The following is a 44,988-nucleotide window of genomic DNA, read 5'->3' on the forward strand; positions in this document are numbered from 1 at the left end:
CATTTAGCGGCTTTTTTATTGGTGTTAACTTACCTGTAAGCGCTAATTTATTTAGCGCTTTTTTAATTGCGAAATGCAAACTATTCTAATCGAGCTGTGTAGCGGCTTTCATCTTTGTAACAAAGGCTTTGAGTTCGCTGAGCATAGCATCACTATTGGTTAAGTTTGCTTCGATAATTTTAACTACGGCAGAGCCTGAAATAGTGCCTGCTGCTCCTGCATTAAGTGCGGCTTTTACATCCACTGGTGTTGATATACCAAAACCTAATAATGCCGGTGCGCTGTGGTACTCTTTTAGCTTAGTAACAATAGATGATGCTGGCATTTGCGCTTTAGTTTCAGTGCCTGTAACGCCTGCGCGTGATAATAAATAAGTATAACCACGGCCATAAGATGCACACTCGCGAAGCGTGTCGTCAGGTGCATTTGGTGTGGCAATGAAAATAGGGTCGATGCCATTATCTTTAGCTGCTTTACGAAACACTTTTGATTCATGTAAAGGCACGTCAGCCACTAAAATAGAGTCAACGCCTGCTGCTTTTGCGCCCTTATAAAATGCCTCAATACCGCGTTTGAATACTAAATTAGAGTAAAGTAATAGCCCGATAGGAATGTCCGCATTGTAGTCACGTACTTGTTTAATAATATCAAAGCAGTCTTCGGTATTAATATTTTCATCAAGGGCACGAATATTAGCCGCTTGAATAACGGGACCATCGGCAATTGGATCTGAATACGGAATTCCTAGTTCTAATGCATCAGCGCCGCCATCAATTAAGCTTTTAATTATTTCTACGCTTAATGCTTTATTAGGATCGCCGATAGTAACAAATGGCACAAATGCGCCTTGGTTTTGCTCTTTTAAGGCTGCAAAGGTTTGTCCGTAACGATCCGTATTTTGAGTCGAATGGCTCATAGCTTGCCTCCTTCAGATAATACGTTGTGAACGTGGGCTAAGTCTTTATCACCACGGCCACTTAAATTAACCACTAAAATGCTTTCTTCGGTTTGTTCCTCGGCATATCTGAGTGCGTAGGCAAGGGCATGGCTTGACTCAAGCGCGGGGATAATCCCTTCTTTTTTAGCAAGTAGCTGAAACGCTTCAAGGGCTTCATCATCAGTAATGCCAACATATTGCGCGCGGCCAGTTTCGTGTAAAAACGCATGTTGCGGGCCTACCGCAGGGTAATCAAGCCCCGCTGATACCGAGTAAGACTCTTCAATTTGGCCGTCGTCATTTTGCATAATGTAGGTATAAGTGCCGTGTAATACACCTTTGGTGCCTTTACATAGCGTTGCGCCGTGCTCTTTAGTATCAAGGCCTTTGCCTGCCGGCTCTACGCCAATAAGCTTAACGCTTGGCTCGTCAATAAAGTCATTAAACATACCAATGGCGTTTGAGCCACCACCGACACAAGCAAGTACCGCATCAGGTAAACGACCTTCAGCTTTTAATACTTGTTGCTTGGCTTCTTCACCAATCATTTTTTGAAACTCACGTACAATCGTTGGAAATGGATGCGGACCTGCTGCGGTGCCTAATAAATAGTGGGCATCTTTATAATTGGCTGACCAATCACGAAGTGCTTCGTTTACTGCATCTTTTAAGGTGCCTGAACCTGCGGTTACGGGGATCACTTCGGCGCCCATCAGCTTCATTCTAAATACATTAGGTTGCTGGCGTTCTACATCTTTAGCGCCCATGTAAACACGACACTTTAAACCTAGTAATGCACAAGCAAGGGCGGTTGCTACACCATGTTGACCTGCGCCCGTTTCAGCAATAACCTGCTTTTTACCCATGCGTTTGGTGAGTAGCGCTTGACCTAACACTTGATTGGTTTTGTGCGCGCCACCGTGGAGTAAATCTTCGCGTTTTAAGTACAGTTTTACTTTTGGGTTTTTAACTAAGTTACGAGTAAGTGTGAGTGGCGTAGGGCGCCCAGCATACTCGTTTAATAGTTTTTCAAATTCAGCTTGAAAGTCAGCATCGGTTTGCGACTTATTAAATTCATTTTCTAACTGCTTCAGTGCAGGAACAAGGAGCTCTGGGACAAACATGCCACCAAACTCACCAAAATAGGCTGGATTATTCATTGTAACCTCAATATTGACGGATGCTTACAAAGGCATCATTTAATTTTTTTGAACACTTTTTACCTGGCGACGTTTCTACCCCAGAATTAAGGTCTAGGCCAAGTGCGCCATGAAAAAGTGCGTCAGGAATATTTATAGGATTAAGCCCGCCAGCGAGCATAAAGCCGGTTGTGGCATCATCAAGCATTGACCAATCAAAGGTTTTACCTGTACCGCCCGCTTGGCTGTCGCTATGGGTGTCGTATAAGTGCCGGTCAACACCATTTACAGGTGATGGTAACGCGTTTTTAATTGCTTGGGCTTTCCAAATTTGACAGCTAGTTGGTAACAGTTTTCGCAAACTTGTAATGTAGTCGTCGTCTTCTTGGCCATGCAATTGCACCGCAGCAAGTTTAAGAGTGTGCGCATATTCACTTACTTGTTCAATTGCAGTGTTTACAAATACGCCAACATAAGCCAATGGTGCACTTTGGGTGATGGTTTTTGCGCAATCTAAATCAATATAGCGAGGCGATTTAGGATGAAAAATTAAACCGCCAAACACAGCCCCGCTGCTATAAGCGGCTTGTGCATCTTGCTTTCGGGTAAGGCCGCAGACTTTGTTTTCACCTAATATAACACTACGACAAGCGCGTTCTAGGTCGCGCTCAGTCATTAATGAGCTGCCAATTAAAAAGCCATCACATAAAGGCGCAAGGCGTTTTACATCTTGATGGGTGTAAATGCCCGACTCAGAAACGACCACTTTATCAATTGGGATCAATTGTCGTAACTTTTCTGTGGTGGCTAAATCGGTGCTTAAATCCCGTAAGTCACGATTATTAATACCAATAATGTTGGCGTTTAGGGTAAGCGCGCGAGTGACTTCTTGTTCGTTACTTACCTCTGTAAGCACAGCCATATTAAGTGATTCAGCAACGCTGCGCAATGTGTTGTATTGTTCATCATCCAATACTGAAAGCATCAGTAAAATAGCATCGCCGCCATAAATACGCGCCATATAAACTTGGTATTCGTCGATGAAAAAATCTTTACAAATAAGCGGCTGCTCTACTTGGCTACGCACAAATTTAAGATAATCAAAACTACCTTGAAAGTATTTTTCATCGGTAAGCACGCTCATACACGTAGCGTACTTTTTATAAACTGAAGTGATCTCGGTTAAATCAAAAGGTTCACGAATAAGCCCTTTAGAAGGTGAGGCCTTTTTACATTCTAAAATAAATTGTGTGCCTTTGGCGGCAAGGGCGCTATAAAAGTCGCGACTAGTCGGTACGGCCTGCTCTTTAAAGTTTGCTAGTGGGCGTTTGGCTTTACGCTCAATGAGCTCTAATTTTTTATCAGCGATTATTTTATCTAATACATTAGCCATTATTTACCTCTACCGCGTTTACTTGTGAATTACTGGCTGTAATGATTGCATTTAACGTGGCTATTGCTTGGCCACTTGCTAATACGTTTTTAACCTGTTCTGCACCGGCTTTCAAATCGCTTACTTGCTGGGTTAAATATAATAATGCCGCCACATTTGCAATAATTGCTGCGTTATGCGCATCACTCCCTTTACCTGCTAAAATCGCTTTGCTAGCACGGGCGTTGTATTCTGGCCCTTCACCGGCTAGTTGTTCAAGTGAATAGTTTGCAAGACCAAAGTCAGCAGGGGTGAGGGTGTACTCTTTAAGCGCGCCATTATTAAGCTCAACCACAGTCGTTTCGCCGTGTAGGGCTATTTCATCAGTACCTGCACCATGTACCACCATCGCGCGTTTAGTGCCTAATGTTTGAAGTGTTTTTGCCATCGGTAAGCAAAGGCTTTTATCGTACACGCCAAGTAGCTGTACTTCAGGTGCGGCAGGATTTGCCAACGGCCCTAAAATATTAAAAATAGTGCGAGTTTTAAGTGCGGTACGCACACCCATCGCATGACGTACGCCGCTGTGATAGTGCGGGGCAAATAAAAACGTAAACCCGGTTTGGCTTAAACACTCACTTGCATGCTCTGGGTTCATATCAATATTAATACCCAGGGCTTTAAGTAAATCGGCTGAGCCTGAATTGCTCGATACGCTACGGTTACCATGTTTAACCATATTAATACCGCAAGCAGCAGCGACAATGGCAGCCGTGGTGCTGATATTAATGGTGTTTGAGCCATCACCACCGGTGCCACAGCTATCACATAGGTTTGTTAGTGTTGTATTAAAGTTTTTGGCATTAGCGCGCATAGAGGCCGCTGCACCTGCTATTTCATCGCTCACTTCGCCTTTTATTTTAAGCGCGATTAATAGCGCTGACAGTTCAATATCAGAGACTTTGCCTTGCATTATTTCAGCAAATAACTGCTGGCTTTGGCTAAAGCTTAATGGTTGCTGAGCTATTAGCTGATTGAGTAAAGTCCCAATATTTGCTATGTCAGCGTTCGTTTCTGGTTGTGTTGCTGGCATACTATTCTCGCTTAATTCGAGTTGGCTAAAAAGTGCATACTTTGCTGTAATAGTGCAGCGCCGTTAGGCGTTAAAATTGACTCGGGATGAAACTGAAAACCTAAGGTGTTATCGCTGTGGTGGTAAATCGCCATAGGAATATCAGCAAACTCGGCTATAACCTCAACGCTTTTAGGTACTTTTGTGGCCATTAATGAGTGATAACGTGCCACTGGCATTTGTTTACCCATACCTGCAAATACAGGGTGGTCGCTAAGCTCAATAAGTGATGATTTACCATGTACGGTTTCCCCTGCATGGCCAATAATACCGCCATAACTTTGGGTTAATGCTTGTTGGCCTAAACAAATGCCTAGCATCGGGAATCGGCCTTTACAAAGCTCAATCAGTGTCATTAAACAGCCTGCATTGCTCGGAGCGCCAGGCCCTGGCGAAAGCACTAAAATAACCGGGCTGGTTTCGTTACACATTTTGTCAAAAATAACCTGTGCATCTATGTTATTACGATATACCACTAAATCGCTTCCCAACATAGAAAGTTCATCGACTAAGTTATAACTAAAAGAATCAAAGTTATCTAAAAAATAGATTTTAATTTTGCTTAAATCTTGCATAGTATTCCTAATTAACCTTGATACGTCGATTGAATTGCGGCGATAACCGCTTGGGCTTTAGCGCGGGTTTCATTGGCTTCTGATTGCGGATCTGAATCAAATACAACGCCGGCACCGGCTTGTACATAAGCAACATTGTTTTTTACAAACGCAGAGCGAATAACAATACAACTGTCCATTACACCATCACCGGTTAAATAACCCACCGCGCCACCGTAACTGCCACGGCGCTTGCCTTCTGTTTGACGAACTAACTCTGCCGCACTGACTTTAGGTGCGCCGACTAAGGTGCCCATGTTCATACAAGCTTGGTAAGCATGCAGGGCGTCAAGTTCAGGCTTTAAGGTGCCAACCACACGTGATACTAAATGCATAACTTGTGAATAACGGTCTACCTTTAATAACTCTTTTGCGTGACGTGTGCCGGGTACGCTAATACGAGCCACATCATTGCGGGCTAAATCAACCAGCATTAAATGCTCGGCGCGTTCTTTTTGGTCGTTACGAAGTTCAAGTTCGATGCGGCTGTCTAAGTCTGGGTTTATTTGTCCGTTGGCAAATTTACCACGCGCACGAGTACCAGCTATCGGATACACTTCTACTTGCTTTGAATCAGGGCAAAATTTAAGGGCTGATTCAGGAGAGGCACCAAATAAAACAAATTCACTGTCGCGCATATAAAACATATAAGGGCTGGGGTTTTGTTTTTTAAGTTGGCTGTAAGCATGTAGTGAATCGGCGCAAGGTAATGAAAACGTGCGTGAAGGCACAACTTGAAAAATATCGCCATCAACAATATTCTTTTTTAGTTTTTCAACTTGCTGACAGTAAGTTTCATCGCTTATATCAACCTTCACTTCGCTTTTACCTGCACAAGGTTTACCGGTGTAATTACTTGCTTGGTCGCATACTGCATTTAAACGTTCGAGTTTTTCACCTATTTCAAAACAATTTGCATGTACGTCTGGACCATTAAATACATTGCCAATTAGCTCAGTGGTTTTCGCTTGGTGATCGATTACAACTAAAGTTTCAGCAAGGTAAAAAACGTAATCTGGGCAGCTATTTTCGCCGTCAGGTACATCGCTTAGCTGTTCAAAATTGGCTACCATGTCATAGGCAAACACACCGCCTAAGAATAACGAAAAAGGGTTGTCGGTAGTGCTAGTGATATTATTTATACAGCTACGTAAAGTGCTAAAAGCATTGTCGGCAATCAGCTTTGAGGCTTCGTCAATATCGCTTGAAATGCCTTGGTAAGTTAAAGTAAGTTGATTACCTTGTTGACTTACTGCGCAATTTTGCAAGTTAGCTTGTAAGTAGGGTAGTAATTGTTGGCCGTTATTTGACTGCGCGGTAATCGTTACTGTTTTACCAGTACAGACAATTTTTAGTGCACTGTCGACCAAAATTAAACTTTTTACGCTATCTTTTGAATCAATTTCAGCTGACTCTAATAGCAGTGAATTGGGCTTATCAAGTAGCCCGTAAAGCGCCAATGGGCTACTTATATAATCGCGTATTTGGGTGATACTGGTTACTTCACCCGGCGTTGTTGTTATATGACTAAATATCAAACCTCATTCCCTCAAAAAAAGTAAACCCCGCAAGCTATGCTGTGCAGGGTTTGAATAACGATACCTATTTTTAGATAAACCATTACCGTCCCGCTATATCAGGCGCCACCACCAACGATGCGTAAGAGTAAGACCGTTATTCATATTTTTTGCCTCAAGCTAAATTAAAAAAAAGATATAAAAAAACCCGCAATAAGCGGGTTTTGAATTTGTTAGACACGACAATTCGTCACCCGATAAATTACGAGTGCCACCACCAGATAGTGTTTTGGATTGAATTAATCATTATTTTAGTTCTTTATGTGTCTTAAGTGGATACAGTAAACCGTACTAACACCTTAAGTGTCAAGTGTTTATTTAAAACATTTTAGTTAAAATTTTTGTTATACTTAATAACAACTTTGTACATTTACGATGAGCAGTATTCTCTTTTGATAAAATACGATTTACATAGCCACACCACTCACTCAGACGGACAATTAACTGTTGAGCAATTATTGTTGCGTGCGGTTGATAAAAACATCGATGTATTTGCCATTACTGATCACGATACGGTTGCGGCTATAAAGCCCGCTAAAGCTTTTATTAAAGAAGAGGCTCTACCGCTTACCTTGATTAGCGGTGTTGAAATATCTACTAAATGGGAAAGCTTTGAAATTCATATTGTTGGTTTAAATGTTGACTCCGAGCAACAATCATTGCAATTATTATTGCAACAGCAACAACAAAAACGTGCCGATCGAGCCAAGGAAATAGGCCGCCGCCTTGAAAAAAAAGGTTTTGATGGTATTTATGAGCAAACAGCGGAACTTGCTGCTGATGCACAAATTACCCGTGCTCATTATGCCAGAGCACTTATTGCGCGCGGCGTGGCAAGTACTATACCCGGTGTATTTAAAAAGTATTTGGGGCGCGGAAAAACCGGCTATGTACCAAGTACATGGTGTGATATGCAAACGGCCATCACGGCCATTCATCAAGCTGGTGGGGTGGCCGTTATTGCGCACCCAGGGCGCTATCAGATGTCTAATAAATGGTTACGTAAGTTATTGGCACAGTTTAAAGAAGCTGGAGGTGATGCTATGGAAGTAGCACAGCCGCAACAGGCGCCGAGCGAAAGACAGTTTTTAGGTCAACTAAGCCGAGAATTTGATCTATTATGCTCACAAGGTTCTGACTTTCATTTTCCTACCAGTTGGTTGGAGCTTGGCAAAAATTTATACTTACCTAAGGACTGCCAAGGTGTTTGGCAATCTTGGGAAGGGCAACAAGGAGATGAAAATGAGTGATTTTTTATATATTCATCCTGATAATCCACAGCCACGTTTAATAAATCAAGCGGTTGCTATTATCGAAAAAGGTGGAGTTGTGGTTTATCCAACTGACTCTGGTTATGCCATTGGATGTAGCTTAGGTAACAAACAAGCAAAAGAACGTATTGAACGTATTCGTGGTATTGAAAAACATCATAATTTTACTTTAGTGTGCCGTGATTTATCTGAGCTTTCAACCTATGCACGGGTTGATAATCAGTTATTTAGGCTAATTAAAAATAACACACCTGGGCCTTATACGTTTATTTTTAAAGGTACTAAAGAGGTACCTAAAAGATTATTAAACGATAAAAAGAAAACTATTGGTATCCGCGTAATAGAGCACCCAATTACTTGTGCGTTGCTTGCTGAATTAGGTGAACCGATAATGTCGTGTTCACTAATTTTACCGGGCGAGCAATTTACCGAGTCAGATCCAGATGATATTCGCGACCGAATTGGTAACCAAGTTGACTTAATTATTCATGGTGGACACTTAGCTGAGCAAGCCACGACGGTAGTTGACTTATCTGAAGATGACATACAAATATTACGTGTCGGTTGCGGTGATACATCACCCTTTGAGTAGATTTAATGTCGCAGAGCAACAATGAAGCAACAACGTTAAATGAGCCAGTACAGCAAAAGCTGCCACTGGCTTTTTTGCATGGTAAAGCGGTTATAGATAAGCCTGAAGACTTATATATTCCACCTGATGCTCTTAAAGTGATCCTCGAAACTTTTGAAGGCCCGCTTGATTTATTACTTTATCTAATTAAAAAGCACAGACTGGATATTTTAGAGCTGTCTATTTTTAGCATTACCGAGCAATATATGGGTTATGTCGAACTGATGACCGAGTTTCAGCTAGAACTCGCTGGTGAGTATTTAGTGATGGCCGCTTTACTTGCACAAATTAAGTCGCGATTGTTGTTACCAAAACATGAAGAGCTTGAAGAAGAGGAGGACCCTCGTGCAGAGCTTATCCGGCGACTACAAGAGTACGAACAATTTAAAAAAGCGGCAGAAAATCTCGACGAAATTCCTCGTGTAGGACGCGATATTCAATTAGCGAAAGCACAAATGCCAGAGCAAAGTGAGCAAGCTCAGATATTACCCGATGTAGAGCTCAAAGACTTACTAGTGGCACTTAGTGATGTTATGGCAAGAGCTAAAACTTTTGAGCATCATCAAATAACTGCAGAAGCGCTTTCTACTCGTGAACGCATGAGTTTAATATTACAAAAGCTTTCACAAACGGGTTCGCAACTGCCATTTAGTGAGTTATTTACTTTTAATGAAGGACGCAGCGGTGTAGTTGTAAGTTTTGTTGCTATGCTTGAGCTGATCAAAGAAAACCTGGTTAGTTGTTTTCAAACCGAGCCGGGCAGTCAACTGTATGTAAATTTAGTTGAGCATGAAAGTGATTAGGCTTATTAAACTTTAACTGTTTAGCTTTAGGTTAGTGAAATACTTTGTGTTTATATGCACATAAGTTGTTTGTTAAATGCTATTTTATTTTCATTGGGCACGCGATATTGTTGTTTTAATGATGTTTAGGATTAATGAAGATGTTTAAAAATACGCGCACTGGTTATGGCTGGGTAGCAATTACCTTGCATTGGCTAATGGCTGTCATGGTGGTTGGCTTATTCGGCCTTGGCTTATATATGGTTGAACTTACTTATTATGACAGTTGGTATCGTGGTTCGATGGATTTACATAAAAGTATTGGTATCACCCTAGTAATATTACTGATATTTAGATTTTTTTGGCGGGTACTGGGCACTAACCCAGAACCGGTTTCAGGTGGCAGTACTAGGCTCAATAAAGTAGCAAAGACGGCACATGTCTTATTATATATTTTACTGTGTATTATAGTTGTAGCAGGTTACATGATTTCTACTGCTGATGGTCGCTCGATTGAAGTATTCAGCTTATTTAGTATTCCAGCAATTGACTTTAGCATTGCAGAGCAGGCAGATATTGCTGGTGAATTTCATTATTATACGGCCTGTACGCTAATTGGTTTAGTGCTTTTACATGCGTTTGGGGCGTTTAAACACCATTTTATTGATAAAGATAAAACCTTAGTTCGAATGATCAAACCTATAAAGGAAGATTAAAATGAAAAAGTTATTAGTTTCTGCTGCTGTTGCAGCTACATTATTTGGTGCAAGCGCGGCGCAGGCTGCTGATTATGTTATTGATACAAAAGGTGCTCATGCCTTTGTTAACTTTAAAATTAAGCATTTAGGTTATAGCTGGTTACATGGCCGTTTTAATACCTTTGATGGTGAGTTTAGCTATGATGCAAAAAAACCTGATGCATCACAAATAGTAGTAAATATTGATACTAAAAGTATTGATTCAAACCATGCTGAGCGTGATAAACATTTACGTGGCGATGACTTTTTAAATGTAGATAAATTTCCTAAAGCATCATTTAAAAGTACTTCAATTAAATTTGAAGATGACGGTGAAGAGGCTGATGTGACCGGCGAGTTTACTTTACATGGTGTTACAAAAACGATTACCTTTGAAATTGAAAAAATCGGTGAAGGTAAAGATCCATGGGGAGGGACCCGTGTCGGCTTTGAGGGGGAAACAAGTTTAAAACTCGCTGATTACGATATTGATTATGATTTAGGCCCAGCTTCAACGCATGTAGATATTGGACTATTTATTGAAGGGATACGTAAATAAGAGTCTATAAATAGATAATTAGATTTTATATCAAAAGCCACACATACATTGTGTGGCTTTTTTGTAGCTCAGTTGGGTAATGAACACGTAATGACTGTGTTTAATCTCGTTTAAGTTGCTTAGCAAGCGCTTCGGGAATCGCAAAAGGAGATGATAAACCTATGGTTGAAAACTCTTTGCTAAAAACAATGTGGTCTTTTGTTGTTTGTTTTTATAAAGCGAAAACATAAATTAATGCTTAAACTGATTGGAAAGCTCGTAAGCAAGTAGGACTTGGAAAAGTTGTGTTAAAGCTATAATGACTCATAAATTCAGTGTGGCAGAAAACCGAGGATTAAAAAGCAAACCGCCAGCAAGTAGCTGGCGAATTATTATATGATGAGATAAATCAACTTAATTTGATTTTAGCCATTTAACAAATAGGCGTGCATCACTTGCTTTACTAAATAAGGCATTTTTTAAGCCTTGCGTATCAGAAAATATAACACGTTGTTTATTTACTGAAATTGATTGCACTGGATGGGCAATCTGGATCATCGATCCGTTATAACTATAAGACATAATAAAACTCACTTTTTTCTTGTTATCAATTATGTTGCCATTACTTTTGTGGCGCTAATACATAATTAGATGACCGTGTTGTGTTTAGCTTCATTACAGTGTTGACGATCTTTATGACATTTATGCGACTATATATAAAAAATATATGTCGTAGTCTGAGTTGGGGTTCTCGCCGTTACAATAATTTAGCTTTAGATATACGTTTGTGCGGGCTTACTGGATCAGGGTAAAGAGGTTAACCGCGAGGTTTTTTAAAACCAAGCAAGTACTATAATTGTAATTCATAAAATAAGCAAGGTTTTTATTCTTGCTTTGATAAAATAAATGATGCTTTATTTTGGCCTTATTTATCAATAGTTGATAAACCTTCAATACTTTGTACATTTTTAATAAGTAGGCTGGCTTAAACAGTTAATATAGGGAGTTTAACATTAAGTTCGGATATGTATTTATACGTTGAATAGCAAGTATAGCGGGATACACAAAGACAAATTAGCACAGCCATGCTTTAATAAATCTCATGTCAAATAAAGTGGGTTTTATCAGTCATGCAATATCAACATATCACTATACCGCCAAAAGGCGAAGCAATCACTATCGACGATAATGGGCAATGGTCTATTCCGTTAGAGCCTATTATTGCTTATATAGAAGGGGATGGTGTGGGGGAGGATATCACCCCTATGATGCTAAAAGTGGTTAATGCGGCTGTTTTAACCTGCTATCAAACTTCGCGTAAAATCCATTGGATGCAAATATATAATGGTGAAAAAGCGGCACAATTATATGACGGTGATTGGTTTCCTCAAGAAACTATTCATGCTGTTAGGCAGTTCAAAATTGCTATAAAAGGACCGTTAACGACACCGGTAGGTGGCGGTTTTCGTTCTTTAAATGTAGCGCTTCGCCAAGAGATGGATTTGTTTGTGAATATGCGTCCTATTAGAGGATATGCAAACTTACCTTCGCCACTTAAAAAACCTGAAAATACTAATATTGTAGTCTTTCGTGACAGCTCGGAAGATATTTACTCCGGTGTTGAATGGCAGGCGGGAAGTGTTGAGGCTGAAAAAGTATTGGATTTTTTGTGTCATGATATGGGAGTCACACGGCTACGTTTTGATACTCAATGTGGCATTGGCATTAAAAATATTTCTAAAGAAGGTGCTTCGCGGCTAATGCGCTACGCGCTTAACTACTCACTCAAACATAAAAGTGACTCATTAACCTTAGTACATAAAGGTAATGTATTAAAATTTACTGATGGAGCATTTAAACGCTGGGGCTTTGAAGTTGCTAAAACCGAATTCGGGGCAGTTGAGCATGCGAATGGGCGATGGCTGCAAATAGCAAGAGAAGGTCAAGATCCGCTGATAATAAAAGAAGTCATTGCTGATAATATGCTACAACAAGCGCTTATGACACCAGAGCATTTTGATGTTGTGGTAACAACAAATCAAAATGGTGATTATTTAGCGGATATGCTTACCGCGCAAGTGGGTGGCATAGGTATATTACCTGCGGCTAACTTAAATCAAGAAGTTGCTTTTTTTGAGCCAACTCATGGTACTTTTTCACGCATAGCGGGAGAAAATATGGCGAATCCCAGTAGCAGTATTTTAAGTGCTGTGATGATGTTACGCTTTATGGGTTGGCACGATGCTGCAGACTGTATTGAGTGTGCGTTAGAGCAAACATTAGAGGCGGGTGAGTTGACTTTTGATTTACACGAAAACCAGGCAAGCTTGGAAAATGATCACCCGAAAGTTTTTAGCTGTAGCGAATTTGCAGATAAAATTATTGAACGCTTACAAACTCCATAACTAGAGACGATTTACTTTAACCTTCACGGGACTAAGCAAGGAGCATGAACTGGAAGCTGTAGTTTTGCTCTATTTTTACTTAGCCCATAAGGTTAAAACTTCGCACTGCGATTAAATCATCTCTAGTTTGAAAGTCCTCAAAGGTCACTCTAGGCTGCATTTGTATTTAATTTTTCGCGGTATACGTTTTCACGTTGACATAACTGTGCTGCACGTTGATATATCGCTTGTGCGCCTGGTTCGTCATTAAATGTACCGCTTAAAGTATCAATTAGGCTTACTACAATAATAGCCGGAACTTGGCAGCAGTATTCATCTAGAACTGCGTCCGTAGTTTGTGCATCAACATGACACAATGGATGCTTTTTCTCAGATTGATAAGCATAAAGTAGTGCCTGTGCATCTAGAGTGTCATTATTTTGATGTTTGTTCTTACGGCATTGGCAACCAAATTCGTCAACCAAAGTTGCTAGCGTTTGATACACGTCATCGCAAGCAATTTTATCTGATTTACACAGTTGCTCCTCGATAAACGTATGTAGTTTCCCATAAATGAATAAACCATCTTGTTGTGTGAAGTGTGTAGTTGGCATCATAATCGCCTCTTCTGTCTGTTGGTAAAGTTATAAGTATTAAACTGAATAATTGGTACAGCTTCACTCTAGCTCGCTAGATACTATTTATGAAATTGTTGCTTTCAATAATAGATATTAATTTAATCAATAAAGTTAAAATTAGTAGTAGAAATACAAATTTAAGTATAGAAAAAACATCTGGCAGAGGTAATTATAATTGGATGAGTAAACTTTTTTCGTCTTGGATAACTACTTTGTCACGACCGGTCTTTTTGGCAATGTATAGACAACGATCGGCACTTTTCAGCAATTCATTAATGCTTAGAGTGCCATCTTGGGAGCAGCTCACTCCAACACTGATAGAGAGGTGTATCTTAAAGTGTTGGCAGTGTAGAGGGAGTTTTCGAATACATTCGTGAAGCTTTTCAGCATTTTGTTTTGCTTCGATAAGCGTGTGGTTAGGTAAAATAATAGCGAACTCTTCTCCGCCAATACGCGCGCAAACCCCAATATCAGAGAATAGCGCTTTTATATGTTGAGAAATCCATTGTATAGCCGAGTCGCCAATACTATGTCCGTACTTATCGTTGACACTTTTAAAGTAATCAATATCTACCATGATCATGCTTATTGGCTTGTTATGTTTTATCACCTCTTGACGCAATTCTTCTCCTTTTATAAATAAACCACGGCGGTTTAATAACGTACTTAATAAATCTTGGTTGGCTAAATCTCGAAGTTTAGCTTCATCATCAGCAAACATAATAAAAGGCAGTAGAAATGAGCAGACAGTGGTTAGGATCAAGTGATTAATTAAAATAGTATTAAGTGTTTGAGAACTAACAGGGGGGGTGTAACCATAAATGTTGAGTAGCAGCAAAGCCCCTTGGTAGAGCATTATAAAGCCATGGCTGATAAAGCAAGCGGTGAGGATTTTTTGATGAATAGCTACATTACTTTGCAACTTATGAATGAGATATGCTGAATATAAAAATAAAAAACCAATAATAAGGCTGGTAACAAGTTGTCCAGCGGGGTGAGTATATATGGGTATCAGAGTTATCGCACTGATACCAAATAAAGCTAACATTGGCTGTTGAGCGTTTTTTTTACTCGGCGATATTCTTTCAATGCCTGTGGTGACAAGTATGGGGGATGCAATTATAGCTAAGCTAGCAAGGTAATGAGTTATAAATGGGCTATCAATTACAATACGTAAACTAGTTAGTATTTCTGCACTTGCAAACAGCGCACAGGCTGTAGCGAAGCATAAATAGTATGATTGTTTTTTATAATGATAAGCTGTAAAAAAAAAGCAGCTGATCAATATATTAAGCAGTAAAGATATCCCTATAACTGTTGGTAAATGTAGCATTTGCTATCTCTTGCTGCTCAGTATTGCATTGTATAGTTCAATAATTTTAACTTACTTTAGTGCTATTCACCAGTTGGTAAATAGCAAGTTAGTATTGGTTTTAACTAAGTCAAAATGTGAGCATAGTATTGGCATACTAATTTAACAGTTTAATTATACTTAACTCATTGTTTATTAATAATGTTATTGAGAGCCTCTGGTAAATCAGGGTATCTAAAATTGTATCCATGGTTGAGTTGTTTAGTTGGTTTTACATATTGCCCATAAATGAGTAATTCAGCCATTTCTCCCATTGTGAGATTCAAAAACCATACTGGTACAGTGAGTTTAACGGGGCGATTCAGTACTTTACCTAGCTGGTGGCTAAATTCTTTATTGCTAACTGGGTTTGGCGACGTCGCATTAATAATACCGTCTAGAGCTTCATTTTCTATTACAAAGTTAATAAGTGCCACCATATCGTCAATATGCACCCATGACATACCTTGGTTGCCATCGCCAATAGCTCCACCTAGAGCAAACTTAAACGCAGGCTGCATCTTGCTTAAAGCACCTTGGTGTTTATCAAGTACAATACCGGTTCGTAATAGACATACACGGGTATTACTTGATTGAGCTTGTTGTGCCGCTTGCTCCCACTTTAGACAAAGCTGGTGGCTAAATTCATCATGAACGTCTGTGTAACTTTCATCGATAGCGCGAGTTGATTGTCGTCCATAATAACCGATTGCGCTGCCTGAAATAAACACAGAAGGAGGGGTTTCAGCTTGATTTATTGCGCAACTAAGCTGTTTAGTTAACTTTATACGGCTGTTGCTAATTAATGCCTTTTGTTTATCAGTCCAACGTTTATTGGCTATGGGCTCACCGGCCAAATTAATCACACAATCAAGAGCATTAAAATCAATATCATTCACTTTACTCACGACCTTAATGTCTGTCCCTAATATTTGTTGAGCTTTAGATGGTGTGCGTGTGAGTACATAGATCTGATGTTGCGACTTTAAAAGCCCGCAAAGGTGCTTCCCAATAAGTCCTGTTCCGCCAGTGATTAAAACATTCATTAGTGATCCTACTTAAATTGGCTGATTATTTAACTATACAATACTTATACGAAGAGTTGATGAATATGATCACAATGCTCTTTTGCTTTGCGCGCGGATCTCAAATATATAGGGATAGTAAACGTTTTATTTTATTGGGAATTCACATACACTTAGTAAAGTTTTTGGTTAATAAGGATAAGAGCTTGTCAGGTTTAACAGGAGTTAATAGAAGTTTAGTTATATTTGCGACGTTAGTGATTGTATTAGCGGGCATTAAATCGGCGAGTATGATTATAGTTCCATTTGTTTTGGCTGCATTTATTGCCATAATTTGTAATCCTTTATTGCAGTTTTTTGGTCGCTACCGTATTCCAAGAGGGATAGCCATCATATTAGTTATATTGATGATGGTCGGTATTGGTATTAGTTTAGGTAGTTTAGTAGGGCAGTCACTGAATGACTTTTCTAAGCAGTTGCCAGAGTACAAAGAAAAGCTGCAAACTGAATTTGTGTGGTTGGTTGATATTGCAGCAGGATATAATATCATCGTCAACAAAGAGCAACTTCTTGCAATGTTTGATCCCGGTAAAATAGTTGATTTAGCTACTGATATGCTCACCGGTCTTGGCGGTGTAATGGCTAATTTATTTTTGATTATTCTAACCGTTGTATTCATGTTATTTGAAGGGCCAACACTTGGCCATAAAATACACATAGCACTGGATGATCCTGATAGTAAAATGCAGCAAATTAACCGCTTTTTAAATTCTATTAATTCATACCTTGCCATTAAAACTTTAGTTAGCGTAGGCACTGGTATTTTTGCTAGTTTTTTATTGTGGATACTTAATGTTGATTACTTTGTGCTGTGGGGAGTTATCGCTTTTATGCTTAACTATATACCCAATATTGGCTCTATGATCGCGGCGATACCACCGATGTTGCTTGCACTAGTTACGCAAGGGCCCTTAAGCGCGGGGCTAGTCGGAGCTGGATATATGGTGATCAACACTGTGATGGGCAATATTGTTGAGCCTAAGTTTATGGGTAAGGGTTTAGGGTTATCAACATTGGTGGTATTTTCATCATTAATTTTTTGGGGGTGGTTGCTCGGTGCAGTTGGCATGCTGTTGTCGGTTCCTTTGACCATGATTGTTAAGATTGGTCTTGAAACGAGCCAAGAAGGGCGTTGGCTTGCAATTCTGTTAGGTAACGGTGAAGAAATACAGCAGTCTAAATAGCCTCTTGTAATAACTCAATATGTTGTTCTAACATAATTATCTCATACGGCTTATAAGTAGCTTTGGTGGCGTTTGGCATTTTATGCAAGTAACGTCACCGACAGCCTCCCTCTAAAAACTGGCTTTGACTAATTAAGCTACGTTTAAAAATAGGTAATAACTGACTGTTGCCAGTTTCTGTTCAAGTTTATTTAAATCTAAGGTTAACTTATTGATCCACATTGTTTGGTTGCACTATAAGGCTGCAATCTTCTCAATTAAACAACCTATATAGTTTTTTACTCCTGGGGGGCGCTATCTTTTGGTATACATTCATTAGCTTTAGCGTAGCTTAAAGTATTTAGCCATAACAATGGAGTACTACACAGTAATGCTTTATTTTTTGTTATGGTAATTTAAACTCTAAGCTAAATAACGCACCAGCTAACTGTTCGCTATCACTAATAGTTAGGCTTCCATGATAAGATTTTACTAAATCAGACACGATCGCCATTCCCACACCGTGACCACTTTCATAGGTATCCAAACGTGTGCCTCTGGTTAGTAATGAGTCACGCTTATCTTCAGGTACACCAGGGCCATCATCATTAATATTTATAACGAGCTTTTTGTTTTTTTGTATTACATTAATACTGACCTGTGAGCGACATGCTTTACAAGCATTATCGATAAGATTACCAAGTAGCTCCATTAAGTCGGTTTTATCACCTAAAAAGAAGGCTTTCTCACTTACTTGGCAATCAAAAATGATATCTTTATCACGATAAACTTTGTTCATAGCGCTTAAAATAGAGTCAAGTAGAGGTTTGATAATTGTTTGCTTTTTCCAGGTGTCAGATGCGCCCGTAGCAGCACGCTTGAGCTGATGCTCGATCATCACATTAATGCGATCTAATTGTTCTTGTGCATCGATATCGTTAGCAAGGGGACTTGATTTTAATACAGCTAGTGGGGTTTTTAATGCATGAGCAAGATCACTTAATGAAGCACGATACCGCTCTTTTTGTCTTTGCTGTGATTCAAGTAATAAGTTTAAGTCAGCTTTTATTGTCTGTAACTCTACAGGGTACAGACCTTTTATTTGTTGGTTGTCACCAGATTCAATTGCTTTAATTTCTTTATCAAGACGCTGTAAAGGCCGAGCACTCCAGATAAATCCAATAGCAATAAGTGCTGCAATGGCAAAACCCATAACAAACATCCAGTTTACGAGTGTTCGTCTAAAGCCGTCCATTAACCTTAACAAGGCGTCGTTTCGCTTTAGTAAAATAAACCGTGCTTGTTCAGACTGATTTATATTATTCAAAATCACCGTAAAGCTAAGCTGCCAGTATATGGTGTCTTTATACGATACACGGCGAAAGTCAGCAGAGCCAGCGCGAGGTTCTACGTACTCTGGCACAATATTAACGTTAACAGCTGATTCAGAGTGCCAAACCGCTTGTTTATCGCGGTATATCATTGCGTAAGTGTCGGAGTTGAGTCTATTAAGTTCTGGCGCCAAAATAGTACTTGGCATGACAATCCCACGCTCTGTAAAATCAACTTCAGAAATCAGTGAGTAAAGGTGCGCTTCGAGGGTTTTTTCAGTGGCTTCAACCAGTGAAGCGTAATAGGCTTTTCCGATTGAAAAAAACAGAATAGGTAAAGCAACTAATAAAACAAAGACAAGGATAAATCCTTGCCTTACTTTTAACGGAATTTGCGATACTACCACTGGCTTTTAAGCCTGTAACCACGGCCACGTAATGTTTCAACCGGGTTAAGTATGCCTTCTGGATCAAGTTTTTTACGTAAGCGTAGTACAAATACTTCAATTACATTTGAGTCTAAGTCAAAGTCCTGGTCATAAATATGCTCAGTTAATTCTGATTTAGAAATCACTTTTTGCGGATTAACCATTAAATACTCAAGTACTTTGTACTCGTAAGCCGTTAAGCTTAGTTCTTTATCATCCACCCATACTTGCTGCGAACGAGTGTGAATCTTTATTGGTCCTGCGGTCATTTCAGGGTTTGCTTTGCCGGCGCTTCTACGAATAAGTGCATTACAGCGAGCAATAAGTTCTTCAACATGGAATGGTTTGGTTAGGTAATCGTCAGCACCAGCATCGAGACCTTCAACTTTATCTTGCCAGCGGTCACGTGCAGTAAGTATTAAAATCGGGATAGTAACCCCTTGCGCACGAGCTTTATTAATTAGCTCAATACCGTCAACTTTAGGCAACCCTAAATCTACAACAGCCATATCGAGCGGGTATTCAGTAATATGAAACAAACCAGCTTCGCCATCGTGACATAAGTCAACACTATAGCGTTCTTTTTCAAGGGCATTGCGCAGGTTATCTGCTAAGTGTAAATCATCTTCAATTACTAAAATTCGCATTAATTTAATCCTTTTTCACTTTGCCGGTTTTTTTGTTTATATGGACATCAATAACATGTCCATCGGTCTTTAAAATTCGTACGGTATAAACGTTGGTTTGTTCAGTAATTTTTAGGGTTTTGCCATGCTGGCTTCCTTTGGCAAGCTCAACAGCTTGTTTTTTACTTACTTCAGCTTTTTGTACTGATTGATTAGCGTATACATTATTTAAAGCTGTGCTTAAAAATAAAATGCTAGTCGCTATGCTGAGTGTAAATAATATACGCATAATGAAAAAACTCCTAAACCTGACACTACTAATAGTTTAATGAACCTGTTAGCTAAAACTCAAGTAAAAGCTACCAATAACATAATTCACTTAAACTAAATGTTAATTAATCTCTAGTGAACAAGCCCTTAATAGCATCTTGGAGGACTTAATTAGGGAACACTTTTTTATAAGGTTTGACGACTGAGTTGTCGTACACACAAGCGCTGATGTAAGGGTCTTGACCAGCCCATTCACGAGCAGCCTCGAGTGAGTCAAATTCAGCAATCACTAAAGAACCTGTAAATCCGGCTTCACCAGGGTCATTACTATCTACCGCTGGTAATGGCCCCGCAGTGAGTAATCGTCCTTGTTGATCAAGCTCTTGTAAACGAGCCAAGTGAGCAGGGCGAGCACTTTGTCGTGCAGCAAGACTATTAGGCACGTCAGTTGAATAAATGGCATATAACATTGTTTTAATCTCTTACAGTTTTTTTGATGGTAGCACAGCTATGACTTTTATACCCAAACCCCATTGAAATACTGAGCTCTTCACCTTGAAGTCGCTTGGATATAGGTGCCGATATAAATTTACACTATGTATTATGCCTTTAACTTATAATGCTTGAAAAGCTTAGCGCAACACTGATAAAGTCGAGTCGATAAAAGAAAATAATAAAAAGGTTTTTAAATGAGCGATAAACGCGAGCATTTTAGCTCCCGCCTCGGATTTATTCTAGCAGCAGCAGGTTCTGCAGTTGGGATTGGTAATTTAGTTGGTTTCCCTGTTTCTGCAACAAAAAATGGGGGAGGAGCATTTTTACTCGTCTATGCATTGTTTGTTATTTTTATTTGCTTACCGGTGATGATTGCTGAAATGGCGATGGGACGTAAAGCACAAAAAGATCCTTTTGGTTCATATAAAAGCTTGTCTAATAATGATTCTAAATGGAGCATTGCTGGATTTTTAGCCGTTCTTACTCCGTTTATGATTGCGGTTTTTTATATGGTGATCACTGTTTGGATTTTTGGTTACCTAAGCCAAGTCGTGATAGGTAATTTAGATGCGTTATCGAGACCTGAGCATTTCGACACGTTTATTAATAGTTATACCGTGTTTGGTTACATGGCAGTGGTAGTGCTGATTGTTAACTTGATTTTAGTTGGCGGTGTAAAGCGAGGAATAGAAAAGGCGGCAAAGTTTATGATGCCGGCGTTGTTTGCTTTACTCATTGCATTAGTCGCGTATGTTTTAACGCTTGATAATGCCGCTGCGGGTGTGACGTATTATATTATACCTGACTTTTCTAAAATGGACGCCAGTGTACTTAATGGTGCGCTAGCACAAGCCTTTTTCTCTTTGTCATTGGGAATGGGTATTTTAATTACTTATGCGTCATACATTTCAAAGAAAGAAGATATTGTAGGCAGTGCTAAGGTTGTTGCATTTACCGATTCACTGGTCGCTTTCATTGCGGGTCTTATGGTATTGCCTGCTATTTTTAGTTTTAACCCAGATACTAATCCTGCTAATTTATCAGAGTCGTCAGTGTCAATGATTTTTGTTTACTTACCGAAAATCTTACTTGCTCTGCAAGCTGATATTGGTTACATCGGCGCGTCAATTGTAGCTTTCGTATTCTTTTTATTAGTCTTTTTTGCCGCTATTACTTCATTGGTCTCTATTGTTGAAGTACCCACTGCGACATTAAGCGATCGTAGAGGTATTAGTCGTAAAAAAGCATTAGTCATTTTAAGCTTAGCGACGGGTGTTTTAACTGTTTTATGTACGATGTCGTTTGGTATGGTGGAGAGTTTAACGTCGTTTACTAGCTATGGTGGGAATAGTAAAAGTGTATTCGATATTGTGTACGACGTATTTTACGATACTATTTTACCGCTTAACGGCCTAATGGTGTGTCTATTTGTTATGTACCGCTGGAAAAAGGCGAACCTCAGCGAAGAGCTTAGTCAAGGCCGCCCAAGTTATATTGGTAGTTTTAGTGAAAAGTATATTAACTTTTCACTATCGACCTTTATTCCTGTTGTTTTAGTGTTGATTTTTGTAAACACTGTGGCAACTAAGTTTTTTGGTTTAAGCATCTTCGGTTTTTAGGCGTCAATTTAGCTGAGTCATGCTCTGTATGGTTCAGCTACTTTAATACTTCAAAGTGCACCAGAATCTAGGTATTTCCCTAACCCTAAAGTAAACATCCACAAGCCCCATAAACTATGTTCAATTACGCACACGAAGGTTGAACGACTTTGTGCGTAAGTATATGAAAAAAGTAAGCCCCCTAAAAAAGCTAAAATAACCGCCACAACATTAGCATATACAATATGAGCTAAAGCAAAAACGCTGGCACTGATAACAATGCGAACAGTTTTACTTGGCATAATTCGTTTATAGCGATGAAAAAAGTAGGTGCGAAAAATCAACTCTTGCGGCAGTACAGATAATAACGGATAAAGCAGCAATAATAATAGCCAGTCATAAAATGAGTTACGTGGAAGACTAAACCAATTTCCTTGGTTAATAACGGCGTAAAAAACCCCAGAAAATAACGCCCCCAAAAATAAAAAACTAAATAACCGACGTTTAACCGCAGAGAACTCACCTAAACTGGTGAGCCGAAAGCGTTTAAAGTGTGGATCGCTTAGTAGCAACCAGCAACACACGCTCATTATTATAATAAGTGCGGGGATCAGCCAATTTGTCAGGTAACTGCTAAAAGTAAAGCCAAGTATTGGTAGCAGTATAAAAATAAAGATAAATTCAAACCAGCGGTATTGATTGGCGTTCAAGGTTGTCTCAGGTTGATTTTTAATTCACCATAACAAGTTAAGGCGACATTTTTATGACATTACTTGGACGGGTTTTTTTTATCCGATGTGGCAGTCTTTTCATCGTCAGGTACGTATTTAAACAGCACCATAATGGTAATAAAAATACATACAAACGTAACTCCCATTAAGCCAAATACTTTAATGTTAACCCAAAAATTTAGTGAAAAATTATAGGCTATGTAAGGTTTAACAACGCGATAGCTGCAAAAATAGCAATCCATAGTAAATTTAGTTTCCCCCATAAAGGTGCGGGAACTTGCACCTGAGATTGCTTTTTTGATGCGTTAATTAAAACAGTACTGAGTGATTTTTTGACGAGACTTTTCCCTGCCAATAGCAGCTTACTAACAAGCTGTTCGATAATCCTGTGTAGATTATGGTGGCTTTGAGTTTTACAAATTGATCGTCATGAAAAACTAATGTAAGTGTTCCAAGCACGGCAGCAATACCAAAAAAGACCCAGTGGCGAGTAGATACTTTTTTATGTTTAACATCGTAGTACAGCACTTACATAAACGTGGTTGTCATCAATAAGGCGGTTGCCTAATAGATATCGACCAGTTTACATACCGCAAAAAATTAAATTAGTGGAATGTATTCAATTAATGCCTGCCTAAAGTTCAAGAGGGTTTAACAAGTAATTGCTCAATTTACAAGGTTGACTTACTGGCTTGTAAGCCTTAGCCTGCGTGACTTTTAGTTGGCTACTTAAGTAATTATCACTTTCTACGCTGAACTCATCATCAGTTCGCGAGCATTTCGGAGCATTTATGAATAAGTCACAATTAATTAGTACCATGGCAAGGCACAGTGAATTAACAAAGAAAGACTCAAAAGCCGCATTGACATCGTTATTAAAAAGCATTCAAAAATCATTAAGTGAAGGCGACCAAGTACAAGTTAATGGCTTTGGCACTTTTTCGTTGAGTTATCATCCTGCGAGATCGGGGCGTAACCCGCAAACAGGCGAAACGATAGAAATAGAGGGCGCTAACAAGCCGGTATTTAAAGCGGCAAAAGCATTAAAAGACAGTTTATAAGAAAAACCACGTAAGAAAATATTATCATGCATTATTTCGTGTGATCGGTATAATGCGCGCTTGGCCACTTCGGCCGTGCAATTATTGAGAGAGAATATGAGTTTTGATGGGTTAGGTTTATCACAGTCTTTAGTTAATGCGGTTTTAGAAAAGGGCTATGAAACGCCAACGCCAATCCAGGCTCAAGCTATTCCAGCTATTATTGACGGTCGCGATGTTATGGCTGCTGCGCAAACAGGTACAGGTAAAACTGCAGGGTTTACTTTGCCTCTTATTGAGCGTCTATCTAAAGGGCCAAAAGCCAAAGGCAATCAAGTGCGTGCGCTTATTTTAACGCCAACACGTGAGCTGGCATTACAAGTAAGCGAAAATGTTGAAGAGTATGCAAAGCATTCAAATGTTAGCTCATTTGTGGTTTATGGCGGGGTAAAAATAAACCCACAAATGGCGCGTTTGCGCAAAGGCGTAGATATTTTAGTGGCTACCCCTGGACGCTTGATTGACTTACATAATCAAAACGCGATTAAGTTTGATAATTTAGAAGTGTTGGTGCTTGACGAAGCCGACCGCATGCTTGATATGGGTTTTATTCATGATATTAAACGTATCATCACTAAATTACCGCCGGTACGCCAAAATTTAATGTTCTCGGCGACATTTTCTGATGAAATTCGTAGTCTTGCAAAAGGACTTATCAACTCCCCCATTGAAATTTCTGTCGCTGCTAAAAACACCACAGCTAAAAGTGTTACACAATCAGTTTACGCGGTTGATAAACCCCGTAAAACAGCCTTGTTAAGCCATTTAATACGTAGTAATAATTGGCAGCAAGTGTTGGTGTTTAGCCGTACTAAGCATGGCGCTAATCGCTTAGTAAAACAGCTTGAGCGTGATGATATTGTTGGCGCTGCTATTCACGGTAACAAATCGCAAGGTGCACGTGTAAAAGCGCTAGATGGTTTTAAAAGTGGTGAAGTGCGCGTATTAGTTGCAACAGATATTGTTGCCCGTGGTTTGGATATTGTTGAATTGCCACATGTCGTAAACTACGACCTACCTAATATTTATGAAGATTATGTACATCGTATCGGCCGTACTGGTCGTGCAGGTGCAAGTGGGCACGCAATTTCACTCGTAACAGTTGATGATGCCGCCGATTTATACGGTATTGAGCGATTTATTGGCGAGCTTATTCCGCGTGCTTCTGAGCCTGGGTTTGAACCAACACAAGGTGTACCAGAGCGCGAGCTCGATGCTAGACCAATCAAACCGAAAAAGCCAAAAAAAGCCAAACAACCATTTTCAAAGCCTAAATCAGATTCCAAAAAGTCTAACAATGGTGGTAATGGTACAGGGCCTCGTCGTGGTGGCTCAGGTAAAAAGGCTGATGCGAATAAACACGATGCTGACAACGCGCAAACCCCGTGGTCAAAACGCCAATCAGTTGGTAAGGCTAACCAGCGCCGTCGTCGCCCAAGTAATGCTGGCTCAGAAGGTAATAACTAAACTAGCTACTTTTTAACGACACTAAAAAAACGCGTCAATTGACGCGTTTTTTTGTATCTATATCACTTTATTTAATTTTTAGCTAAATAGCTTACAGCCAGTCCTATAAATAACGTTACAGTGACACTTAATAATGTGCCTAACATCACATATTCAGTAAGTTTTTTGTCTTTACTGGCGCTTAAGTCACCAAATCTAAAAACTGACTTAGCTGCTAATAAAAACCCGACACCGGCAAATTGGTCGAGTAAAATAAAGCTCAACATCAGCACACGCTCTAGCATGCCTATACTTTGCCCTGCTGCGGGTAAACTGCCGGTAGTGCTAAACCCTGATGTTATCCGCTCTAGCATCATACGGATAAATACGGCACTAGGATTAAGTATTAATAAGTAGCCACATAGCACCCATAAAGTGTTTGGTGCTAAAAACAACTGCCCTATATGAGTAAAAAGTTCAGTGTTGTCAGTTAACCAAACTGTGACTAATAATAAAATTAGACAGTGTGCCAGTTGGTCAAGTATGAAGGGTATAACCCCCTTGTTTGAATAGGATTTTGCAAGGTCGATAAAGTAATGGGTGATCATTATAATCAGGCTTGCATAGGCAATTCGAATACAGTCTTGCCAACCATAATAATACTCCCAACCCGCGATGATTACTGCACTAGTTAGACCATGCACTAACACATGTAAATAAAGCTTATGTGCCCTAAAATGCTGCGTGTTACGATTATTAACCCAGCCCATCGGTTGCCAATAAAAATCAGCTAAAATATGGCCTATAAATAAGGCAACAAGTAATAAAGTAAATGTCATGCAGAGGCGCCCTTAATATATTCGCGGAGCGTGTATTCTGCGTAAGTTAAAAAGCTTTCAATTAACTGGTAGTGAGCAAGATTAAGTAGTTTAGTGACATTTTCTCGACTAGTTTTAAGTTGTTTGGCCAGTTCACTATGTAGCTTGTTTTCAGCTGTTAAATACACAAATAAGGCATTGGCTTGCTTTTGACTCATTTTACTTAGTAACACTTCAACAAAGGCAATATTTAACTTTAAACCAGGGTTAACTTGTTGCTTAGCAATATTGAGCACCAACCGTTTTGAATTCATTTCATCTAAATGTTGGCCAGATAAAGTAAAAGCAGAGCCAGTCGCGGTTTTTATATCGGCTCGGGCGTTATCAATATTACCCATTGCTAAGCTTTGTCTAACCTCATAGCCTGCTGCTTTTATTTGTAAATAAAGCAGTAGTGCTACAGTACAGAGGTGTTCACTTTGATTAAGTTGTAATTGGAATTCGTCTCCTCGGTAAAGGTTACTTTTTGCATCAAAACGCTGATCAATATTGCGCAGGCTTTGATCAAGCTGATATAGCATGGCATCGTATTGTTGTTTGGGAATACTCTGTGATTTGATCACATCGCCTGTTATAACTGCAATCATAGTTTTACCTAGTTTTAAGTAATCGTATTAAGTTACACTTATACATGTAACTAAATACGGTTACAAGTTGATATGTAACTAATTTAGGTTACAAAGAATAAAAAATCAAGCCGGGTAACTATGTTAAAGTAGTTGAAAGTGAATTTAACGCTTTAATTTAGGCTCTTAAAAGGAACAACAAAGTAATGCCAGCGAACCCAGCAATTGACAGCCAGCCGCTTAATAAGCCTCGAGTTGGTATTTTTGTCGATGTACAAAATATTTATTATACCTGCCGTGAAACCTACGGTAAAAACTTTGACTACAACGCTTTTTGGGCCAAAGTAAGCGCAGAAAACCAAATTGAATGTGCATTCGCGTATGCTATTTATCGCGGAGATGAAAAGCAAAGCCAGTTTCAAAATATTTTGCGTGCAATAGGCTTTGAAGTGAAGCTCAAGCCTTTTATACAGCGCCGTGATGGCAGTGCGAAAGGGGATTGGGATGTCGGTATTACCATTGATATGCTAGAGCAGGGTAAAAAGTTAGATAAAGTGATTTTACTCTCAGGTGATGGAGATTTTGCTTTATTACTTGGTCATTTGCAGCATGAGTATAATGTTCCTGGCGAGGTATACGGAGCGGATAGGCTCACTGCCGATGCGCTTAAACAAAGCGCAGCGCAATTTCACTGTATTGACGATTCATTGTTATTGTAAAATAGCAATGCAAATAAAACTTAACTCAATGTTAATTTTATTTGACATTGTTAATGTGTGTTTCTATAGTTTCTATGTTAGTTATTTTTAACATTAAGTCCGAAATACTTTGCACTAGAGGCCACAATAATGAGTTACACACAAAAAACACGGTTATTAGAAGCCGGTATAACGTTAATAGTGCTGTTTAATTATTTACAAGCTGTATTATCAATGAGCCCTGAAGCGCAGATGGATCCAACACTTGCGAGCGGTTTAATTATAAAATTGGTTATCCAAACGCTAGTAATGCTTGTTGTTATGCATAGTATTTTAGCTGCTTTTAATTCTAAATATGCTAAGCAGCTCAAAGATGAGCGTGAGCAAGCAATAGCGTTAAAGGCTAAAAGTGTGAGCTTGTTTATTTTACAACTCGGCGTTGTAAATACTGTTTTTGCTATATTGGTTGACTCAGTGTACCCAATACCAATGAGCCCGGTGCATCAGTTAGTTATAGCTGCATTATTGAGTGAAGTGATTGGCGCTGCTGTAGAAACATGGTTATTGCATAGAGGTTAAAATGGCAAAGTTAGCAATCACAAATACAATTAGAACCCTGCGATTTCACCATGATGGAATGACTCAGCAGCAATTAGCAGATCATGTAGGGGTAACGCGGCAAACAATTGCTGCAATAGAAGCTGCTAGATATTCTCCTTCATTAGAAGTGGCATTTAAAATTGCAGCGGTTTTTGGAAAGTCGCTAGAAAACATATTCCACTACTCACCTTAGATCTTTACTAAATTATTATTTTAGGTAAGCTTGGTTGGTTAATTGACCAAGGTGTTTTTGAAAAAGAAACTAAAATTGGCTAATATGACGTGATTTGAATATAAAATACGTGTTTTTAAGCCCTTGGCTAAATTTTTAAGAATAATAATTGATAAATATTTCAATGCGTTAAAGTTTAATAAAAACGAGGGATGTATTTTATTGAAAAATAAATGACAACGCTGTCATTTTTTGTGTAACATTAACTCGCCGTGGTTAGGGAATACCGCATTCAGATAATAAGAATTAAATGTTGTTAAATACAAATACAAACGAAGGTTAGAGGTCGTTACATGATGGCTAAGAATGAGGACCAATTGTTTATTGGTATCGATGGAGGCGGAACAAAGTGCCGTGCAACTATATACTCAAAACAACACGGGGTATTAGGAACAGGTCTTGGCGGTCCCGCGAATCCATTACATGGTTTAGACCGCACATTAGAGTCGATTATGGTATCGACACAATTGGCCATGCGTGATGCAGGATTAAAGTTAGATAGGGTGCACCAAATGTATGCCGGTCTTGGCTTGGCTGGGGTAAACTTACCTAATTTATATGACAAAATTAATGAGTGGGATCATCCATTTAAGCAACTTTTTTTAACCACTGACTTACATACAGCTTGTATAGGTGCGCATGACGGTGGTGATGGTGCTGTTATTATTACAGGCACTGGATCATGTGGGTTTTCATGTGTAAAGGGTAAGTCGGTTAACTATGGTGGTCATGGCTTTGCGTTAGGCGATAAAGGCAGTGGTGCTTGGATGGGCCTTGAAGCGATTAAGGCGGTGCTTGTAGAACTAGATGGTTTAGGGCCAAAAACAGCTATGACAGAGACCTTTAAAAACCACTTTGAGGTTAATAGTGCCATGGAAATTGCCGAAAAAATGGCCGGGCAGCCATCGAGCAGTTATGCCAAACTAGCACGCATAGTATTTGAAACCGCAGAAAAAAATGACTTGATTGCATTAGCAATAGTTAAAGAAGGCGCTGATTATATTAATCAATTATCAGAACGTCTATTAGAAATTAAACCACCGCGTTTATCAATAATCGGTGGGTTAGCTGAGCCGTTAAGTAAATGGCTTGATCCGAAAATAGTAAAGTTGGTTAAGCCTCCTGTTCAGCCACCCGAGATGGGCGCTATTTATTTTGCTCAACAGTCAGTGCTTAAACAATATCAAGAGGTTACTGCATAATGAAAACTTTTTACCGTGCTAAGCAGTTGTTTACCGCAGAAGATTTTATCGACAACGCCTTATTTAGTGTTGAAAATGGTGTGTTTAATTTAGAAAGTTCAACGGATGAAAATATCACCGAACTTGACGGCTTAGTTGCTCCCGGCTTTATTGATGTACAAGTTAATGGTGGCGGTGGTGCATTTTTTAATGCTGAGCAAAGCCCTGAATGTTTGGATAAAATTGTTAAGGCTCACGGCCAGTTTGGCTCAACTGCATTAATGCCAACGCTTATCACCGATAAAGTTGAAACTATGCAAGCGGCGGCTGATGCAACCTCAAAAGCAATTAGCGAAGGTACTCCTGGTGTGTTAGGGATTCATTTTGAAGGCCCACATTTATCATTACCAAAGAAGGGCACGCACAGTGAGCAATTTATTCGCCCGATTAGCGAGCAAGAATTTGCCATTTATGCACGTCAAGATTTAGGTATAAAAATGGTCACATTAGCACCTGAAACGGTCAGTGTTGCTGATATAGCTCGTTTAGTTTCCTGTGGCGTAAAAGTCTCAATTGGTCATACAAATGCTGATTATGCGACCACTATGGCAGCACTTAACGCAGGTGCTGATGGTTTTACACATTTATATAATGCCATGTCACCGTTCACGTCTCGCGAACCGGGTGTGGTAGGCGCAGCACTTTGGCACGATAACAGCTGGTGTGGCTTAATTGTAGATGGCCATCATGTTCATGCCCTGTCCGCTAAATTAGCTATTCGTACCAAGCAGCGCGGTAAAATTATGCTTGTAACGGATGCTATGCCACCAGTAGGCACTGATGACATGGAATTTGATTTTTTTGATGGCCGTAAAGTAATTCGTACTGGCGGTAGACTCAATTCGAGCACCGGAGAGCTTGCCGGTAGTGTACTTGATATGGCAAGTGCCGTACGCAATTCGGTAAACACCCTAGACATTAGTTTAGGTGAAAGCTTACGTATGGCTGCGCTTTATCCGGCACAATATTTAAGTTTGGTCAAAAAAGGTCGTTTAATCGACGGCTTTGACGCTGATTTTGTGGTGCTAGATGAGCATCAATATGTCACAAAAACGTATATTGGTGGGCTAGCAACTTAGCCTGTTCCTGAAAAACGTCGTGTATCGGATATGGCTATAGATCTTGCGCTTAAGTCGATAGATTGAACGCAAAATATATTATCGTAAAACACGTAAATTGCGACTGCTCTTGGGCTAGTTGTAGGTTATTAAGTTTTGCTGTGTTTATTGCGATACCGGCTGGTAGCACTGAGGATTTAAGTGCAACAGGAAGTTGGAAGGCATCGTTTGATTAATACTTTTTATCGGGTATTAGTTATAAAAATACACTGGTTTACCCAAAAGGTGTGATATCCATTTTACTCGCTATTATTAATGCTAGGATCGGTGCGTTTGCTGGTCAGTTAATACCCAGAGGAAACCAAATAGGTGGCGTAAAGGTTCGCTATAATATTTTCTTCAGGCGTTTTGAGAGTTTATTTTGGCTCGCTCTGGGATTTTCGGCTTCCAGTCAATAAAGAGCTGTGGACAAGTTATTTCGCGGTTGTCACCGTTGTTTGGAGCGCTAAAGTATTAGCAGTATGTGAGTTAGTCGATTGGGGATATATCAGCCTGAGCGTGTTTAGTGTTGTTATTGATGCAGTTGCAGTGCAATACAGTTATTACGCTGAATGTATAAAAGAAAAATATTCGTCAGTGTGTAATGGTTATATTGGTATAAAATAGATATACCCATTTATTAAAAAAGTGAAAGATAATTCACTTTTACTTTACAAGTACAATTAAATCGGAGATTATGACAGCGTTGTCATAATGGTGTTGACTAAACTTTCGTATCTGGTTTAGTTTGATCTAAGCTCCAATTCGATTGCACATGGAATTGGGCTTAGATCCCATTTTTAATCAACTATTAATGTGAGCGATTATATATGCAAATAGTTATTTTAAATGATGCAGCAGAAGTAGCATCATACGGCGCGAATATTTTCGCAACACAATTACAAAAAAAGCCAACCTCTGTATTAGGTTTAGCCACTGGCTCAACGCCTGTTGCGTTATATCAACAGCTCATTGCAAAGAGCAACGCAGGCGATATTACATTTAGCCAAGCTACTTCATTTAATTTAGATGAATATTTAGGTTTAACAGGCCAGCACCCACAAAGTTACCGCTATTTTATGAATAAGCAATTATTTGACTTTGTTGATATCAATAAAGATAACACCTTCGTACCGGAAGGTGACGCTAAAAACCCAGTTCAAGCATGCGAGCAATACGAACAAAAAATAGCTCAAGCGGGTGGCATTGACGTTCAACTATTAGGAATTGGGCGTAACGGTCATATTGGTTTTAATGAGCCATCTTCAGGTTTACGTTCGCGTACCCGTGTAAAAACGCTGACAAAAGCTACAATTGATGACAATGCGCGTTTTTTTAAAGCCGATGAATACCAGCCACACTTATCGATTACGATGGGGATTGGGACGATTTTAGAAGCAACAAAAGTGGTGTTACTGGCTACTGGCAAAAATAAAGCTGATGCAGTTCATGCCATGATTGAAGGCCCTCTAATGGCAGCTTGTCCTGCTTCCGCTTTACAATTACACCAGGATGCGGTCATTGTTATAGATAAAGCGGCTGCGAGCAAGCTTGCAGATATTGATTTTTATCAACATATTGAGTCAGAAAACCAAAAGTTACAGGCGTATTTAACTGACCGATAACGGTTTAAATTTATGATGTGATTAAAGCCCTTTGGGCTTTTTTTATGTCTGTTTTAATGTCAGTAATAAATTGGGTTTATGCTAGGCTTGTGGTAGTTTTAGCCATCTAGAAATAAAAGAGGATGTGCATGCTTCACTATAGCAATATGGCCTTAAACCGCGCCTCAAACCAACGCAAAGATGCTAATTGGTTAGCATCGCAAGTAAACGAGCAAAGTCGTTGGTTATTAATTAATAACAACCATACCTTATTTGATTTAAACAATTTTGCCATTTCGTTTTTAAAGTATAGTCAAATCAAGCATCTTGATTTAAGTAATGCTATTTTTTTAGGTTTAGATGAGCATCAGGTCAGTCACTTTTCATTAGATGTAAGTGAGCTTAATGATTATAGTTTAAAGCCACTGATTGCTGAGCGTGAATTTATTGATATTCGCCGCCATGGTGTGAATATTGAAATAAAACAAGGGTCAATGGCCGCATTAGCGCGCGGCTTATGTTATTGGCATGCAACTCACCGTTTCTGTGGCCGTTGCGGCGCCGAGAACCGCTTGATTGAGGCAGGCCACTCACGGTTATGTACAAACTCAATGTGCTTACATCAAACTTTTCCACGAACCGATCCTGCGGTTATCATGGTGGTAACTCGTACCTTTGCTGATGGCGTTGAACGTTGTTTATTGGGGCGCCAAGCAGCGTGGCCTGTTGGCATGTATTCTTCTTTAGCGGGTTTTGTTGATCCTGGTGAAACCCTTGAGCAGGCCGTAGCCCGTGAAGTAATGGAAGAAGCCGGTATTACGGTTGATAATGTGCAATATGTAGCCTCCCAACCATGGCCGTTTCCCTCATCGATTATGTTAGGCTTTTTTGCAAACGCCACTACAGATCATATTCAAGTCGATAAAGATGAAATAGATGACGCCCTTTGGTTTAGCCGTGAAGATCTTAATAAAAGTGGTGACTGGCATGATGAAGGCGAGCACTTAAAGTTACCCAGAACAGATTCTATTTCACGCTATTTAATTGATCATTGGCGTAACTTACAAGATTAATGAACGATTTTAAGGATTAATAATGACGAGCAACAGTAAAAAAAATACGCAGTTAGTGAGCGCAGGGCGCAGTAAAAAGTATACCCATGGCGTTGTTAACCCGGTTGTGCAACGCGCATCGACAATTGTATTTGATTCCGTCGCTGAACTAAAAGAAGCCGGAAAAACGCGTGGTGATAAAACACTTTTTTATGGTCGTCGCGGCACAACGACACACTTTGCACTACAAGAAGCGATTACTGAATTAGAAGGCGGTGAAGGCTGTGCGCTTTACCCTTGTGGTGCGGCCGCTATTAGTAGTGCCTTATTATGTTTTTTAAAAGCCGGCGATCATCTATTAATGGTTGATAACGTCTATGAACCGACCCGCGAGTTTTGCAACAAAATTTTAGCCGGACTTGGCATTGAAACCACCTATTACCCGCCAAGTATCGGCGCTGATATTAGCGATTATATAAAGGACAACACACGGGTATTGTTTTTAGAATCTCCAGGCTCTATTACCATGGAAGTTCAAGATGTGCCGGCTATGGTTAATGCGGTAAAAGAGCAAAGTGTGATAACCATGCTTGATAACACTTACGGCAATGGTTTACATTTTCGCCCACTTGAACACGGTGTAGATATCAGCATTCAAGCAGCAACCAAATACATCGTCGGTCATTCAGATGTCATGATGGGAGCGGCTGTAGCTAATAAAAAATATTGGCCAGTGCTTCGTGAAAATTCATATTTACTAGGGCAGTGTACGTCTGCTGATGATGCGTATTTAGCGCTTCGAGGCCTACGCACTATGGCTGTACGCTTAAATCAACATGAAAAAGCGGCGATCGAAGTCGCTAAGTGGCTTGAACAGCATCCATTGGTTGATCATATTCGCCATCCTGCATTTGAGACTTGCCCAGGACATGAGTTTTTTAAACGTGACTTCGATGGTAGTAATGGCTTATTTTCATTTGTAATGAAAGAAGGCAACCAGCAAGCCATTGATGCCTTTTTAGATGGCTTAACGCACTTTAAAATGGGCTTCTCATGGGGTGGTTTCGAGAGCTTAGTAACTGCGAATCTGACAATGAAAGGGCAGCGCCCAACTACCGGTTGGCAGCTAGGACCGGTGATCCGTTTACATATCGGTCTTGAAGATGTTGAAGACTTAATTGCCGATTTAAGCCAAGCGTTAAGTACCTATAAACAATATTTATAAATAGCAATTACTGCTGGCTAAATCATTTAATAAACTGTTTCTATGTAGGTTTTTTGCTAGTAATTCAAGGCGTTTGCACTTAGTGTAAGAAGATGAAATGTATTTTTTAAGGAACAGCTATGACACAACTAAATCCACAGCGATTATTGAGTATTATTCAGTTTGAGCTGTCACGGTTATTTTTAACTAAACGCGGTTTACTTGCCGTTGCTGCATTTACGCTGTGTTGGCTATTAATTTTACGTTACCCCATTGGTGAAGCTGTCAACTTTATGAGTTCACCAGATTTGGCGGAATTAGCGCATAATTTATTAGGGGCTATTGGGCTTAGTAAGCTTTTTGATTGGCCTGAAGCCGAACTTGCCATGTATTGGTTAATCGCTTTATATAGTTTTCCTAGTTTTTGTTTATTTTTATGTAGTGATCAAATAGTGGGTGACAAAGTCCGCGGTACGCTGAGATTTTTATCACTTAGAGCAACACGTAGTGAAATTCTATTCGGGCGTTTTCTTGGGCAGGTATTAATTCTTGCGTTGTTATTAATTATCACTTTAGTGGCAACCTTAGCAGTATTAGGCTTTCGTGATCCGACCTTACTCGGCAGTGGTATTAGTCGTAGTGTGATGGTGTTCTTTTATTTATTAATTGCTGTATTACCGTTTATTGCTTTAATGACGCTATTTAATACCTTCGCACGCTCAGCGCGTTTATGTGTTGTCTTAGCGGTGTTGTTTTTTACCGCAGGGGGAATTATTGCCAGTATCTTGAGTTGGCAAATACCCGCCTTAGTGGTACTTGATTATATATTTCCGGGCGTACAATTTGAACAAATGGCAGGACAAAATGCAGGATTATTTAAAAGTATAGGTGTGCCTCTATTACAAACTGCAGTGATGCTAACTGTTGCAAAGCAGATATTTGCCAGGAGTTCATTATGAGCACATTAATAAAAGCCCATGGTTTAAGTAAATACTATGGCAGTAAGTTAGCACTTGACCAAGTCAACTTTGAAATATACAAAGGAGCGCCTGTTGCGCTTGTTGGTCCCAACGGGGCGGGTAAAACCACACTATTTAGTTTGTTGTGTGGCTACCTATTACCGAGTAAGGGGGAGTTAAGCATAATGGGTAAGAGGGCAGGCCATAGCGCATTATTTGGTAAGCTCAGTGCATTACCACAAGATGCGCAACTTGATCCACGTTTTAGTATTGCCCACCAATTAGGTTTTTACGGACAACTGCAAGGACTTTCAACAAAGCAGAGTCAAATAGAAGCATTTAGGGTGTTAGAGCTAGTTGGTTTACGAGATGTTGCCAGTCAGCGATCGGATGATTTATCTCATGGTATGCGCAAGCGTGCGACAATCGCACAAGCCTTAATCGGTCAGCCTGAAATTGTCATGCTTGATGAGGCAACCGCGGGGCTAGATCCTATTCATGCACGGGAAGTACGCCAATTAGTGTCGAACTTAAGTAATGAAGCAACATTCATTCTTAGCTCTCATGATTTAACTGAACTTGAACGATTATGTGGCCAAGTTCTTCACTTAAACAAAGGTAAGCTGACTGAGCATGCCACGCAGAGTAATAGTACAGCCACAAATATGCATTATATGACGCTGCTATTAAGTGAAGAATATTCAAATGTTGAACAAAGCTTACAAGGTATTACTGGCGTAAGTAAGGTGTATAAAAGCCAAGCGAAAGAATATGTTATTGAGTATACGCACAGTACAACTGTTTTTGATATATCCCTATTACAGCACTGCCATCGAGAAGGTTGGCGTTACCGCCAATTAGTAAATGGCCATACATTGGAAAACCAAATATTTAAACAGGAAGTAACCTAGTTAGGATGTTTATTAGGTTAAAGGGCTGTGTAAATGAAGGCTGTAAGTACTAATTATTAGGAGCCTTAGCTGATTTAGTAATTAGAAGCTTAGGTTAAAAAAAGGATTCTACCCAACCGTATAGAAGAGGGAATAAGCAAGTGACAGTATTAAAGAGGTGTATTGTATATAAAGAACATATTCAATTTAGAGGCTTCTCTTTTAAGTTTCACAATTAAGTTGCATGGTTTTTACAATTTATCACAAAATAGTAATAAAATACATGCACTTAGTTAAGTTTTCATTCAGTTTGATCAGAGTAGCATGTGCGCGTCCTAGTCAATCGGCTATGGCGATGAAACAATGTAAATAGGGAAATCTAATTATGAAAAAGTTAGCAGTTATAATTTCGAGTATTCTTCTTTCTGGCGCCGCGACTGCTGCGGATAGCTATAACTCTATCAGCCACGTAGGATACAGTGATACTGATGGCAATGACACGGCAAGTGTTGATTCAAAATATTACTTTTCGCCTAAATCAACACTAGGTCCTTATGACCAGTTTGAATACATAAACAAACAAACAAATGTATATGGTTCTTATGCTGATGATGATTTCGGTGATACAACGGCCGTTGGCGGTGAGTATTTTGTTAAAGATTTCGTTGTAGGCGCTGAATACACTAATTCAGACTACGGTACTAATAACGAAGCTTATAAAATTTCAGCAGGTTACTTCTTCAACCCTGACCTATTAATGAAAGCAACATTAGTTGAAAATAAAGATGGCGAAGACTTTGCGTTATTTGACCTTGCGTACAACCATAAGTTAAACAGCACAGATTATATCGGTTTTACAGTAACATCAGACGATGATTTTGATTACCGTGCAGTAAACGCTAAATATTTCATGGATCTTAAACAAGGCAACTACTTAACGGTAGAAGGTACTATTTCAGATACTGACGATTTTGGTAGTTCTTGGGAGCTAGGTTCTAATTACTACTTTACAAAAGCAACTTCAGCATTCGTTACTTTTGATAAAGAAGATAACTACAGCTTTGGTGCACAACATTACTTTAACCGCAATATTGGTTTAAAAGCAGGTTACGGAAACAACTGGGATGACTCTGGTTATGACGCATACTTTGCAAATGTAAGCTTACAGTTTTAATTAAACTGGGTATGAAACAAGTTTAATTAATATAAAAAGCGGGCTGACTTAAAAAAGTGAGCCCGCTTTTTTGTGGCTTAAATATACGGTAATTAATAAAAGTTAATAAGCCGTATCCACACGCACCGTGTTATCTGATAAATAGACTAATCGTACATTATCCCCTGTACTAAAGCGCATTTTGTTATCGCGTTCCTGAACCACCATAAACTGATCACCGTTTTCAACTTCAATCATTAGTTCTACTAAATAATATTCATTATAATATTGCTCTTGCTGATGGTTATATGCAATGCTGCCACCTAGCACTGAGCCTAAAATAGTGGCAGCTGTACGCCCACTGCCGCCGCCAAACTGATTACCGATAACACCGCCAAGTAAGGCGCCACCGAAGGTTTTCCATCCGCTGTTTTTGTCTTCTACAAGCTCTTGTTCAGTAATGTCGCGTACTGATTTTATTTCACCAAACAAGACTTGTTGCACAGGAACTGCTTTATTTCGCTCATAAGCCGCAAAGCTTGGGCTGGAAAAAAGTAGGGTGGTACACATTCCTAAAGTAAGCAGCCCTAAAGTAAGTACTTTCATTGTAACCTCCCTAGCTGATTACCAACCAAAGGTTGATTTTTCACGGGTTTTGCGAATTTCAGTTTCGTCAGCCCACTCAACTAAGCCGCTTTTTAAATCCATTAAACGCATGGTAAATTTATAATAAACATCGGCTTTATCTGTATTGGATTTGACAATGCTTGATAGGTTTCCATACAGCATATACTGCGCGCCGATTTGATTACCGAATGCAACAGCTGTTGAAGGATCTACGAGTGCATCAGTGTTTTGAAAGTTAAGTTGTTCACGAACGGCTTCCACTCGGCTCATATCAACAAAACGAAATTTACCGCTACGTAATAACTGAGTTGAAATTGAATCAGTAATTGATTCAGTATCAATATGCTCACTGGTTTTATTCTTAATGCGCTCTACAAATACTACAGGGCGAGAATTGGCTGTCATAGTGCCAACCACAGGAGAAGAAAGTAACGAGTCTGTCATTTGACTGGCTACTTTTTGTAGGTCGGTAGAGCCAAAATTTATATCGGTGGTTTCCACTGCTTGCGCATCGCCATAACTCACTACGGCTTTGTTAGCACAACCGCTTAACGCGAGTGCACTTAAGCCGACGAGTAGTGCGTAGCTTGTAAGTTTTTTTACTGTTAATGTTTTATTTATCATAGTGTTCATAGCGATTCCTTAAATTAGTTCTTTAATCTTCAAACTCTTGTGCTTCTGTTGATACTTCTCTTACCGCCAGTGAAAAAGTGACTGCCTCTGAGGTGGGAGCAAGACCTGGTAATTGGGTTTTAGCAAAGCCGAATAGAGTAATTGCTTGCCACGGTGAGTGATTCCCTTTTATCACAAAGCCCGCGCTGTCATACCAAGTAAATTGGTACTGTAAGTATTGTGACTTTTTGTATTCGCTTGCAAGGGTCACGACAACATCAGTGAGTTGATTTTTTTGACGAGTCTTAACATCAGTAATTGCTAAGCGCTCACCTAATTCGGGGTTATCAACACGTAGTTGTTGATTGTATTGGCTGCTATTTTGTTCAACCGCGACACCTGAAGTTGTTGGTCTTCCTGCACATGCGGATAAAACTATAACGGATATTATTGGCACTAAGTATTTCATAGCGGCTCCTAAAGCTGGACTACATGAGAGTTAAAGTAGTTGTTAATAGAGGTTAGGTAAATTAAGGTTAACCCTTGCTTACTAACCGTAAAATCGACGCTATGCTTGGCATCGAGTGTTAATGAGTGCGCCCCTTCGCTTACAAAGCTACGAGCAACGCTTATTTGATTTGGTAGCGTGAGCCAACTACGAGTATCAGCTTGCTCTGAGGCAAGGTTATAAAGGTTGGCTAAAATATTCCCCACATCACCACCGCTTCGAGCCAGTTCAGCGCGTACTTTTTCTTTAGCTACTAAGCGCAATACTTGACGCGATACGCGTGCAGGGGTTTGTTCTTCTAAAGTTTTTGCTGCTAGTGCCTCTATGTGTACTAGCGGTTTTAACGGCAGTGTTTGTTCGGCTAGCTCTATTTTGTCAAACTTTTCAGCGTACGGGGTATTTTTATAAACAGGTAAGGCTACGCTGTAAAAACGGGCATCGCCTTTGGATGTAAATATAGGTAAGCGAAGGGTAAACTCTTCTTTTTTTGGCACTAAGCCTTGTTCAACTAATACGATAACCTCTCCTTGACCATTTACCGTATTTTTTAACTTACCAAAACGCTTTTCAAATTGTGCATAATCATCGTCAAAGCCTTGGCGTTTGGCTAAACGTAAAATTGTTTGTTGCAGGTAACTGTTTTCTGGGTTTATTTCAAGAGCTTTTTTATAGTCGATATAGGCGTCATCATATTGTTTACTGCTTTCATACAATAAGCCAGAAAGGTAGAACGTGAATGCATTTTGAAAGCCATTTTTAACGTCTTTCATTAATGCGCCCATATCTGGGTATTGCTGCTGCGCGGCTTTTACCGCGTCATCAATAGCTCCTTGGTTTTCATTAAGAGCGTCAGTTTGCACTTTATTTGCACGACGTACTTCAACCAAAGCCCCTTCTATATCGTTTTGATAAACATAGTTCAATGCTTTGTAGCTGTGTAGCATACTCATTTCGTAAGGTGCAGGCGTATAAGCAATAACAGAGTCATTCGTGAGTAGCGCATTGCTTTGCTCTAGGCTGCTACCAAGTTGTATTTTTGCTTTCTGACGCTTAACCTGCATCTGTTGATAAACCGACTCAAATTGACTTTGTGCATTTTTATCGCCATTAAGGTCGTTAACTCGCGCATGCTCAAGCTGATTGAGTAAATAGTTACTGTGTGATTCACTATTCGTCGGTAAAGATTGCTTTGCTGTATTTAGCTGATTATTCGTAATAGCTTGGCGGACAGGGGTAAGCTGGCTGGCATAATTAGTAAATAAATCGCTAAAGCCTACGGTGCTGCAACCGCTTAAGTTACTTAATAATAGTAAACAAAACCCAAAAACAACACGCTTTCGCACTTAAAACTCCTTATAGTTTATTTTTAAATAATAGCACAGCCTGATTAATACACGCTGATAAAGATTGTAAAAAAACGTAGCAACATGATGGGAGTTATTGGCTGATTAGTAGTCTATCCGACTAACTAATTAGGCTAATATCACTGCAACTAATGAGTCGTGTAAATATGTGGCTTTGATAAGTGGTGTAATAATATTGTTAACTACTCAAGTAGGGAGCACGATAAAAGTTTACAGAGCACGTAATAACGATCAGGTGAGTAGGTTGTAATGGTTAAAAAAGCCTTTACCATGATAAATTTAGTGAAATAAATGCATAACGACTTTTTGTATTGATATGATGTAGATGGTAGTTGCAATATTCTTTAAAATAGCCGGTGCCTTTTCACAATTGTATCAATCTTGCTTGAGTGGCTACTGGCTGAAAAATATTGGTTTTTATTGAAAGGTAAGCGGCGGCTCGAAGCTAGGGGCGGCATTTAAATAATACTAACAATCCTGAATAAGGTTATATATTGAAAGCTTTTTTATATACAACGCTCGCTTTGGTTGCATTTGCTGCAAATTCATTGTTATGTCGAATGGCATTAGCGCAAGGCTATATTGATGCGTGGAATTTTACTGCCATAAGGTTACTCAGCGCAGCTGTTTGTCTTGCTGTTATTTTATTGGTTAGAGCTAAAAAAGTACCGGTTGCAGTAGCGCATTCACAAAGTGATAGGGGAAGTTGGTTTAGTAGTATCAGCTTAGTGGTATATGCTTTGTGTTTTTCAATTGCTTATGTGGAGTTAGATACAGGAACGGGTGCACTGATTTTGTTTTGCGCTGTTCAGCTAACCATGATTGGCTGGGGGATTGTTAATAAAGAACGTTTATCTACACTACAATGGACTGCGTTTATTATTGCTTTGTTAGGGTTTATTTATTTAATGCTACCGTCGGCTGCTGTGCCATCATTTATTCCGGCTATGTTAATGTCTGTAAGCGGTGTCGCATGGGGAATATACAGTATTCGGGGTAAAGTTTGTGACTCACCACTTAGAACCACATCTTTTAACTTTTTCAGAAGTTTGTTGATCTTACCTTTATTACTAATTATTGGTTTTAGCAGCATTGAACAGCTTAATTGGCAAGGTATATTATTAGCATGTGCCTCTGGAGCGCTAGCATCTGGAGTTGGTTACAGTATTTGGTATATTGCATTACCACTTTTAAAAAGTAGTCAAGCAGCGATAGTACAGCTGTGTGTACCGGTACTTGCTGCACTTGCTGGCGTTTTGTTTTTAGGCGAGCAATTAACCATGCGCTTTGTTATTGCCAGTGTGGTTATTCTTGGCGCGGTGTTGGTTTTTTTACTCGCTAAGCAACCGCAAAAACGTTGATTATGCGGGGCTAAGGTTTACGACATAACGCTGATAAAGCGCCGGTAAATGTTCTAAAATACTCTCTTTACCGCACAGCTCACTGTCAGAAATAGCACACTTTAATGCCTCTATAGTTAATAGCTTTGCGAGCTTTTCCGACTCTGTAATATGGCTGATATGCCAAGGCTCTGGGGCAACCCCACCGAGGTCATGTTGGTAAGGGCGATAAAAACCAAACTGAGTAAGGTTATCATCAAGCCATTTAGTTAGCGGTGCAAAAGGGCCGCTTTTTTGGTATTCGTCAGCTTCTAGCTTTAGCTTATAATCATCAGGCACGGCGCCCGCGTCGAAGATATCTAAGTCAGTACCAAAATGGTGACGACTCGCGCCAGGCAGAGCGGAGTACAGCATGATCGCGTGACATTTTTCAATGTCGCTTAAAGCTGCTAAATCAACGGCTTTATTCTGCTTATCAAGCACTGCACGCTTAGCATTAAACTTGTTATTCCAAATAAGTGATTGGCGATTAAAATCCCTAAAGCTTGATGCGATCGCGATATGAAATCCGGCTTCGCGGGCGGCATTTTGTAGCAAATTAAAATCACTAATAATATCTTTATGTAACTTATGACCTTGGTACGGGGCGAGCAGTCGCTCGCTTTTCCCGCAAGCACATGCTACTAATTGTTTTAATGTTAAGGGCGTTACATTCACGTTAAAAGGCGCTCTAAAATTAGTTCATAAATATCAGCAAGGGCAACTAGGTCATCACAACTTACGCATTCATTAACTTTATGAATAGTGTCGTTGCGCGGGCCAAGCTCAATTACTTTTGCACCTGTTTGCGCTATAAATCGGCCGTCTGAAGTCCCTCCGGTGGTTTCAAGCGCGGTATCGCGTCCGGTTACGGCTTTGATCGCTTCAACCGTGGCATCAATAAGTGGACCACCTTCGGTAATAAATGGCTGGCCATTGACTATCCAATCAAGACTATAGTCAAAATCATACTTAGCTAGAATGTCGTTCACTCTTTTTTGTAACTGTGCATGGGTAACTTCGGTACTAAAGCGAAAATTAAACTGTACTTCAAGTTCACCAGGTATCACATTACTTGCACCTGTTCCGCCATTGATATTTGATATTTGAAAGCTGGTGGCGGGGAAAAAGTCATTGCCATTATCCCAACTTGTTTGGCTAAGCTCGGTCAGCGCTGGCGTGGCTGAATGAATCGGATTTTTAGCTAAATGCGGATAAGCAACGTGGCCTTGTATACCGTTAACTTTTAAAAAGCCGGTTAATGAACCGCGGCGGCCATTTTTAACTACATCGGCGAGCACGTCACGTGAAGAAGGTTCGCCTACTAAGCACATATCAATTTTTTCGTCGCGTGCTTCAAGTGTATCAATTACCCGCGTGGTGCCATTTATAAAAGGGCCTTCTTCATCGGAAGTGATCAAAAATGAAATAGAGCCTTTATGATCTGGATTTTTGTCCACAAAGCGCTCTGCTGCGATTAACATGGCGGCTAATGAGCCTTTCATATCTGCGGCGCCGCGTCCATGTAACATGCCATCTTTAATAAGACCCGAAAATGGCGAATGTTGCCAGTTGGCCTCTGGGCCGGTAGGCACCACATCGGTGTGGCCTGCAAAACAAAAATGCGGCGATCTATCACCTTTACGGGCCCAAGTGTTAAGGGTGTCGGTAAAAAAAAGTGATTCTATATTAAAGCCTTTTTTTGCAAGTCGTTGATTTATCAATTCTTGGCAACCTGCGTCTTCTGGCGTTATCGAGCGACGTTGAATTAATGCTTGAGCAAGTTCAATAACAGGGTCTTTCATAAGGCAAAAATCTCATCGTATTGGTCTGCTTTAAAGCCTAAATGATAGCTATCATTATAAACTAGCACAGGACGTTTTATCATCGCAGGTTGCTCAACTAATAATGCTAATGCACTATCTTTATCTAAGTTTTTCTTTTGCTCATCACAAAGCTTGCGATAAGTGGTGCCGCGTTTATTAATAAGCTCTTGCCAATCAATATGCTCTGCAAAATCTAAAAGTAGTGTTGAGGTAATGCCATCTTTTCGATAATCATGAAAGTTAAAAGTAAGGTTCTTATCAGTTAAATACTTCTTGGCTTTCTTTATGGTGTCGCAATTGCTGATGCCGTATAGAGTAATCATAAATTTACTTCTTGGTTAACGTTAATAAAATATCTCACCCGCATCAACATAATTTAGTGAATAAAAAACATTGCTGTTTTTGAGGGCATTTAAAATAGTGAGGCTTGCCAGTAATGGCTGTTTCAATTGTCGAAGATCAAAATAGGCTAGCTGTTGGCCGCGCGTTATTTTGCTGGTATTAATTTGCGCTAAGTAAGTGTGTTCCGGGAGCGTGGGACTTTGCTTAACATAGAGGTTCAAAAGTACTTTTAAACCATTATTGGTTTGTAAAATAAACTCGGTACCAGCATTTTTTACTTGGACTAGTTTACCGTCAAACGGCGCTAGGATTTTATGCTTATTCAATTTAACCATAATACCGGAGCCTAAGATACCAAATTGAATCATCAAGTAAATGGCTGCCTTCATTGTTAAGTATTTTTGTAGCTTTAATTATGGCGTTTTTTTTGATTAAGCTATAGCCTTTCTCATAAGTAGGTAAGGTAAAAATAGTTATGCTTAATTGAGCTAATACTCTAGCTATATTGGACATAACCCCAGCAAGCGAAAAGCTTAATGATTCGACAGATTCAAGCGTTTCGGGGCTAATAGTTGAAAGTTCATCAGTTGTTTTATCAGTAGAAATATTTTTTTGTGTAAACATCGACTTGGGTATTTCTGAACTAGCAACTATGCTATGTTTTGCAAAGGCTGTTGCGCTCAGTTGTAATGTTGGCTTTGCCATAAGCACCTACTTAATAGCTCGTTGTTTTATAGTATAAGAAATAAGCTTTGCGTTGATGATAAAGCTTAATCTAAC

General features: G+C 39.6%; 48 protein-coding genes and 2 pseudogenes. 23 read left to right on the forward strand and 27 right to left on the reverse strand.

All coding sequences use genetic code 11. The features are described from left to right. Window positions 1-85 precede the first annotated feature (85 nt). The 6 genes from trpA to ACT3RM_RS04190 are packed head-to-tail and all read right to left on the reverse strand — an operon-like array spanning window position 86 to window position 6,732. Window positions 86-916, reverse strand: coding sequence for a tryptophan synthase subunit alpha (trpA, locus tag ACT3RM_RS04165; protein ID WP_441836037.1), 831 nt, complete (start codon window positions 914-916; stop codon window positions 86-88). Continuing rightward, complete coding sequence (trpB, locus tag ACT3RM_RS04170) at window positions 913-2,097, reverse strand: tryptophan synthase subunit beta (RefSeq protein WP_441836036.1); 1,185 nt, start codon at window positions 2,095-2,097, stop codon at window positions 913-915. The genes trpA and trpB overlap by 4 nt, the downstream gene beginning before the upstream one ends. Window positions 2,098-2,104: 7 nt before the next feature. Further along, window positions 2,105-3,469, reverse strand: a complete 1,365-nt coding sequence (gene trpCF / locus ACT3RM_RS04175) for a bifunctional indole-3-glycerol-phosphate synthase TrpC/phosphoribosylanthranilate isomerase TrpF (protein ID WP_441836035.1) — start codon at window positions 3,467-3,469, stop codon at window positions 2,105-2,107. Next, the gene (trpD, locus tag ACT3RM_RS04180) at window positions 3,462-4,541 is read right to left on the reverse strand and encodes an anthranilate phosphoribosyltransferase (RefSeq protein WP_441836034.1); all 1,080 of its coding nucleotides are present in this window, start codon (window positions 4,539-4,541) and stop codon (window positions 3,462-3,464) included. The genes trpCF and trpD overlap by 8 nt, the downstream gene beginning before the upstream one ends. 11 nt (window positions 4,542-4,552) lie before the next feature. Further along, window positions 4,553-5,155, reverse strand: a complete 603-nt coding sequence (locus tag ACT3RM_RS04185; RefSeq protein WP_441836033.1) for an aminodeoxychorismate/anthranilate synthase component II — start codon at window positions 5,153-5,155, stop codon at window positions 4,553-4,555. An 11-nt stretch (window positions 5,156-5,166) separates the two neighbouring features. Beyond that, window positions 5,167-6,732, reverse strand: a complete 1,566-nt coding sequence (locus ACT3RM_RS04190; RefSeq protein ID WP_441836032.1) for an anthranilate synthase component 1 — start codon at window positions 6,730-6,732, stop codon at window positions 5,167-5,169. 431 nt (window positions 6,733-7,163) lie between these two features. Between ACT3RM_RS04190 and rnm the strand changes: the two genes are divergently transcribed. The 5 genes from rnm (at window position 7,164) to ACT3RM_RS04215 (ending at window position 10,751) form a co-directional block, all read left to right on the forward strand. Beyond that, window positions 7,164-8,021, forward strand: a complete 858-nt coding sequence (gene rnm / locus ACT3RM_RS04195) for an RNase RNM (RefSeq protein ID WP_441836031.1) — start codon at window positions 7,164-7,166, stop codon at window positions 8,019-8,021. Beyond that, a complete protein-coding gene (locus ACT3RM_RS04200) occupies window positions 8,014-8,634 on the forward strand; it encodes an L-threonylcarbamoyladenylate synthase (protein WP_441836030.1) in 621 nt (206 codons plus the stop codon). The genes rnm and ACT3RM_RS04200 overlap by 8 nt, the downstream gene beginning before the upstream one ends. Before the next feature lie 5 nt (window positions 8,635-8,639). Continuing rightward, on the forward strand, window positions 8,640-9,476 hold the full coding sequence (locus ACT3RM_RS04205; RefSeq protein ID WP_441836029.1) for a segregation and condensation protein A: 837 nt from the start codon (window positions 8,640-8,642) through the stop codon (window positions 9,474-9,476). A gap of 140 nt (window positions 9,477-9,616) precedes the next feature. Beyond that, entirely contained in the window at window positions 9,617-10,171 is a 555-nt protein-coding gene (locus ACT3RM_RS04210) for a cytochrome b (protein ID WP_441836028.1), read from the forward strand. Between the two features lies 1 nt (window position 10,172). Further along, the gene (locus tag ACT3RM_RS04215; RefSeq protein ID WP_441836027.1) at window positions 10,173-10,751 is read left to right on the forward strand and encodes a YceI family protein; all 579 of its coding nucleotides are present in this window, start codon (window positions 10,173-10,175) and stop codon (window positions 10,749-10,751) included. Window positions 10,752-11,144: 393 nt separating this feature from the next. Here ACT3RM_RS04215 and ACT3RM_RS04220 read toward each other — a convergent pair whose 3' ends face one another. Continuing rightward, window positions 11,145-11,312 carry a hypothetical protein gene (locus tag ACT3RM_RS04220; protein ID WP_441835015.1) on the reverse strand — a complete coding sequence of 56 codons (168 nt, stop codon included), beginning with the start codon at window positions 11,310-11,312 and terminating at the stop codon, window positions 11,145-11,147. 548 nt (window positions 11,313-11,860) lie between these two features. Between ACT3RM_RS04220 and icd the strand changes: the two genes are divergently transcribed. Next, on the forward strand, window positions 11,861-13,135 hold the full coding sequence (icd, locus tag ACT3RM_RS04225) for an NADP-dependent isocitrate dehydrogenase (protein WP_441835014.1): 1,275 nt from the start codon (window positions 11,861-11,863) through the stop codon (window positions 13,133-13,135). A gap of 149 nt (window positions 13,136-13,284) precedes the next feature. Here the strand turns inward: icd and ACT3RM_RS04230 are convergent, their stop codons facing one another. The 3 genes from ACT3RM_RS04230 to ACT3RM_RS04240 form a co-directional block, all read right to left on the reverse strand. Further along, complete coding sequence (locus tag ACT3RM_RS04230; RefSeq protein WP_441835016.1) at window positions 13,285-13,728, reverse strand: hypothetical protein; 444 nt, start codon at window positions 13,726-13,728, stop codon at window positions 13,285-13,287. A gap of 193 nt (window positions 13,729-13,921) precedes the next feature. Next, window positions 13,922-15,085 (reverse strand): GGDEF domain-containing protein, encoded by a 1,164-nt coding sequence (locus ACT3RM_RS04235; RefSeq protein WP_441835013.1) that lies wholly within the window; start codon window positions 15,083-15,085, stop codon window positions 13,922-13,924. Window positions 15,086-15,249: 164 nt separating this feature from the next. Next, entirely contained in the window at window positions 15,250-16,149 is a 900-nt protein-coding gene (locus tag ACT3RM_RS04240) for a TIGR01777 family oxidoreductase (RefSeq protein ID WP_441835012.1), read from the reverse strand. A 185-nt stretch (window positions 16,150-16,334) separates the two neighbouring features. On the opposite strand from ACT3RM_RS04240, the gene ACT3RM_RS04245 reads away from it, so the two are divergent. Next, on the forward strand, window positions 16,335-17,372 hold the full coding sequence (locus ACT3RM_RS04245) for an AI-2E family transporter (RefSeq protein WP_441835011.1): 1,038 nt from the start codon (window positions 16,335-16,337) through the stop codon (window positions 17,370-17,372). A gap of 375 nt (window positions 17,373-17,747) precedes the next feature. Here the strand turns inward: ACT3RM_RS04245 and ACT3RM_RS04250 are convergent. The 4 genes and pseudogenes from ACT3RM_RS04250 to ACT3RM_RS04265 form a co-directional block, all read right to left on the reverse strand. Continuing rightward, window positions 17,748-19,089, reverse strand: a pseudogene (locus tag ACT3RM_RS04250) (ATP-binding protein). Further along, on the reverse strand, window positions 19,083-19,757 hold the full coding sequence (locus tag ACT3RM_RS04255; protein WP_441835010.1) for a response regulator transcription factor: 675 nt from the start codon (window positions 19,755-19,757) through the stop codon (window positions 19,083-19,085). The pseudogene ACT3RM_RS04250 and the gene ACT3RM_RS04255 overlap by 7 nt, the downstream one beginning before the upstream one ends. A gap of 4 nt (window positions 19,758-19,761) precedes the next feature. Further along, entirely contained in the window at window positions 19,762-20,025 is a 264-nt protein-coding gene (locus tag ACT3RM_RS04260; RefSeq protein ID WP_441835009.1) for a PepSY domain-containing protein, read from the reverse strand. Window positions 20,026-20,173: 148 nt separating this feature from the next. Then, the gene (locus ACT3RM_RS04265) at window positions 20,174-20,476 is read right to left on the reverse strand and encodes a YciI family protein (RefSeq protein ID WP_441835008.1); all 303 of its coding nucleotides are present in this window, start codon (window positions 20,474-20,476) and stop codon (window positions 20,174-20,176) included. Between the two features lie 219 nt (window positions 20,477-20,695). On the opposite strand from ACT3RM_RS04265, the gene ACT3RM_RS04270 reads away from it, so the two are divergent. Beyond that, on the forward strand, window positions 20,696-22,120 hold the full coding sequence (locus ACT3RM_RS04270) for a sodium-dependent transporter (RefSeq protein ID WP_441835007.1): 1,425 nt from the start codon (window positions 20,696-20,698) through the stop codon (window positions 22,118-22,120). A gap of 50 nt (window positions 22,121-22,170) precedes the next feature. On the opposite strand, the gene ACT3RM_RS04275 is transcribed toward ACT3RM_RS04270, so the two are convergent. Together ACT3RM_RS04275 and ACT3RM_RS04280 are read right to left on the reverse strand one after the other, a co-directional pair. Then, window positions 22,171-22,809: a CPBP family intramembrane glutamic endopeptidase gene (locus ACT3RM_RS04275; protein WP_441835006.1), complete on the reverse strand. Its 639-nt coding sequence runs from the start codon at window positions 22,807-22,809 to the stop codon at window positions 22,171-22,173. 59 nt (window positions 22,810-22,868) lie between these two features. Then, window positions 22,869-23,412, reverse strand: a pseudogene (locus tag ACT3RM_RS04280) (inner membrane-spanning protein YciB). A gap of 209 nt (window positions 23,413-23,621) precedes the next feature. On the opposite strand from ACT3RM_RS04280, the gene ACT3RM_RS04285 reads away from it, so the two are divergent. Together ACT3RM_RS04285 and ACT3RM_RS04290 are read left to right on the forward strand one after the other, a co-directional pair. After that, window positions 23,622-23,891, forward strand: a complete 270-nt coding sequence (locus tag ACT3RM_RS04285; RefSeq protein ID WP_441835005.1) for an HU family DNA-binding protein — start codon at window positions 23,622-23,624, stop codon at window positions 23,889-23,891. Window positions 23,892-23,987: 96 nt separating this feature from the next. Then, window positions 23,988-25,397 carry a DEAD/DEAH box helicase gene (locus tag ACT3RM_RS04290; RefSeq protein WP_441835004.1) on the forward strand — a complete coding sequence of 470 codons (1,410 nt, stop codon included), beginning with the start codon at window positions 23,988-23,990 and terminating at the stop codon, window positions 25,395-25,397. A gap of 71 nt (window positions 25,398-25,468) precedes the next feature. Here the strand turns inward: ACT3RM_RS04290 and ACT3RM_RS04295 are convergent, their stop codons facing one another. Together ACT3RM_RS04295 and ACT3RM_RS04300 are read right to left on the reverse strand one after the other, a co-directional pair. Next, window positions 25,469-26,215 carry a DUF3307 domain-containing protein gene (locus tag ACT3RM_RS04295; protein ID WP_441835003.1) on the reverse strand — a complete coding sequence of 249 codons (747 nt, stop codon included), beginning with the start codon at window positions 26,213-26,215 and terminating at the stop codon, window positions 25,469-25,471. Then, window positions 26,212-26,841, reverse strand: a complete 630-nt coding sequence (locus tag ACT3RM_RS04300; RefSeq protein ID WP_441835002.1) for a hypothetical protein — start codon at window positions 26,839-26,841, stop codon at window positions 26,212-26,214. Before ACT3RM_RS04300 ends, ACT3RM_RS04295 begins: the two co-directional genes overlap by 4 nt. Before the next feature lie 185 nt (window positions 26,842-27,026). Between ACT3RM_RS04300 and ACT3RM_RS04305 the strand changes: the two genes are divergently transcribed. The 12 genes from ACT3RM_RS04305 to ACT3RM_RS04360 all read left to right on the forward strand — a co-directional run bounded on the left by ACT3RM_RS04305 (window position 27,027) and on the right by ACT3RM_RS04360 (window position 37,571). Continuing rightward, the gene (locus tag ACT3RM_RS04305; RefSeq protein ID WP_441835001.1) at window positions 27,027-27,539 is read left to right on the forward strand and encodes a LabA-like NYN domain-containing protein; all 513 of its coding nucleotides are present in this window, start codon (window positions 27,027-27,029) and stop codon (window positions 27,537-27,539) included. A 129-nt stretch (window positions 27,540-27,668) separates the two neighbouring features. After that, window positions 27,669-28,097 (forward strand): hypothetical protein, encoded by a 429-nt coding sequence (locus ACT3RM_RS04310; RefSeq protein ID WP_441835000.1) that lies wholly within the window; start codon window positions 27,669-27,671, stop codon window positions 28,095-28,097. 1 nt (window position 28,098) lies between these two features. Further along, on the forward strand, window positions 28,099-28,311 hold the full coding sequence (locus ACT3RM_RS04315; protein WP_441834999.1) for a helix-turn-helix transcriptional regulator: 213 nt from the start codon (window positions 28,099-28,101) through the stop codon (window positions 28,309-28,311). Window positions 28,312-28,643: 332 nt separating this feature from the next. Continuing rightward, window positions 28,644-29,552: an N-acetylglucosamine kinase gene (gene nagK / locus ACT3RM_RS04320; protein ID WP_441834998.1), complete on the forward strand. Its 909-nt coding sequence runs from the start codon at window positions 28,644-28,646 to the stop codon at window positions 29,550-29,552. Beyond that, window positions 29,552-30,670: an N-acetylglucosamine-6-phosphate deacetylase gene (gene nagA / locus ACT3RM_RS04325; protein WP_441834997.1), complete on the forward strand. Its 1,119-nt coding sequence runs from the start codon at window positions 29,552-29,554 to the stop codon at window positions 30,668-30,670. The genes nagK and nagA overlap by 1 nt, the downstream gene beginning before the upstream one ends. Window positions 30,671-31,057: 387 nt before the next feature. Further along, on the forward strand, window positions 31,058-31,315 hold the full coding sequence (locus ACT3RM_RS04330) for a hypothetical protein (RefSeq protein ID WP_441834996.1): 258 nt from the start codon (window positions 31,058-31,060) through the stop codon (window positions 31,313-31,315). Window positions 31,316-31,518: 203 nt separating this feature from the next. Beyond that, window positions 31,519-32,313 (forward strand): glucosamine-6-phosphate deaminase, encoded by a 795-nt coding sequence (gene nagB / locus ACT3RM_RS04335; protein ID WP_441834995.1) that lies wholly within the window; start codon window positions 31,519-31,521, stop codon window positions 32,311-32,313. 128 nt (window positions 32,314-32,441) lie between these two features. After that, the gene (nudC, locus tag ACT3RM_RS04340) at window positions 32,442-33,365 is read left to right on the forward strand and encodes an NAD(+) diphosphatase (RefSeq protein ID WP_441834994.1); all 924 of its coding nucleotides are present in this window, start codon (window positions 32,442-32,444) and stop codon (window positions 33,363-33,365) included. Between the two features lie 22 nt (window positions 33,366-33,387). After that, window positions 33,388-34,569: a cystathionine beta-lyase gene (locus ACT3RM_RS04345; RefSeq protein ID WP_441834993.1), complete on the forward strand. Its 1,182-nt coding sequence runs from the start codon at window positions 33,388-33,390 to the stop codon at window positions 34,567-34,569. Between the two features lie 119 nt (window positions 34,570-34,688). After that, window positions 34,689-35,507, forward strand: a complete 819-nt coding sequence (locus ACT3RM_RS04350) for an ABC transporter permease subunit (protein ID WP_441834992.1) — start codon at window positions 34,689-34,691, stop codon at window positions 35,505-35,507. Beyond that, complete coding sequence (locus ACT3RM_RS04355; protein ID WP_441994566.1) at window positions 35,504-36,418, forward strand: ABC transporter ATP-binding protein; 915 nt, start codon at window positions 35,504-35,506, stop codon at window positions 36,416-36,418. The genes ACT3RM_RS04350 and ACT3RM_RS04355 overlap by 4 nt, the downstream gene beginning before the upstream one ends. A gap of 364 nt (window positions 36,419-36,782) precedes the next feature. Further along, on the forward strand, window positions 36,783-37,571 hold the full coding sequence (locus ACT3RM_RS04360; protein ID WP_441994565.1) for a putative porin: 789 nt from the start codon (window positions 36,783-36,785) through the stop codon (window positions 37,569-37,571). A gap of 102 nt (window positions 37,572-37,673) precedes the next feature. On the opposite strand, the gene ACT3RM_RS04365 is transcribed toward ACT3RM_RS04360, so the two are convergent. The 4 genes from ACT3RM_RS04365 to ACT3RM_RS04380 are packed head-to-tail and all read right to left on the reverse strand — an operon-like array spanning window position 37,674 to window position 40,640. Next, window positions 37,674-38,156, reverse strand: a complete 483-nt coding sequence (locus tag ACT3RM_RS04365; protein WP_441836251.1) for a glycine zipper 2TM domain-containing protein — start codon at window positions 38,154-38,156, stop codon at window positions 37,674-37,676. Between the two features lie 18 nt (window positions 38,157-38,174). Next, complete coding sequence (gene lpoB / locus ACT3RM_RS04370; RefSeq protein ID WP_441836253.1) at window positions 38,175-38,801, reverse strand: penicillin-binding protein activator LpoB; 627 nt, start codon at window positions 38,799-38,801, stop codon at window positions 38,175-38,177. Between the two features lie 31 nt (window positions 38,802-38,832). Next, window positions 38,833-39,258 (reverse strand): YcfL family protein, encoded by a 426-nt coding sequence (locus ACT3RM_RS04375; protein WP_441836250.1) that lies wholly within the window; start codon window positions 39,256-39,258, stop codon window positions 38,833-38,835. Window positions 39,259-39,266: 8 nt separating this feature from the next. Beyond that, window positions 39,267-40,640, reverse strand: a complete 1,374-nt coding sequence (locus ACT3RM_RS04380) for a COG3014 family protein (RefSeq protein WP_441836249.1) — start codon at window positions 40,638-40,640, stop codon at window positions 39,267-39,269. A 515-nt stretch (window positions 40,641-41,155) separates the two neighbouring features. Here ACT3RM_RS04380 and ACT3RM_RS04385 point away from each other — a divergent pair. Continuing rightward, window positions 41,156-42,022, forward strand: coding sequence for a DMT family transporter (locus tag ACT3RM_RS04385; protein WP_441836248.1), 867 nt, complete (start codon window positions 41,156-41,158; stop codon window positions 42,020-42,022). Here ACT3RM_RS04385 and ACT3RM_RS04390 read toward each other — a convergent pair whose 3' ends face one another. From ACT3RM_RS04390 to ACT3RM_RS04410, 5 genes are read right to left on the reverse strand one after another with little or no spacing between them, the layout of a single operon-like run. Next, the gene (locus tag ACT3RM_RS04390) at window positions 42,023-42,718 is read right to left on the reverse strand and encodes a M15 family metallopeptidase (RefSeq protein ID WP_441836247.1); all 696 of its coding nucleotides are present in this window, start codon (window positions 42,716-42,718) and stop codon (window positions 42,023-42,025) included. Next, complete coding sequence (gene dapE / locus ACT3RM_RS04395; RefSeq protein ID WP_441836246.1) at window positions 42,715-43,845, reverse strand: succinyl-diaminopimelate desuccinylase; 1,131 nt, start codon at window positions 43,843-43,845, stop codon at window positions 42,715-42,717. The genes ACT3RM_RS04390 and dapE overlap by 4 nt, the downstream gene beginning before the upstream one ends. Continuing rightward, entirely contained in the window at window positions 43,842-44,189 is a 348-nt protein-coding gene (locus tag ACT3RM_RS04400) for an ArsC family reductase (RefSeq protein ID WP_441836245.1), read from the reverse strand. The genes dapE and ACT3RM_RS04400 overlap by 4 nt, the downstream gene beginning before the upstream one ends. Before the next feature lie 21 nt (window positions 44,190-44,210). Beyond that, a complete protein-coding gene (locus ACT3RM_RS04405; protein WP_441836244.1) occupies window positions 44,211-44,543 on the reverse strand; it encodes a PTS glucose transporter subunit IIA in 333 nt (110 codons plus the stop codon). Next, a complete protein-coding gene (locus ACT3RM_RS04410; RefSeq protein WP_441836243.1) occupies window positions 44,536-44,913 on the reverse strand; it encodes an ACT domain-containing protein in 378 nt (125 codons plus the stop codon). Before ACT3RM_RS04410 ends, ACT3RM_RS04405 begins: the two co-directional genes overlap by 8 nt. Window positions 44,914-44,988 lie beyond the last annotated feature (75 nt).

This window comes from Pseudoalteromonas sp. AOP7-A1-14 (assembly GCF_052376275.1).
GTDB lineage: Bacteria > Pseudomonadota > Gammaproteobacteria > Enterobacterales > Alteromonadaceae > Pseudoalteromonas.

Bases quoted from the DNA above. Each gene is read 5' to 3' on its own strand.
- ACT3RM_RS04270 (WP_441835007.1), top strand. From the start codon at position 20,696: ATGAGCGATAAACGCGAGCATTTTAGCTCCCGCCTCGGATTTATTCTA.
- trpD (WP_441836034.1), bottom strand. From the start codon at position 4,541: ATGCCAGCAACACAACCAGAAACGAACGCTGACATAGCAAATATTGGG.
- lpoB (WP_441836253.1), bottom strand. From the start codon at position 38,801: ATGATAAATAAAACATTAACAGTAAAAAAACTTACAAGCTACGCACTA.
- ACT3RM_RS04305 (WP_441835001.1), top strand. From the start codon at position 27,027: ATGCCAGCGAACCCAGCAATTGACAGCCAGCCGCTTAATAAGCCTCGA.
- ACT3RM_RS04205 (WP_441836029.1), top strand. From the start codon at position 8,640: ATGTCGCAGAGCAACAATGAAGCAACAACGTTAAATGAGCCAGTACAG.
- ACT3RM_RS04220 (WP_441835015.1), bottom strand. From the start codon at position 11,312: ATGTCTTATAGTTATAACGGATCGATGATCCAGATTGCCCATCCAGTG.
- ACT3RM_RS04410 (WP_441836243.1), bottom strand. From the start codon at position 44,913: ATGGCAAAGCCAACATTACAACTGAGCGCAACAGCCTTTGCAAAACAT.
- ACT3RM_RS04310 (WP_441835000.1), top strand. From the start codon at position 27,669: ATGAGTTACACACAAAAAACACGGTTATTAGAAGCCGGTATAACGTTA.
- ACT3RM_RS04210 (WP_441836028.1), top strand. From the start codon at position 9,617: ATGTTTAAAAATACGCGCACTGGTTATGGCTGGGTAGCAATTACCTTG.
- ACT3RM_RS04300 (WP_441835002.1), bottom strand. From the start codon at position 26,841: ATGATTGCAGTTATAACAGGCGATGTGATCAAATCACAGAGTATTCCC.
- nagB (WP_441834995.1), top strand. From the start codon at position 31,519: ATGCAAATAGTTATTTTAAATGATGCAGCAGAAGTAGCATCATACGGC.
- ACT3RM_RS04235 (WP_441835013.1), bottom strand. From the start codon at position 15,085: ATGCTACATTTACCAACAGTTATAGGGATATCTTTACTGCTTAATATA.
- trpB (WP_441836036.1), bottom strand. From the start codon at position 2,097: ATGAATAATCCAGCCTATTTTGGTGAGTTTGGTGGCATGTTTGTCCCA.
- trpCF (WP_441836035.1), bottom strand. From the start codon at position 3,469: ATGGCTAATGTATTAGATAAAATAATCGCTGATAAAAAATTAGAGCTC.
- ACT3RM_RS04255 (WP_441835010.1), bottom strand. From the start codon at position 19,757: ATGCGAATTTTAGTAATTGAAGATGATTTACACTTAGCAGATAACCTG.
- ACT3RM_RS04295 (WP_441835003.1), bottom strand. From the start codon at position 26,215: ATGACATTTACTTTATTACTTGTTGCCTTATTTATAGGCCATATTTTA.
- ACT3RM_RS04230 (WP_441835016.1), bottom strand. From the start codon at position 13,728: ATGCCAACTACACACTTCACACAACAAGATGGTTTATTCATTTATGGG.
- nagA (WP_441834997.1), top strand. From the start codon at position 29,552: ATGAAAACTTTTTACCGTGCTAAGCAGTTGTTTACCGCAGAAGATTTT.
- ACT3RM_RS04365 (WP_441836251.1), bottom strand. From the start codon at position 38,156: ATGAAAGTACTTACTTTAGGGCTGCTTACTTTAGGAATGTGTACCACC.
- ACT3RM_RS04285 (WP_441835005.1), top strand. From the start codon at position 23,622: ATGAATAAGTCACAATTAATTAGTACCATGGCAAGGCACAGTGAATTA.
- icd (WP_441835014.1), top strand. From the start codon at position 11,861: ATGCAATATCAACATATCACTATACCGCCAAAAGGCGAAGCAATCACT.
- ACT3RM_RS04185 (WP_441836033.1), bottom strand. From the start codon at position 5,155: ATGCAAGATTTAAGCAAAATTAAAATCTATTTTTTAGATAACTTTGAT.
- ACT3RM_RS04360 (WP_441994565.1), top strand. From the start codon at position 36,783: ATGAAAAAGTTAGCAGTTATAATTTCGAGTATTCTTCTTTCTGGCGCC.
- trpA (WP_441836037.1), bottom strand. From the start codon at position 916: ATGAGCCATTCGACTCAAAATACGGATCGTTACGGACAAACCTTTGCA.
- ACT3RM_RS04200 (WP_441836030.1), top strand. From the start codon at position 8,014: ATGAGTGATTTTTTATATATTCATCCTGATAATCCACAGCCACGTTTA.
- ACT3RM_RS04350 (WP_441834992.1), top strand. From the start codon at position 34,689: ATGACACAACTAAATCCACAGCGATTATTGAGTATTATTCAGTTTGAG.
- ACT3RM_RS04315 (WP_441834999.1), top strand. From the start codon at position 28,099: ATGGCAAAGTTAGCAATCACAAATACAATTAGAACCCTGCGATTTCAC.
- ACT3RM_RS04260 (WP_441835009.1), bottom strand. From the start codon at position 20,025: ATGCGTATATTATTTACACTCAGCATAGCGACTAGCATTTTATTTTTA.
- ACT3RM_RS04240 (WP_441835012.1), bottom strand. From the start codon at position 16,149: ATGAATGTTTTAATCACTGGCGGAACAGGACTTATTGGGAAGCACCTT.
- dapE (WP_441836246.1), bottom strand. From the start codon at position 43,845: ATGAAAGACCCTGTTATTGAACTTGCTCAAGCATTAATTCAACGTCGC.
- ACT3RM_RS04400 (WP_441836245.1), bottom strand. From the start codon at position 44,189: ATGATTACTCTATACGGCATCAGCAATTGCGACACCATAAAGAAAGCC.
- ACT3RM_RS04215 (WP_441836027.1), top strand. From the start codon at position 10,173: ATGAAAAAGTTATTAGTTTCTGCTGCTGTTGCAGCTACATTATTTGGT.
- ACT3RM_RS04345 (WP_441834993.1), top strand. From the start codon at position 33,388: ATGACGAGCAACAGTAAAAAAAATACGCAGTTAGTGAGCGCAGGGCGC.
- ACT3RM_RS04355 (WP_441994566.1), top strand. From the start codon at position 35,504: ATGAGCACATTAATAAAAGCCCATGGTTTAAGTAAATACTATGGCAGT.
- nagK (WP_441834998.1), top strand. From the start codon at position 28,644: ATGATGGCTAAGAATGAGGACCAATTGTTTATTGGTATCGATGGAGGC.
- ACT3RM_RS04265 (WP_441835008.1), bottom strand. From the start codon at position 20,476: ATGTTATATGCCATTTATTCAACTGACGTGCCTAATAGTCTTGCTGCA.
- ACT3RM_RS04405 (WP_441836244.1), bottom strand. From the start codon at position 44,543: ATGGTTAAATTGAATAAGCATAAAATCCTAGCGCCGTTTGACGGTAAA.
- nudC (WP_441834994.1), top strand. From the start codon at position 32,442: ATGCTTCACTATAGCAATATGGCCTTAAACCGCGCCTCAAACCAACGC.
- ACT3RM_RS04375 (WP_441836250.1), bottom strand. From the start codon at position 39,258: ATGAAATACTTAGTGCCAATAATATCCGTTATAGTTTTATCCGCATGT.
- ACT3RM_RS04290 (WP_441835004.1), top strand. From the start codon at position 23,988: ATGAGTTTTGATGGGTTAGGTTTATCACAGTCTTTAGTTAATGCGGTT.